This is a genomic window from Burkholderia sp. lig30 (assembly GCF_000687455.2).
Lineage (GTDB): Bacteria > Pseudomonadota > Gammaproteobacteria > Burkholderiales > Burkholderiaceae > Burkholderia.
Genome location: NZ_JGVW01000095.1, coordinates 55,430 through 108,485 on the forward strand (window position 1 = coordinate 55,430; position 53,056 = coordinate 108,485).

The window sequence follows — 53,056 nt, forward strand, 5'->3', positions numbered from 1 at the left end:
CACGTCCTCCAGCCGCCATGCGAGCACGAACGCGACGGCGATCACCGCCGCCGCGCACAGATAGACGACGTGCAGCGAGCCGGCGAACGCGTGCAGGTACGCGCTGCGGACCGCGCCCGGCAACTGGCGCACCGCAGCCGGTCCGAGCGCCGCCGGCAACTCGGTATCGGCGGGCAACGCGCCGGAGAGGCGCGATTGCAGCCCGTTCGAGAACAGCGCGCCGAACGCGGCGACGCCGAGCGAGCCGCCGATCGAGCGGAACAGCGTGGTGCCGGACGTCGCGACGCCCATGTGGCGGAATTCGACCGAGTTCTGCACCGCCAGCACGATCACCGGCATCACCATCCCGAGCCCGAAGCCGAGCAGCGCCATGTACACGTACATCGCGCGCAGCGGCGTGTCGAGCGACAACGTCGACAGCAGCGCCATCGCGATGCCGCCGAGTGCCGTGCCGACGATCGGGAACGCGCGGTATTTGCCGATGCGCGTGATGATCCGGCCGCTCGCGATCGACGTCGCGATCATCCCGGCCATCATCGGCAGCAGCTGCATGCCGGCCTGCGACGGTGTCGATCCCTTGACCACCTGCAGGTACAGCGGGATGAACGTCACGGAGCCGAACAGTGCGATGCCGACCACGAGGCCGATCAGGCTGCACAGCACGAAGGTGCGATGGCGAAACAGCGTCAGCGGCATGATCGGTTCGGCGGCGAGCCTTTCCTCGTAGACGAAGCCGCCGATCGCGACGAGGCCGAGCGCGAGCGTGAACCACAGCTGCGGCGACGACCACGGCAGCAGCGTGCCGCCCTGGCTCGTGAACAGGATGATGCAGGTGAGCGCGACCGCGAGGAACCCGGCGCCCATGTAGTCGATCCGGTGCGTGACGGGCGCGGCATGCGGCCTGAACGCGACACCGATCACGGCAAGCGCTGCGAAGCCGAGCGGCAGGTTGATGTAGAAGATCCAGTGCCACGACAGATGCTCGACCAGAAAGCCGCCGAGCAGCGGGCCGACGATCGTCGCGAGGCCGTAGACGCCGCCGAACATCCCCTGATAGCGGCCGCGCCGCTCGGGCGGGATCAGGTCGCCGATCGCGGCCATCGTCACGACCATCAGGCCGCCGCCACCGAGCCCCTGCACCGCGCGCAGCACGATCAGCTGCGTCATGTCCTGCGCGAGCCCGCACAGCGCCGAGCCGGCGAGAAACAGCGCGATCGCGCCCTGCAACACGATCTTGCGGCCGTAGAGATCGCCGAGCTTGCCGTACAGCGGCAGCACGACGGTGGACGACAGCAGGTAGGCGGTCACCACCCACGACAGCTTCTCCAGCCCGCCGAGGTCGCCGACGATGGTCGGCAGCGCAGTGGACACGATGGTCTGGTCGAGCGCGGACAGCAGCATCACCAGCAGCAGCGCGGCGACGATCAGGCCGACGGGGGCGTCCGGGCGGGCCGCATCGGCGGTCGCCGGGCGCGCGGCGGTTTCGGTTGGCATGGGGCGATGGACGAGTCGATGAACTGGCGAAAATGTATCGATTAATAGTTGACTGGTCAATCTCTGCCTGTCCACTGATTTGTAACAGGCGCGACACGAATTGACGTGGGTCATGAACCGTCCCGGCGCGCAGGGCGGCCGGACTCAAGTTTCCCGCAGGGAATCCGTAATTCCGGAAGCCGTGCGCCTATCGTTACGTCATTCACCGTTTACGCTCCAACATGAACCTGAACGCCCTGTTTTCCCGTTTCTCGATCCGCACACGAATCTTCTCCACGCTCGGCCTCGTCGCGGGCCTGCTCGTCGTCACCGGACTGATCGGCATCTTCGGCATGCAAAGCTCGAACCGCGCGCTCGAAGACGCCTATTCGCGACAGCTGGCGGCGACCACCGCGCTGGGCTCGTTCAACCTGAACCTGACCTTCGTGCGGACGGCGTTGAGCCGGGCGCTGATGCATCCGGATTCGCCGGAGGTGCCCGAGCTGGTCGGCAAGGCGGAGAAGTACATGGCGCAGGCGGACAGTGCGTGGCGGGACTACGATGCGCTGCCGCGCGACGACGACGAGAAGGCGCTCGCGGAGCAGACGGGCGCCGCGCGGCGCGCGTTGATCGACCAGGCGCTCAAGCCGATGCTCGAGCAGATGAAGGGCGGGCGGCGCGACGAGGCCGACCGGCTGATGATGGTGGTGGCGCCGCCGCTGTCGCTCGCGCTCGCGGATGCGACGGCCCGGCTCGATGCCAACCGTGCCGCGCGCGGCAAGGCGATCTTCGACGCCGAGCGCAGCAGCTTCAACTGGCTGCGGCTGGCCGCCGCTGTCGGCATCGCATTCGGCCTCGCCGCATGCCTCGGCTGCGCGATCGGCCTGCATTTCGCGATCACGCAGCCGGTCGTGCGTCTGCTCGCCCATTTCCGCCGCCTGTCGGACGGTGACCTGACGACCGAGCTGGAATGGACGTCGAAAGACGAAATGGCCGAGCTGGTGCGCGGCGTGACCGGCATGCAGCGCAACCTCTCGCAGACGGTGCGCCACGTGACGAAGGGCTCCGAGGCGATCGTTACCGCGACCCACCAGATCGCCGCCGGCAACTCCGACCTGTCGCAGCGCACCGAGGAGCAGGCGGCCGCGCTCGAGCAAACCGCCGCGAGCATGGAGGAGCTGACGTCGACGGTGAAGCAGAACGCCGACCACGCGCGCGAAGCGCAGGCCTGTGCGGACAGCGCGTCGGACATCGCGACGCGGGGCGCGACGGTGGTGGGCGAAGTGATCGGCACGATGAACGACATCGACCAAAGCTCGCAGAAGGTGGCCGACATCATCGGCACGATCGAGGGCATCGCGTTCCAGACCAACATCCTCGCGCTGAACGCGGCGGTCGAGGCCGCACGCGCGGGCGAGCAGGGCCGCGGCTTCGCGGTCGTCGCGGGCGAGGTGCGCACGCTCGCGCAGCGCAGCGCGTCGGCGGCCAAGGAAATCCGCACGCTGATCGGCGAATCGGTCGAGCGCGTGGCGACCGGCTCGCGGCTCGTCGGCGTCGCGGGCACGACGATGCAGGACATCCAGCAGGCGATCGGCCGCGTGACCGGCATCATGACCGAGATCTCGGCCGCGTCCAACGAGCAGCGCGACGGCATCGAGCAGGTGAACCTCGCGGTCGCGCAGATGGATCAGGTGTCGCAGCAGAACGCCGCGCTCGTCGAGCAGGCTGCTGCCGCCGCGGCGGCGCTCGAAGAGCAGGCCGACGGGCTGCTCACCGCGGTCGGCGCGTTCCGCGTCGCCTGAGCGTCACGCCCGGCGCCCGTTCCCGCCAGGGACGGGCTCGCGAACGCGCGATGCCCTGTCGCGCGCTCGCGCCAGTGACGGGCTTCAAGCGGCCGCGAGCTGCGCGGCCGCGCGTTGCGACGCGACGAGCATCAGCTTCATCGTCGCGCGCGTCGCGCCGACGAACAGCTTGCGCGCGGCGCGCGCATCCAGCGTGTCGAAGTCGATCTCCGTCAGGATCACGCACGGCGCGGACTGTCCCTTGAAGCGGTAGATCGAGTCGAGCAGCACGTCGCCCTCGCGATACTCCGGATTGCCGAACAGGTCGTACGTGCCCGTGAAGCTCTTGAGCCGATGCGGGCCGAGATGGTCGAGCGGCGCGAGGGCCGAGCCTTCGCGCCCGCGATACGACAGCACCGCGATGTCCTGCTTGCGAAAGCCGAGCGACAGCGCGTGCGTGATCGCGCGCTTGGTCGCATCGATGCAGGCGGCCCCGGCGTCGGCCGGCGCGTCGCCGCCGTATGCGGATACCACGATGTCCGAGCCATCGAACGGGCTGCCCGAACGCAGCTCGGCGGCGAGCGGCTCGACGCGGCCGACGACGTGGCGCACGTAATCGAGCAGGTCGCGCGGGCTGCGGTAGTTGGTGAGCGCCTTGAGCGTCACCCAGCCAGGCAGCGCGACCGGCTCGCGCATGTAGAGATTCTGCAGCGGATCTTCCAGCCACCACCACGCGCCGCCTGGCGCGAGCAGCCGTTCCAGCGCCGCCGCCCACGGCGCCTGGAAATCCTGCCCTTCGTCGACGATCAGCACGTCGAACCGCCAGCGCTCGGGCACGGGCGTGTCCGCAAAACGGGCCTCGAGCTGCGAGAACGCGCCCGGCGCGCGGAAGTCCGGCGTGTAGCCGCCGTCGCGCGCGACCCAGTCGCAGAGCTGGTGATAGTTGGCGACCTTCGCGCCGGGCGGCGCGATGGGCGCGATGTAATCGGCGAGCGGCCGGTTGAAGCAGACGTACAGCACGCGCCGGCCGGCGGCGATCGCATCGCGCATCACCTGCACCGCGAGCTGCGTCTTGCCCGAGCCGGCGGTGCCGATCACGCGCAGGCGGAACGGCGTGAAGTCGAGCTGGCGCGCCCATGCAGAGAGACCGCCGGACAACCGCGTGAAGAGCGTGTCGGCCTGGCCGACGAGCGCGCTCGTGTCCGGCGCCAGCGCGAGCTCGTCGGCGAGGAAATGGTGGATTCTCGGCGCATTCGGCAGGCGCGGCTCGTCGGCGGGCAGGATCTGCCGGATCACGTCGGCCAGCTGCGCCTTGCGCGTCGCATCGACGATGCGCTCGGGCTCGATGCCCGCGATCGCCGTCTGGCGGATCGTGTAGTCCGGGCAGTAGAGCAGTGCTTCGATGCTATAGGCGCCGGCGCCGAGCGTGGCCGTGAGGCGCCGATGCAGCGTTTCCTGCGTGCGCGCGAGCTGGATCGACACGTTTCGCTCGGTCTGCAGGTAGACCTTGACGAGCCCCCGCGGCGTTTCGCGCAGGAAGCCGGCCTTTAGCTGAATCAGCAGGATGCGGCCGGCCGGGCTCACGACGACGAAAGCGGCCTCGCCGAATACCGAGAACTCGTGCTCGGCGCGGGTCCAGTGCACGCCGTGATAGACCGTGTAGTCGTCCGGCAAGGTCTGCTCGAGGCGCGCGAGCGTTTCGCGCTCGCGTTCCGCCGCGCCGGTCGCGGCGAGACTTTTCCAGTCGTCGGGAATGATGCGGGCCATGTCGTCGATCGTGGCGGATGCCCGCCTTGGTGTGAACAGTGCCGGCTATTGTACGCAGGAAGCGGCAGGCGGCTGCGGGCGGCGCGTGCGCGGACGGTTCGGCCGACGACGGGGTGGTGCGGCGGGCGGGGCAGGGGCGCAGCGGGCGGCGCGGCTGGCAGGGCGCGCGCTAGTCGCGCGCGAGACGTTTCGCGAGTTCCGCGCTGAGGATCGCCAGGCGAGCCGGCTTTTCGTAGCAGACGACGTCGAACGCGCGGATCACTTCGCTGATGTCGGCCTCGCTCGCGCGGCCGGTCAGCAGGTCGCCCGTCAGCACGAAGACCGGCGCGCCGGGATTGTCCGACGTGCGGACCGCCTTGATCGCGGTGGCGGCCGTGCAGCCGTCGAACAGCCACTCGGTGACGACCGCGTCGAATGCCTGGCCCTGCAGCGCATCGACGAACGCGGCGATGCCGTCGAACGCGGCGGTCGCGAACCCCTGCTGTTCGAGATAGCGGCACAGCCCGGCCGCGCTCGCGCGGTCGGGATCGATCACGGCGACGAGCAGCGTGTCGCTTTCCGCGCGGCGCGGGTAGATCTCGATCTTGTGCACGTCGTATGCATTCTGATAGAGCACGCCCGAATGCCGCAGCACGCGCCAGCGGCCGTTTTGCTCGTAGGCGACGAATTCGGGCCGCGCGCCCGCTTCGAGCGGCGCGCCGATCCAGACGGTGCACGGGATTTCCGCGACGCCCGCGTAGAGCACGGCATCCTGCGCGTATGCGCCGACCATGCCCGGATCGAGCGTCTGCGCGCCGAACAGCTGCGCGGCGGGCTCGCCGAATGCTTCGGCTACCTTCTTGATCTGCGCGAGCGTCCACGGGCTGCTGCCGCGCAGCTTGCGGTGGCCCTGCGAGAAACTGAGATCGAGGATGCGGCAAAGCTCGGTGGTCTGCTGCCGCTTGCCGATGCCGTTGCGGGTCATCAGCTCGCGCACGCGCTCGGCCACCGCGAGGGAATCCGTGGTTATTGCTTCATTGGTCATGCTACGGGAACGGATCGGGTCGAATGACGTTCAGAGAATGACGCCTTGCGGCGAGACTCGGCGGATAGTCGCAATCGTATGACGTATCCTCGGGCGAGCCGACCGGCCACGCGCGGAAAAGATAACTTTACCGCAAAATGGCGTCGGTTCCTCGAAGTCTCGGCTGCGATTGTGTGAAAGATGTATTCAAACGTTACGCGTGCGGCCCACGCGGACGGCAAACGAGAAGAAACAAGCGATGACGACGACTTATCCACTTCACGACGCATTGACGCGCGCCGGCACCGAATTCCCGGCCGAAGCAGACATCGTGATCGCCGGGGCAGGCATCATGGGCTGCGCGGCCGCCTATTATCTCGCGTTGCGCGGCCTGAAGGCGGTCGTGCTCGACAAGTCCCGGATCGCCGGGCAGCAGTCCACGCGCGCGTGGGGCTTCGTGCGCCAGCAAGGGCGCGAGGCGGCCGAGGTGCCGCTGATGATGGCGGGCATGCGCATTTGGGAAGGGCTGGAAGCCGAGCTCGGCTTCGACCTCGAATGGCGGCAGGGCGGCTGTCTCTATGTTGCGGACAACGAAGCGGACTGGGCGTCGTTCCAGGCGTGGACGCGCGTCGCGCGCGACCACGGGCTCGACACCCGCACACTCACGCGCGCCGGGATCGACGCACGTGTGAGCGGCCTCGCCGCCCCCGCGCTCGGCGGCCTGTACACCGCGAGCGACGGACAGGCCGAGCCGCGCCGCGTGGCGGCCGCCTTCGCTGCCCGCGCGGCCGGGGCGGGCGCGCGCTTCTTCGAAGGATGCGGCGTCACGGCGATCGAGACGGCGGGCGGCGCGGTCGTCGGCGTCGTGACCGAGCGCGGCGCGATCCGCACGTCGCGCGTGATCTGCGCGGCCGGCGCGACGAGTTTCCGGCTGCTCGACGGAGTCGGCATCCGCTTGCCGCAGCAGGCGGTGCGCGGCACCTGCATGCGCACCAACGTGCTGCCGCCGGTTTCCGCCGCGACGATCTGGGGGCACGGGCTCGGAATTCGCCAGCGCAGCAGCGGCGCGATCAATCTTGCCGACGACATGCAGGTCGACGTCGACCTGACGCTCGGCCACCTGCGCGGCCTGAGCCAGTTCTTTCCCGGGTTCCTCGCGCAGCGCGAGAAGTTCCGGCTGCGGCTGAACGGCGCCGCCTGGCGCGACGCGGCAGCGCGGCTGTCCGGCCGCCTCGGGCCGATCGAGCCGCGCGATCCGCAGCCGCAGCCGAATCGCGCGCACCCGCCACGCGCGCTCGCGAAACTCAAGGCGATCTTCCCGGCGTTGAAGGACGCGCAGATCGTCGAGACCTGGGCCGGGCTGATCGACGTGCTGCCGGACGGCATCCCGGTGATCGACGCGCCGGGCACGCCGGGCGGGCTGCTGATCGCAACGGGGTTTTGCGGGCACGGCTTCGCAATGGGGCCGATCGTCGGGCGCCTGCTCGCCGAATGGGCCGATACCGGCGCGACGTCGCTGGACCTTCCCGCATTCCGCGCAGGGCGTTTCGCCGACGGGACGATGGTGCGGCCCAGAAGCATGCTGTGACGCCGCCGCACGCTGCGCTTGCCTGCCGTTGACGGGCGAGCCGGCGCCGCTTCGCGGCGTCTCGTCGTAAAATCGGGTCCATATCGTTCAGGAGACACCCCGTTGGCCTCGTCGCCCGCTCAACGCCGGTCGTTGCGCTTCCGCCTGCGCCGCGCCCGCAATCCGTGGCAGGCGCCGCGCACACGCACGCTGTTTACGCGCCCCGCGACGTCGCCGCGGCGCACGCTGCTGGTGCGGCTGTGCTTCGTCGTGTTTCTGTGCTCGCTCGCGTTCCTCGTTCTCTACCTGGACCGCGACGGCTTGCGCGACACGACCAAGAGCACGCCGATGACCGTCGCAGACCTGATCTATTTCACGATGGTCACGGTCGCGACGGTCGGCTACGGCGACATCGTGCCCGTCACCGCACGGGCGCGCCTGATCGACGCCTTCTTCATTGTGCCGATCCGCATCGGCATCTGGTTCGTTTTCCTGGGCACGGCCTATCAGTTCGTGATCCAGCGCGTGATCGAGGAATTCCGCATGAAGCGCCTGCAAAAGCAACTGACCGATCACATCGTCGTGTGCGGCTACGGCCTCTCCGGCTCGATCGCCGTGCGCGAGCTGCTCGAAAGCGGCGTCGATCCGGCGACCGTCATCGTGATCGACGCGCAGCAGCAGGCGATCGAGGCGGCGACGTCGCTCGGCGTGGCCGGCCTGCTCGGCGATCCCGCGCAGGAGGATCTGCTGCAGCAGGCGCAGGTGCGTGAGGCCAAGGCCGTGATCATTTCGGTGACCGACGATCCGACCGCAATCCTGCTGACGCTGTCAGTGCGCAGCATCGCACCCGACACGAAGATCGTCGTGCGGATTCAGGAGAATCTCTATCAGCGCCAGTTGCGCCAGGCGGGCGCGGACGTGATCGTGTCGTCGACGAAGATCGGCGCGCTGTTGCTCGCCGACGCGGTCAGCAGCCGCTATATCGTGCCGTTCGTCAACGACATGCTGTCGACGCGCGGCCGCGCGACGCTGCTGGAGCGGCTTGCCGCGCCGCACGAGATCGGCTGCATGTCGAACGCGGTGCCGGGCGCGCTGATCGTCCGGCTCGACCGTGGCGGCAAGGTCCATTCGTTCTACGAAGACCCGCCGTGCCGCATCGAGGCGGGCGACACGCTCGTCGTGATCCAGTCCGCGCGGATTCCCGATCCGGATGTGTGAGCGTCGCCAATGCGCGACACCCCGAAGCGACCTGCGACCCCGTCGAAGCGGCGTGAGATCCGGTTCGGGCTGAATGGCGCGACGGTGGCCGGTCGGCCATCAACCAAGCCGGAACACCGACACGGCGGACCTCAGACGTGCCGCCTGTTCGTCGAGCGATGACGCGGCCGCCGCGGCCTGTTCCACGAGCGCGGCGTTCTGCTGAGTGACTTCATCCATTTGCGTGACGGCCTTGCTGACCTGCTCGATGCCGGTACTTTGCTCGTCGGAGGCGGCCGAAATCTCGCCCATGATGTCGGCAACCCGGCCGATCGATCGGACGATTTCCGTCATGCGCTCACCTGCCACGTCGACGAGACGGCTGCCGCTGCCGACCTTGTCGACCGATACCTCGATCAGCGCCTTGATGTCTTTCGCGGCCGCCGCGCTGCGCTGGGCGAGCGAGCGGACCTCCGACGCGACGACGGCGAACCCCCGTCCTTCCTCGCCGGCTCGCGCCGCTTCGACCGCCGCGTTGAGCGCAAGGATGTTCGTCTGGAACGCAATGCTCTCGATCGTGGCGGTAATGTCGGCGATCCGCGCGGACTGATCCGAAATCTGCCGCATCGTCTCGACCACTTCCTGCACGGCCGTACTGCCGAGCTCGGTCGCGTTCTTTACGGTGTTCACGAGGCCATTGGCCTGGCGCGCGTTCTCGGCGTTCTGTTTCACCGTCGCGGTGATCTGCTCCATGCTCGCAGCCGTTTCCTGTAGCGAGGCGGCCTGTTCCTCCGTGCGTTGCGAGAGATCGAGGTTGCCTTGCGCGATCTTGCCGGCGCCGGCGGCGATCGAGTGGCTCGCCGACTGGATTTCGGCGATCGTCGCGGCGAGCCGCGCCTTCATGTCGCCGAGCGCCGCGAGCAGGCTGCCCTGGCCGGCTTTCGTCGCGTCGAACGCCACGTCCAGATTGCCCGCGGCGATTCGGCTCGCGACGTGCGTCGCATGCGCCGGCTCGCCGCCCAGCGTGCGCCTGACGCTGCGCAGGACGGTCCATGCGATGGTCGAAAGGGCCGCGGCGATGGCGAGCGCGATGGCGCCGAGCACAGTCGCGAGCCGGGCGAACGCTGCGTCGATGTCGTCGTAGAAGAAGCCGGTGCCGATCCACCAGTCCCAGTCCGGAATGGCGACCACGCCCTGGAGCTTCGGCTCCGCCTCTGCTCCGGGGCTGCGCTTGACCAGCACGTCGACGAGCGCGAAATGCGAGCGCGCCATCCCGGCGCGATAGGCGTCGCTGTCGGACAGGCCGTCGGTCGTGCGGTTGCCTTTGGCCCTGGTGCCGATGAACTTCGCGTTCGGGTGAACGAGATTGATGCCGTCGGCGGTCGTGGCCCAGTAGTAGCTTTTCGCATTCGCGTTGAGTTGCGACAGCGCTGCTTTCGCCTGCTGCCGGGCCTGATCGCGCGTAAGGGTTCCGCGGGCCTGCAGCTCCCTGTATGAGTTGACCAGATGTTCGGCCTTCGTCAGCAGGATGACGATCTCTTCACGACGGCTGTCGATCAAGGCGCCGCGCAGCGTCTGCAATGCCATGACAGCGAGTAGCGCGACGCCGAGCAGCGCGGCGACGACGAGCAGCAGCAATTTCGTGGACAATTTCATCGGGGTGCCTGTCAATGTTAACCATTTGGTACACATATCGGCCCTGGATGCGCAACCTTGAGCGGTATCGCTTCAGTAATAACCCGAGATTCGTGCGCTGATCGCACGCGGGCGATCCATTCAGGGAGGGCGATGCATGGCTTTTCCCCTCCGATGCCGTCCGCTGAAAAGTCAGCGGAGAGGTTTCGGGAGAAATCTTGTCAGGAAGAAATCGCGGTTCGCCGAGGAACCGATAATCGGGGGGCTTGGAGGAAGCCGGCGCGGGCATGACGGTCGGGGACGTATGCCGGAAGCACGGCATATCCGATGCGATGTCCTATATATATGGACTGCATCCGGGTTCGAGCCGGCGATCGGAGTGCCGCCGCGGCGCCGCAGCCCGGCGGCGCGGCCGCGTCACTTCACGCAGTCGAGCGTGTACTTGAGCGCCGGCCCGATGAGGCCGCGCCAGACGTCCCACGTGTGGCCGCCGTCGACGATGCGCAGTTCGGCCGGATTCTGCGCGCGCCGCAGCTGCGTATAGAGCACGCTCGATTCGGCCTGGATCGTCAGGTCGTCGTCGCCTGCGGCGATGAACATCGGCACGCGCCAGGTGCGCCCGAAGTAGCCGCGCCACAGCGCCGGATAGTTCAGCTCGTGCCAGACCCTCGCCTCGAACTGCTTGTCGCCGAACACGCCGACATAGCGGGCCGCCGAGTTCAGCGGCGGCTCGTTCGAGTAGATCGCGGGGCTCAGCAGCATCGCGCCGCAGAACAGGCCCGGCTCGAGCAGCGCGAAGCGCAGCGCGCCGAAGCCGCCCATCGACACGCCGCCGATCGCGCGCCCCGCGCGCTGGTTCGACACCGCGAAATGCCCTTCGACGTCTGGCAGCAGGTCGTTGAGGAACGCGCTTTGCATCCGCTCCTTGCGGTCGACGTACCAGTCGGTGCCGCCCTGCGGCATGACGATCACGACGGGGGGGATGTCGTGCCGCTCGATCAGCGCGTCGGCCGTCACCTGCAGCCGGCCCTGGGTGATCCAGTCGTTGGCATTGCCGGCATTGCCGTGCAGCAGGTACAGCACCGGGTAGCGCGCGCCCTCCGGGTTGTAGCCGGGCGGCAGGTAGACCGTATACGGCCATTCGCGCTGCAGCGACTCGGAGTGGAACGAGCGGGTGACGATGCTGCTGTCGGCGGTCGCCTGGGCGGATTCGACGAAGCCGGCGGTCAGGATGGCGGTGAGCAGAAGGATGAGTCGGCGCATGGCAAGCGTGATCGAAAGGGCGCCCATATCCTAGCAGCGCCGGGCGTCCGCCGCGAGCGTCATCGCCGTGCGCGAAACGGCAGCCGCTGCACGAGCGGCGCATAGAGCTTCGCGACCAGGTACAGAAGGCCCATCGCGACCACGTCCGCGGTCAGCCCGAGCGGCACGTCCAGGTAGCCGTCGGTGGCCGCGTACAGCAGCGAGTCGACCGCGAGCGAGATCGCCGTGCCGGCGACGAAGCACAGGAGGCCTTGGCGTCCGATCGTGCCGATCCACGGCATCGCATGCGCGACCTTCTTCATCCAGCCGAGGTGGACGAGCTTGGCCGCGAGCCACGCGATCCCGAGAAAGTTGACGAGCCGCAGCACGCCGAGGTTCTGCTTGATCGACGGATCGGCCGGGAACGGCTCGATGCGCAGCCGGTAATATGCGCCCGCGATGACGATCGCGACCGCGGCGGCGGTGACGAGCCAGCCTTGCGGCTTGCGGGCGAGCGTCTGGTAGACGGGCTGGCAGCGCGAGATCACGCCGAACACGAACAGGACCTGCCACGCGAACGGGTTGAAGTCCCATGTCGCGCCGTCGACGGTCGGCAGATAGTGCGCGGCATGGCGCGCGGTGAACCACAGCGACGTGCTGAACGCGAGCAGCAGCCACGGCTGGGTGCGCGCGAGCGGCAGCGCGAGCGGCACGAGCAACGCGAAGAACGCGTACATCGGCAGCACCGACGCCAGGTAGGGCTGGCGCCTGAACAGCAGGATGTCGCGCAGCGCGGCGAGCGGCTTTTCCATCAGCCCGTCGAGATCGTTGGTCGGCATGTTCGGGCCGTCGATCGAGAATGCGTTCAGCGCGGCCGTGATGAGCAGCATCAGGCCGGCCGTGACGAGAAAGGCCCGGTAGATTTCAAACGAGCGTTTGATGAAGCGCTGGCGCGCGGCCGCCGCGTCGTGCCGCTCGACGAGCGAGTTGTACGCGATCGCGGTCGCAAAGCCGCCGAGGAACACGAACACCTCGGCGGCGTCGCACAACGCGTACGCGTGCAGCGTGACGCGCGACAGGATGCTGCCGCCGATGTGGTCGACGACGATCACGAGCAGGACGAGTCCGCGAAAGAAGTCGAGTTCGGCGTAGCGGGCGGGCTTGGCCGGGGCGGTCATGGGCGCGCCTCCCGGCGCGCGGCGCGCGCGCGGCCGTGACGGGCCGCGCAGGAATCGCGGTGAAGCATAACTTCGTGAAGAAATGACGAATGAACCCGCATTGTGCCACTGATGTGGAAAAAGCCGGGTTTACGCCGATGGCATCGGGGCGTGCCGCGACCCGCAAGGCCGCCCGGAGAGTGGTGCCGCATGGGCAGTTGGCATTACACAACGCTGCCCGCGCGCGCCATGCACCACGATGGACGTCTGATCGGGGCCGTGACACTATTTTGACGGAATCGCGGCACGCGGCACCGCGCAGGCCGCGATTCGGGCACGGCACGATAACGCGACGACGCGCCTCGCCGAAGGCGCGCGATACCCGGTTCTGGAGATCGAACAATGAGAAAACACGTCATTCCGGCGGCAGCGCTCGCGCTCGCCGCGCCGGCGTTCGCGCAGAGCGGCGTGATGCTCTACGGCCTGATCGACGAGGGGATCAACTACACGAACAACGTCAGCGTGAATGGCGCGGGGCATGCGAACTACCAGCTCGCGAGCGGCTTCGTGCAAGGCAGCCGGTGGGGCCTGCGCGGCGCGGAGGACCTGGGCGGCGGCCTGAAGGCGATCTTCACGCTGGAAAACGGCTTCGACGTGAACACCGGCCATCTGGGCGAGGGCGGCCGCATGTTCGGCCGCCAGGCGTTCGTTGGCCTGACGCACGCGCAATACGGCGCATTGACCTTCGGCCGCCAGTACGATTCGCTCGTCGACTATCTCGCGCCGTTGACCGCGAACGGCAACTGGGGCGGCACGCTGTTCTCGCACCCGTTCGACAACGACAACACGGACAACTCGTTCCGGGTGAACAACACGGTCAAGTATGCGAGCCCCGACTGGAACGGCCTGTCGTTCGGCGGCACGTACAGCTTCAGCAACGGCACGAACTTCGCGAACAACCGCCAGTACAGCATCGGCGCGCAATATTCGCTGGCCGGCCTGCAGGTCGCGGCCGCGTACCTGCAGGCGAACAACGCGGGCAACGGCGCGGCAGGCGCGATTGCGGCCGACGACGCGAATTTCACGGCGGCCCGCCTGCGGATCTTCGGCGGCGGCGTCAATTACACGTTCGGCGCGGCGACGCTCGGCTTCGTCTATACGAAGATGGACGCGAAGAACCCCGTGTCGACCGTGTTTCTGCCGGTAGCGACGTTCTCGGGCCTGGGCCTGACGGCGACGAAGTTCGACAACTTCGAAGTCGACGGCAAATATCAGCTGACGCCGGATTTCTTCGTCGGCGCGCAGTACGTGTATACCGACGGCAAGTTCGACGCGGCGAACGGCTCGATCAAGCCGAAATACCACACCGTGGGCCTGATGGCCGACTACAACCTGTCGAAGCGCACCGACGTCTACCTGCAGGGCGCGTGGCAGCGCGTGACCGGCGACAAGACCGGCACGATCGCCGACGGCGGCTACGTGGTCGGCACCGACGGCCCGTCGTCGTCGCCGAATCAGTTCGCGGTGCGCGCGGCGATCCGCCACAAGTTCTGATGCGCGAGGCACGCGCGGCGGGCGCTGCCCCGCCTGCCGCGCGAGGTGGCGCCAGTCAGGCGGCCCGCCCGGGCCGGCCGAGCGTCTGCGCGAGCCAGTCGACGAAGATCCGCACGCGCGGCGCGAGATGCCGGCCGTGCGGCAATACCACCGACACCGGCAACGGCGCGGCATTCCATTCCGGCAGCACTTCCACCAGCGTTCCGTTCGCGAGCGGCGTGTCGAGGCCGTCGCGCGGCGCCTGGATCATCCCCAGCCCGGCCACGCAGCACGCGAGATAGGCCTGCGAGCTGTTGACCGATACGATGCTGCGCATCTTCACCGTGTGCATTGCGCCGGTATCCATGTCCGCATATTCCCAGTCCAGCTCGCGGCCGGTCCGGCTCGAGAAATAGCCGACCGCGACGTGTTCCGGCAGGTCGTCCGGCGAGCGCGGCGTACCGTAGCGCGCAAGATAGCCGCGCGACGCGCAGTTCATCTGCGCCATTTCGCCGATGCGCCGCGCGACGAGCGACGTGTCGCTGAGCGCGCCGACCCGCACCGCGCAGTCGATGCCGTCGGCGACCAGGTCGACGAAGCGGTCGGTTGTGCTCATCACGACGCGCAGGTCCGGAAAGTTCGCATGAAAACCCGGCAGCGCCGGAATGACCGCGTTCAGCGCAAAACGCTCCGGCAGATCGACACGGATCACGCCGCGCGGCGACGTGCCGGCTTCCTCGAACAGCGTTTCCGCGTCGTCGAGATCGGCCAGCAGGCGGACGCATCGTTCGTAGTACGCCGCACCCTCGGCGGTCAGCGCGACACGGCGCGTCGTGCGTTGCAGCAGCCGGATCTTCAGATGCCGTTCGAGGTACTGGACGGCGTTGCTGACGGTCGGGCGCGGCAGTTGCATCTGCTCGGCGGCCTTCGTGAAGCTGCCGAGATGCGCGACGCGCGCAAAGATGCGCATTGCGTGCAGATGGTCCATGCGGTCTGGAGTCCTGCGAATGTCGGCCAGACGCCATTGTCAACCCGCATCGAATCGTTTGGTGGATCTTTCGCGTTTATCGACCGCAGATGTGTGGCCAGGGTCGCATCCATCGGCCAGCGCTTCGCGGCAGCAATCGTGAAGCGGCGTGACCGCGGTTGGCGCGCGCAAGAGCACGCTGTTGCAGGATCCATCGACTGCGCCATGGATGCAACTAACGGTCTGATGCGCCACCCACATCTAAACGGCGGTTCCCGCCGGACGCGCGGCGCGCTCGCGTATCCGGAAATGCAGGTGGCGCACCTCGACAGCGGGCAGGGGGCAAGGGCCGTGCGTCACGTGTGTGCGCGCTTGGTGTGACCCCGTTAATGCTCGGTGAGCGGACCCGGTCTCGGTCGATTGCCGCCGGCTGCCTTGCGCGGGCGCATGCCGGCCGGCTTTTGCGGCACGGTGCCCGCGCCGCAACGCGCGCAGCGTGGCGTCCGGCGCCCCTGCCGGAAATTTTTATGCCGGACCGAGCGTCAGACGTTCAAGTTTTTCCCGATTTCGCCGTATTACTGAATTGAGCACGACGCAGACACGCGGATCGTTGATCGATTGTTATCAATGCTTGCATCCGGTTACATGTCGGTCGTTCTATTTTTGAGATGCTTGCAGGATTGTCAACCGGAGTCAGATCGAGCATGAAAAAGCGCGGGATCATTCGCCAGGCGGCCTGGTTGCCGGGTGTTGCGGCCGCCCTTCTGATCGCGGGCTGTGCGGGCACGTCGCCCGTCCCGTCGAGCGATACGCTCGCCAGCGCGCCGGCGAGCGCCGCCGAGGCGGTCGACGCGCCGGCCGCCCCCGTCATGGTCACGGTCACGCGACGCTACGTGGTCAAGCGGCACGACACGCTGAAGGGGATCGCGTCGGCGAACGGCTGCAGCGTCGCCGATCTGCGCGCGTGGAACCGGCTCGGTGCGCGTAGCAGGCTCAGGGTTGGCCAGCCGCTGAAAATCGTGACGAAGCAGGCCGCGCCGGCTGCGCCGCCGGTCGCCGCGAGCGGGGACGCACCGGCATCGGCCGTGCCTGCGGCGAGCGCCGCCGCGGCCGCGCCGAGCCAGCCCGTCGCACGCACGGCACGCGCGCGGCAGGTGGCCAAGGAAACCGCGCGGCATGCGAACGGCGTCACGCTCGCGTGGCCCGCGCATGGCGATGTGGTCGAGCCGTTCAAGCCCGGCCACAATCGGGGCATCGAGATCGCCGGCCGCGCCGGCGACCCGGTGCGCGCCGCCGCCGACGGCCGGGTGATGTACGCGGGCGTTGGCCTGAACGGCTACGGCAGCCTGATTCTCGTCCAGCACAACGCGGATTTCCTGACCGCCTACTCGCACAACCGCAAGGTGCTCGTGAAGACTGGCGACATCGTCCGGCAGGGCGACGAGATCGCCGAAATGGGCGATCTCGACAGTTCGCACGTCGCGCTGCTGTTCGAGGTGCGGCACGACGGCAAGCCAGTCAATCCGATGCCGTACCTGCCGGCGTCCCGGGGCTGACGGAGGACACGCGGCGGCTGGAACACGGCCGCCGTCGCTGCTACGCTTGTCTTTGGCAGCGGCGAGGGCGTTGGGCCGCGTGCCGTGCGCGTCCGTCCACGTTTCGTCTCCGTCCGCCACGTATGGAACATTCTCCGCTGCGCCGTTCGCTGGTGCTTGCCGCCGTTGCCGCGCCGTTCGTCGTCGCGTGCGCCCCCGCCCCCGTCGCCGACCACGGCCGCGCGCGTGCCGCCCAGACCGCGCTCGCAGCGCTCGAGCAAGCGTCGAACGGCCGTCTGGGCGTTGTCGCGCTCGACACCGCGACCGGGGCCCGGATCGCCCACCGTCCGCGCGAGCGTTTCCCGATGTGCGGCACCTTCGCGGTCGTCGTCGCGGCGGCGCTGCTCGCACGCGCCGCGCTCGACCCGTCGCTGATGTCGCGGCGGGTGTTGTACCGCCGCTACGACATGGTGCCGGAGTCGCCGGTCACGAAGAATCGCGTCGACGCCGGCATGACGACCGAGGAATTGTGCGCGGCCGCGTTGCAGTACGGCGACAGGAGCGCGGCGAATTTGCTGCTGGACCTGCTCGGCGGCCCGCGGAGCGCAACTGCGTTCGCGCATTCGATCGGCGACACTGCGTTCCGCCTCGACCGCTGGGAGCCCGAGCTGAACGCGGCAACGCCTGGAGACGAGCGCGACACGACGACGCCGCTCGCGATGGCCGGGACGCTGCGGCGGCTGCTCGTCGGCGACGCGCTGGGCGCCGCGCAACGCGCGCAACTCAAGACGTGGATGCTCGGCAACACGATGGGCGCGGCGGGCATCCGGGCAGGCGTGCCGCCCGACTGGCAGGTGGCCGACACGACGGGCGCGGGTGACTACGGCACGACGAACGGCGTTGCCGTCGCGTGGCCGCCGTCGCGTGCACCGCTGGCGCTGGCGATCTATTTCACGCAGCCGGGCGGCGATGCGCGCGCCCGCGACGACGTCGTCGCGGCGGCCGTGCGCATCGTCGCCGAGGTGTTCGCCGCCTGAGCGCGGCGGTCGCGCGTCTCGCGCGATCCCGGCGTTTCGCTTATCGTGACGGTCTGCGCGTGCCGGACGGCGGCGCGCGGCCCACTCACCGCCATCCCGCTTCGCCATGCGCCGACTTCCTCCGCTGCACGCGCTCCAGATCTTCGCCACGGTGGCGCGCCACCGCAGCTTCACGCGCGCGGCCGAGTATCTGTGCATCACGCAGGGCGCGGTGAGCCGCCAGATCCAGACGCTCGAAGCGCATTACGGCTTCCCGCTCTTCAAGCGGCACGCGAAGGGGCTGACGTTGACGGCCGAGGGCGAGCTGTTGCTGCCGGTCGTCAACGAGAGCTTTGCGCGGATCGAGGACATTTCGCTGAAACTCACGCGGCAGCGCACCGATCTCGCGCTGAAGGTGCCGACCTGCGTGATGCGATGGATGCTGCCGCGGATCATGCGTTTCCAGGGCGAGCATCCGGATCTGCACGTGCAGATCACGACCGCGTGGCAGCACGACATCGATTTCTCGACCGAGCCGTTCGACGCCGCGATCGTCTACGGGACGTCGCCCGGCGCGGGCGTCTGCGCGCTGCCGCTGTTCGGCGAGCGCCTGACGCCGGTCTGCGCGCCGGAGCTGCGGCAGGCCGAGCCGCTTGCCGCGCTCGACGACCTCGCGCGCCACACGCTGCTGCATCCGACCCGCGACCACCGCGACTGGCGCGCGTGGCTCGACCATGCGGGCGCGCGTGCGGTCGATCCCGAGCGCGGACCGAGCTTCGACACCCTCGATCTCGCGACGAACGCGGCGATGCAGGGGTTTGGCGTCGCGATCGGCGACGTCACGCTGGTCGAGGACGACGTGCGCGCGCGGCGGCTCGAGATGCCGTTCGACATCGTGCTCGAGACGGGCGCGCGCTACTTCTTCGTTTACCCCGAAAGCATGGGCGGGCAGCGCAAGATCCAGGCGTTCAGCGACTGGATCGCGCGGCACCGGGATTGAGCGGCGGCGTGCGGACTTCGCTCGTCTTTTTCCCGGCGCCGCATGCGCCGCGCGCGTTCGATTTGCGTTAATCGATTTGTAATTTTTATTCGTAGGTAATGACGGCAATTATCGGCATGGCGTTGTTGCGCGATTGCGCCGGTAATTCGATCGAGCGGGACAATTGCGTGAAGTGCACTGTTTTGATGGCCTGCCGGGTGTCGGCATTGACGAATTCGACACTGCCCGCGGCCGGACGCGGGCACGCCGGATGCAGACGGGCCGGCCCGTGATTGGCGGAGTCGAGTTCGAACGGGCACGGCGGCTCGACGATCGTACCGGAAAAGGAGATGGTGCCGGAGCTGCCGCCGGCGATGGACGGGGGCGACGCCAGAAGCGAGGCGGTCAACGCGAGCGATGCGGCAATCAGGCGGTGCTTCATGAGAGGCTCCAGTGGAAGCGCGTCGCAGCGAGGCCGCTCGAATGGCAGTCCGTTCGACGCTGCGAAGCTAAATGCGTAAACGGCAATTCATCGATGTTCTTGAATAAGAAAGGACTATATAAAAAACCGGTAAGCACTGCAGAAATCGGTTGCTTAAATATATGCGGAATTTGCGTTGCCGCAAGTCAGGGTAATACCGGGCATTATTCGGCCGCGCGCGACATGTCGCGTTTGACAGGAAGGGAAAGGGCCGTTCCGGCGACGTCGGTTCGATTGCTCGCCGGCAGCGTCGCGATATCGACCGGCGCATGCACGACGCGCGCCGCTGCCGGCGGAGCGATTCCCCGGGGCAGTCGACGCGCTCGGGCCGGCGCCGTGCGCCGGCGGTCAGGCCGCGGGGGCGTCCACGGCCGGGTTGATGCGGCGATAGCCCTCCGTCGCGCGCAGCAGCGTGCGGGTGTAGTCGGACGCCACGTGTCCGGCGCGCACGTCCTCGATGCCCAATTGCTCGACGATCTCGCCGTGCTGCATCACCGCGACGCGCTGGCACAGGAAGCCGACCACCGCGAGATTGTGGCTGACGAGCATCATCGTCAGGCGCCGCTCGCGGTGCAGGCGGCGCAGCAGGTTGAGGATCTCGGCCTGCACCGACACGTCGAGCGCCGACGTCGGTTCGTCGAGCAGCAGCACGCGCGGCTCGACGATCAGCGCGCGCGCGATCGCGACGCGCTGCCGCTGGCCGCCCGACAGCTGATGCGGGTAGCGGAAGCGGAACGACGGGCCGAGGCCGACTTCCGCGAGCGCGCGTGCGATGCGTGCGTCGGCGTCCGGAATGCGGTGGATCGCCAGCGGCTCGCGCAAGGTCTGGTCGATCGTGAAGCGGGGATGCAGCGACGCGTACGGATCCTGGAACACCATCTGCACGTTGCGGCGGAACGCGCGGTCGAGCTTGCCGCCGATCGGCCGTCCGGCGATCGACAGGCGGCCGGACGCGACCGGCACGAGTCCCGTCAGCGCGCGCAGCAGCGTCGACTTGCCGGAGCCGGATTCGCCGACGAGCCCGAACACCTCGCCGTCGTGCACCGCGAGGCTCGCGTCGCGCACCGCGTCGACGTGCCCGGTACGGGTCGGAAAGCGGATGGATACGCGGTCGATGTCGATCATCGGATGTCCTCGTGCCGATCGGCGCAGGCGCCCGGGCGCTGACTCCGATCCGGTGCGGCGTTCAGCCAGGCCGGATCGCGTTGCAGCACCGGCAGTTCGTCGGGCGGGTTCGCGAGCGGCGGATTGGCCGCCAGCAGCCCGCGCGTGTACGGATGCGTCGCGTGGCGCAGGTCGCGTGCGGCGCAGGTCTCGACGACGCGGCCCGCGTACATCACTGCGACGCGGTCGCAGAACGACATCACGAGCGGCAGGTCGTGGCTGATCAACATCAGCCCGGTGCCGTGCCGCGCGATCATCTCGTCGAGCACCGCGAGCACCTGCATCGACACGGCGACGTCGAGCGCGGAGGTCGGCTCGTCGGCGACCAGCAGGCGCGGGCCGGTCGAGACCATCATCGCGATCATCACGCGCTGCCCCATGCCGCCGGAAAGCTCATGCGGATACGCGTCGGCGACGCGCGCCGGATCGCGGATCTGGACCGCCGCGAGCGCGTCGACGATCCGCTCGCGCAGCGCGTTGCCGCGCAGGCCGGGCTCGCGCAGCCGGAACGCCTCGGCCATCTGCCGCGCGACCGTCATCACCGGGTTCAGCGAATATTTGGGGTCCTGCAGGATCATCCCCATCTGGCTGCCGCACAGCCGGCGTCGCTCGCGCGGCGGCAGCGCGAGCAGGTCGCGCCCCGCGAAGCGCATCGTGCGGGCCGACCAGCGTGCCGAGTCGGGCAACAGGCCGAGCAACGCGCGCCCGGTGAGCGACTTGCCGGAGCCTGATTCGCCGACGATGCCGAGCCGTTCGCCGGGCAAGAGCGTCAGCGACAGGTCGCGCACGGCGTCGGTGACGGTGCCGTCGTGGCCGCGAAAGCCGATCCGCAGCCCGTCGATCTCGCACAGTGGGGAAGTGCCGTTCGTCGCTTGCATGTCACGCTCCATGACGCGGATCGAAGACGTCGCGCAGGCCGTCGCCGAGCAGGTTGAACGCGAGGCTCACGAGCAGGATCGCGGTGCCGGGCAGCGTCGCGACCCACCACGCGTCGAGCAGCACGTTGCGTCCCGACGCGACCATGAAACCCCATTCCGGGCTCGGCGGCTGCGCGCCGAGGCCGAGGAAGCCGAGCCCCGCGACCGTCAGGATGATGCCGGCCATGTCGAGCGTCGCGCGCACGATCACCGACGACGTGCACAGCGGCACGATGTAGCGCAGCAGGATGCGCGGGCCGGATGCGCCCTGCAGCCGCGCCGCGTGGATGAAGTCGGCCTGGGCGATGCGGATCGTCTCGGCGCGCGCGAGCCGCGCATACGCGGGCCACGCGGTGATCGAGATCGCGACGACCGCATTGATCACGCCCGGCCCGAGCGCGGCGGCGAACGCGAGCGCGAGGACGATCTTGGGGAACGCGAGCGCGACGTCGGTGACGCGCATCAGCGCGCTGTCGACGAAGCCGCCGCAGTAGCCGGCCGTCGTGCCGATCATCAGGCCGATCGGCACGACGATCACGACGACCAGCAGCGCGATGCCGAGCGTGATGCGCGCGCCGGCGATCAACCGCGACAGGATGTCGCGGCCGAGCTGGTCGGTGCCGAGCCAGTGCGACGGCGAGCCGGGCGGCTGCAGCCGCTCGGCGAGCACCTGCTGCAGCGGGTCGTGCGGCATGATGAACGGGCTCGCGATCGCGACGGCGATCAGCGCGACGAGGATCGCGAGCCCGAACAGGTTGAGGGGATTCGCGGCGAAGCGGCGCCAGCGGCGGTACGCGAGGCCGAGCGCGGCCTGCCGGCGCGACGCGGGCGCGTCGCTGAGCAGCCACGCGCGCATCGAAAGGCGCTCGGGATTCATGATCGGGAAACCTTCGGCATGGACGGAAACGGAATCGGCGAAAAGGCGCGCATGACGGGCAGCCAGCGCTCAGCGCGCGCGCGGATCGAACACGCGGTACAGCGCGTCGGTCAGCAGGTTGACGGTGATGAACATCGCGCCGATCACGAGCGTCGCGCCGAGCACCGCATTCATGTCGGCGTTGAGCAGCGCGCCCGTCAGGTACGAGCCGAGGCCCGGCCACGCGAACACGATCTCGGTCAGCACGGAGCCTTCGAGCAGGTTGCTGTACGTGAGCGCGATCACGGTCAGGAGCGGCACCGCGATGTTGCCGAATGCGTGGCGCCAGATCACGCGGCGCTCGGGCAGCCCTTTCGCGCGCGCGGTGACGATGTATTCCTGGCTGAGCTGCTCGAGCATGAACGAGCGCGTCATCCGGCTCAGGTACGCGACCGAGTAATAGCCGAGGATGGCCGCCGGCAGCGCGATGTGCGCGACCGCGTTGCGGAACACGTCCCATTCGCCGGCGAGCGCGGCGTCGATCAGCAGGCTGCCGGTGCGCGTGTCGACCATCCCGTCGAAGGCCGGGTCGAGGCGGCCCGGCCCCGCGACCCAGTGCAGGCGCGCATAGAACAGCAACAGGCCCATCAGGCCGAGCCAGAACACCGGCACCGAGTTGCCGATCAGGCCGACGAAGCGCGCGACGTGATCGATCGGCCGGTTGTGCCGAACCGCCGCGGCGACGCCGAGCGGCACGCCGATCGCGATGCCGATCACCGTCGCGAGCGTGGCCAGCTCGAGCGTCGCGGGAAACACGCGCCGGATGTCGTCGAGCACCGGATTGGACGTCAGCAGCGACACGCCCAGGTTGCCGTGCAGCACGTCGCGCGCGTAGATCATGAACTGCGTCGCGAGCGGCTTGTCGAGCCCGAGCGCGATGCGCTCGGCCGCATACGCGTCGGCGGACGCGCGATCGCCGAGCACCGCGAGCACCGGATCGATCGGGACCTTGCGGCCGATCGCGAAGGTGAGCGCCAGCAGCCCGGCGAACGTGACGGCGAGCGTGAATGCCCAGCGCAGCGCACGCAGCGCCCAGCGCACGGCGGGGCGCCGCGCGGGGAGCGTGCGCAGCGCTTCGAGGGGGGAGGCGGGAGTCGACATGACGCGGTTCGGTGACGGCGGATCGCTTTTTCAGGTTTCGATACATCCATTTTATTCTGTCGCTCCGCGAAACGACCAGCACGGCCAGCCTGTCGCTGCGCCGCGCTCGGCCTGCCGGTGCTGGACGCGCGGCGCGCGACGCTCACTTCTGCAGCGTGCGGTACGACACCAGATCGTTGATCGGGCCGATTTCCGGGCCGGTGACGCCCGGCCGCGTCGCGACCTGCACGACCTTCTCGAACATGATGACGAACGGCGAGCGCGCGAGCACTTCCTTCTGCAGCGCTTCATAGCGCTGCGCGCGCTTCGCCGGCGACGGCTCGACGAGCGCGGCCTCGGTTTGCTTCGTCAGCTGCGGAATGTCCCAGCCGTTGCGCCACGCGAGCATCCGGTACTTCGATTGATCCGAGTTGTCCGGATTCCACGCGAAGCCGCGCGCGTTGCTGTTCGGGTCCATGTAGTCGGGCGACCATTCGCCGATGAAGATGTCGTGCTGGCGCGCGCGGTACTTGCCGATCGCCTGCTTCGCGTCGCCCGGCACCAGCTTCACCCGGATGCCGCCCTGCGCGAAGTTCGCCTGCAGCGCCTGGGCGATCTCGATGTACGGGTAATCGTTCGGCATGTCCATCGTTACGGCAAAGCCGTTCGGCACGCCGGCCTTTGCGAGCAGCGCCTTCGCCTTCGCGACGTTCTGGCTGTACGGGCGCGCGTTCAGCGTGCCGAGGAAGCCTTCCGGCAGGAAGGTCTGATGCACCTTGTAGGTCGTGCTGACGATGTTGCGCTGGATGCCGTCGTAATCGACGAGCCACTTCATCGCTTCCTGTACGTCGGGCTTCGCGAGCATCGGGTTCTTCGTGTTGAGGCCCAGGTACAGCAGCGCCGACACCGGCCACGCGGCGACCTTGACCTTGCCGGCCTTCGTCAGCGCGGCGAGGCTGTCGGGGCTCAGGTTGCGCGCGGCGTCCACGTCGCCGTTTTCGAGCAGCAGGCGCTGCGCGGAGGCTTCCGGCACGTGGCGCAACACGACACGCTTCATCGGATACGGCGTGCGGTAGCCGTCGAAGCGCTGCAGCACGACGCTCTCGTTTGGCGTCCACTTGACGAGCCGGTAGGGCCCGGAGCCCGCGTCGTGGGTCTTCAGCCACGCGCTGCCGAAGTCGTTGCCTTGCTGGTTCGACAGCAGGAGCTTCCGGTCCAGCACCGACGCCGGGCATGCGCTCAACACGTTGAGCACGAAGCTCGGCGCGTACTTGCGGTCGGTTTCGAGCACGATCGTCTGCGGATCGGGCGCGCGGACCTTCTGCATCACGTTCGCCCGGGTGAGGCCGAGATCGGCGAGCACGGCGGCCGGCCCCTTGTCGAGCAGCACCGTGCGCTGCAGCGACCACGCGACATCGTCGGCGGTCAGCGGGTTGCCGGAGTGGAAGGTGACGCCCGGACGCAGCTTGAACGTATACGTGGTGCCGTCCGCGCCGATGCTCCACGACTGCGCGATCTGGCCGTCGAAGCGGGTCGGGTCCTTCAGGTCGACGCGCACCAGCCGTTCGTAGGTGTTCGCGACGTATTCGGACGGCACGAGCTCGTAGATCTCGCTCGGATCGAGGGTCGTGAATTCGCCGAGCTGGGTGGCGACCACGAAGATGCCGGGCGGCGTCGCGGCGTGAGCCGGCAACGCGGGCGTGAGCGCGGCGAGCGCGGCAGTGACGAACAGCCTGGACAGCAGATGCTTCATGCGGGCTCCATCGGAAAGAGATCGTGGTGCGATTCTCTCATCGACGGCCGCCCGGTTGAAGCCCGTCGATTGCCCTGCGCGCCCGCCGCGCTCACCGCGCGAACGGCCCGCCGATGCCGGGCGCTTGCGCGGCGCCGCGTCGCGCGATGCGCGTTACGTCGCGCAGCGTGCGATCACGAAGCGCATTTCTTCCTCGGGCGGCTCGCTTGCCGTGCCGCGCACGACCTTGATGACCGAGCCGCCGTTGGACGGCGTCAACGTGACGAAGTACGAGCCGCTCGACGCCGATCCGACCGTGATGTCGGTCACGCCGTTGCTCCGCGACGCATGCACGCGCGACAGCCGACGGTCGAGGCAGCTCGCGATCGTGCCGGCCGCGTGTCGCGACGAAACATAGACCATCGGTTGTTCGGCCGATGCGGCGGCGGCGGCGGCGGTTTCGGGCTGGCGCGGCGAGCCGCAGGCGGCGAGCAGCGCGATCGGAGCGAGAAGAATGAGTCGTTTCATGATGATTCGTGTTTGCGTGTCTGTCGTGGCAAAGCGCGGCGCGCGGGCACTGGCGAAACGCGGCGTGTCGCGGCGAATCCGCCCGGCGCTGCTTTCGTTGGGCGGATGCGCGATCCGGTCGACGACGCAGTATACCTGCGCGGGTTCGCGCGAAGCATCGGCCGCGGAAAGCGTCGGCTGTCCGAACGGACGTGCGCGTCGCGGCCGGCGATTCATCGCGCGCGCGTCACGCAAAAAGCGCACGTCGCCGCATTCACGGCAACGTGCGCAGGGCCGACAGCCGCAGCGTCGCGTTTATTGCCCGATCTTGTTGCCGACTGCGTTTTCCTGCTGATTCAGTACACGCTGTTCGGGCTTCGTGATGTGGCCGCCGTTCTGGACCGCCATGTTGCGCTCTTCCTGGCGGATCTTGCGATCGTCGCGATGCAGGCGCTCGGCCCGTGCATGCGACATCTCGCCTTCCTTCACTTCATGGTGGATGCGGCGGTTCTGGTTGGCGAGGCGCTGGTTCACTTCTTCACGGCGCGGGTGCGCCTTTTGCCACGGCGTGTCGGCGAAAGCGGTGCCGGTCAGGACCGACATCAGGGTAGCGGCGATGGCGAGGTTGCGGGTGAGGGTGCGCATTACGATTCTCCTGTCGTTGCCGGGAGAAATTCCCGGTGCTTGCAGAGAAAAACGCGTCTTCCGCGCAATGTGTTGACGTGCCGAACTGTATCGTTTGTGAGCGTTTATTACGCAGCGCGGCGGCGGCTCACGCATCGTCCGGCACGTGATCCCGGCCGAAAGCGCGGGCCGGACGTGCCGCGGCGTCCGCGCCGGGCGGTGGGCGGATCGCTTGCCGTGGCATAATTGCGCCGTTTCCGACCCTGTTCACGCCGTTGCGGCCATGTCGAGTCGTCTCCATCAGAAGATCGCCAGCATGCTGGGATTGCTTGCCATCCTGATGGTCACGCTCGCCCCGACGGTATCGCAGGTGCTCGCGGCGACGCGCGCGTCGGCCGATCCGGAGGCGGCGCTGTGCAGCGTGCATGCCGCGCTCGCGGACGAAGCGCCGCCGTCGCCCGACGATTCCCGCTCGCTTGCCGCGCACTGGCATGCGTGCGGCTATTGCGGCCTGTTCGCCCATGCGCCCGCATTGCCGATTGCCCGGACCGCGCTCGCGGTCGCCGTCGCCGCGGCGGAAGAACGTGCGGCGGTGCGATTCGAAACGCATCGCCGGTCGTTCATCCTCGACGCCGCGCAGCCCCGCGCCCCACCTGTCCTTTCCTTGATTTGACGTCCGTCAGTCGCGACGCCCGCCACGGCGTCGCGCGGTTGCGCGTTCACGCGCGGCGTGGCCTCGCCACGCAACGATCGAGGATCGACCATGAAAAGCACTTCGATGCGCCACGCGATCGCGTGGCGCGCGGCGGCCTGCGCGTTCGCGCGGGTGCCTCATGTGAAGCGGCGCGCCGCTTCGCGTCATGTCGGCAGGGGGCACGCATGAACCGGCGAATCTCCCTGTCCGAATGGATCGTCCGCTACAAGACGCACCTGAACATTGCTGGCGTGATCGCGTGCGCGCTGTGGATCGGCTGGATTGCGTGGATGACATGGCCCGACGCAGCGGCCGTGCCGCCGGCCGGCGCGTCGGCGTGCGTGCGGCCGACCACCTAGCGTCGACGATCTCGCCGCTTTCCATCGCGGTTCAGGCGATCCCGGCCGCGCATGCGCGCCCGGGACGCATGCCGTTCGCCGGCTGTGCCGGCACCCCGACACCCTCTGCTTTTCCCTGCGTCGCGATTCGCGCGGCCCGGACGATACCCCGATGATGATTCGACAACACAAGGAAAAATGGCTGATTCCGGCTTGCGTCGCGTTCGCGCTGGCGGCACCGGTGGACCCTGTCTGCGCACAGGATGCCGACGCGGCGCCCGAGGATGCGTCCGCGCGCGGGTCCGGGGTCGCCATTGTGCCGATGCCCGCTTCGGCGTCGATTCCGGCTCCGGCGTCGCCATCGCCATCGCCATCGCCATCGGGCTCGGCTTCGGTTCCGACCGCGACTCTGGCCCCGGCCCCGGCCGCCTCCGGCGGCGACTCGACGTTCGTGCTCGGCACGGTCGAGATACGGGGCGCGCGCACCGGCCCCCTCGCCACCCGCAACGTGCTGACCTCGGTCGACCGTATCGATGCCGACCACATCGAGAACCAGAGCGTGCGCAGCCCGTGGGAGCTGTTCGCGCAGATGCCGGGGGCGCTGCTGACCGACTTCAACCAGGGCACCACGTCCGGCAAGCTGTCGTTCAGGGGCTCCAACGGCGAGGGCGAAATCAATGCGGTGAAATTGCTGATCGACGGCATTCCGTCGAACAGCAACGACGGGAACATGCCGTACATGGACGCCGTGTTCCCGCTTGAAATCGACTCGCTGGAGACCGTGCGCGGCACCAACGATCCCCGCTACGGGCTGCATAACATCGCGGGCAATGCGACGCTCGCGACACTGACGGGCGGCACCTACGCGCGCGGCCGCATCGGCTACGGCAGCGACAACACGTTCGACGCGGAAACGGTTGCCGGGCACGAAACGGACACGTTCTCGCAGAACTATGCGTTCGGCTATCGCCGCTCGGATGGCTATCGCGATCATTCCGGCATGGACAAGGCCGGCCTGGCCGGCAAGTGGTTCTACAGCCCGACGGCGGATGTGCGCGTCGGATTCTCCGCACGCTACGCGCGCGTCGCGGCCGACGAGCCCGGCTACCTGACCGATGCCGATGCGCGCGCGCATCCGACCGAGTCCTACGCGTTCAACGCGACCGACCAGGCCACGCGGGAGACCGGCCAGTACGCGCTGCATGCGGACATCGATCTCGGCGATCGCCTGTCGTGGTCGACGATCGCCTACTGGAACACGTTCCGCGAGCGGCGCTGGGTGACGTACTCGGCGTCGGCGAGCCAGCAGGAGCGCTTCTCCGACGAGCGCCAGCTGGGCTTTCTGAGCACGCTGACGTACCGGCCGCGCATCGGCTGGCTGCGCGACTTCGCGCTCGAAGGCGGCGTGAGCGGCGAGTGGCAGAACAACACGAGCCAGCGCTGGCTGACCGTGCAGCACGAGCGGACGTCGCACACCCGCGATCAGGCGTTTGCGTACGACACCTTGGGCGCATACGTGCAGGCGGTCGTGAAGCCGTTCGACGCGCTGAAGATCATTCCCGCATACCGGGTCGATCTGCTGGACGGGCAGTTGACCGATAACCTGACCGGCAAGCGCTACGACATGAACCGCTACGGCGCGATCCCGCAGCCCAAGATCAGCGCGGTCTATACGCTGCTGCCCGGATACAGCGTCTACGGCAACTATGGACGGACGTTCCAGGCGGGCGTGGGCGCCGGCGCGTACAAGATCCCCCCGCGCACCGCCGATCTCGCGCCGTCGATCAACGACGGCTGGGAGGCCGGCGTGAAGTTCCAGCCCGCGGACTGGATCGACGGGCGCATCGCGTACTGGGAGCAGGTCGCGTCGAACGAGGTGCGGCGCAAGCTCAACGATCCGGCCGGCGACTACGACAACCTGGGCAAGACGAAGCGCCACGGCTTCGACGTGCAGGCGAACCTGCGCGTCGCGCGCGACGTGTCGCTGTGGCTTGCCTATACGTACCAGATGGCGCGCATCGTCGATCCCGGGCCGGCGAATCCGGCGAGTGCCGGCAAGGAGGTCGACCACGTGCCGAACCATCTGTTCTCGGCGGGCCTCGACTATCAGGCGACGCCCGACCTGCGCGTGTCCGCTTGGGCCAATGCGCAGAGCGCGTATTACCTCGAGCAGACCAACACGACGGGCAAGTTCGGCGCGGCGGTCACGGTCAATGCGCGTGCCGCATATCGGCTGTCGAAGGCGATGACGGTCGATCTGCAGGTGACCAATCTGTTCAACCGCTACAACGAATACGTGTGGTACGACGGCACGCAGGCGCTGCATTCGCCCGGCCCGGGACGCGCGGCGTTCGCGTCGCTGACCGTGAGCTACTGACGTCGCGGCGCGCGATTCGCCATCCGTGCAGCCCGCATGGCGTCGTTGCCGGACGCGTCACCAGCGCGCGGTGATCCCCGCCATCACCGAATGATCGTAGGCCTGGTCATTCAGCCCGTGCCGATAGCCGACGTCGAGATCGAGCCAGCTTTTCGGCGAGTAGATCGCTCCCGCGATCAGGAACGCGGGATGCGCGCCTGCTCCGCGCTCGGGATTGCGCGACGCGCCGACGTCCGCCACGAGCTGCAGCTTGTCCGTCGCGCGATACAGCGCCGCGCCCGACAGCTGCCAGATCGATGTCAGGTCGTCCTGCCGGTTCGGCTGATACGCGATCCCCGCGTTGGCGAGGAACGTCAGCCGGGCGACCTCGTACTGCGCGACGAGCGTCGCGCCTGCGCCCATGCGTCCCGTCCCGAGCCCGCGCCGGTCGTTGCCCGTCGGCGCGGTCACGTGCGGCTTGATCGCGAGACTGAACGGCCCGCGTTCGGCAAAACGCCATTTCATGCCGATTTCGATGTCGCCGAAACCCGAGCCGTTCTCGTCGGAGCGGTTCTGCACATGCGTATAGGGCGCATCGACATAGACATCGGCGCGTTCGCCGACGCCGCGGGTCAGCGTCGTGCCCCACAGCTGCTGGCGTCCGGTGTCCGCCTGCTTCGACGTCTGCTCCATGTTCAGTTCGTATTGCCAGTTGGCGTTGCCTTGCGTGCCGGTGTCTTCGGAGGCGAGCGGGTGGGCCGCATAGGTGTCGAGCGGCGCGAAGATCGCGCCGGCGGCGGCGAGTGGAAGGAGTGTTTTCATGTCGTTCCTGCGAAAAGCGTTGGGGGAAGCCGGCCCGCGCATCAGGCGCGAGCCGGCTTCGCTTCATGTCGTGCGGGCCGGAATCAGAACCACTGCTTGTAGCGGCGCACGTAGACGGTCTTCACGGCCTGTGCGAGCAGGATGTAGCCGACCATCGTCGCGACGAGCCACATCCAGTAGCTGCCGGGCAGGTGCATGAAGCCGAGCGCGTCGGCGAACGGCGAGAACGGCAGCCAGCAGCCGATCGCGATCGCCGTCGCCGTCGACAGCAGCACCGGCAGTGCGGCCGTGCTCTGCAGGAACGGGATCTTCTGCGTGCGCAGTAGATGCACGACGAGCGTCTGCGACACGAGGCTTTCGATGAACCAGCCGGAGTTCATCACGACCTGGCCGGCGCCGCCGCCGTTCAGGTGATACATCGCGCCCGCGCCGAACACGGTCCACATCAGCACGTAGGTCGTGATGTCGAACACCGACGAGGTCGGCCCGACCCACAGCATGAAGCGGCTGATGTTCTTCGCTTCCCACTTGCGCGGCTTCTTCAGGAACTCCGGGTCCATCTTGTCCCACGGCAGCAGCATCTGCGACGTGTCGTAGATCAGGTTCAGCACCAGCAGCTGGGTCGCGAGCATCGGCTCCCAAGGCAGGAATGCGCTGGCGACGAGCACCGAGAACACGTTGCCGAAATTCGAGCTGGCGGTCATGTTCAGGTACTTGAGAATGTTGCCGAAGGTTTCGCGGCCCTTGATCACGCCTTCCTCGAGCACCATCAGGCTCTTTTCGAGCAGGATGATGTCGGCGGTTTCCTTCGCAATGTCCGCGCCGCTGTCGACCGAAATGCCGACGTCGGCGTCGCGCAGCGCGGGCGCGTCGTTGATGCCGTCGCCGAGGAAGCCGACCGTGTGCCCGTTCGCCTGCAGCGCGGTCACGATGCGCGCCTTCTGCAGCGGCGTGAGCTTTGCGAACACGGTCGAGCGTTCGACAACCTGAGCGAGCGTCGCGTCGTCGAACGCGTCGATCTCGGGGCCGAGGACCGGCTGGCCCGGCTCGAGTCCGACCTGCCGGCAGACCTTCATCGTGACGGTCGGGTTGTCGCCGGTCAGCACCTTGACTGCCACGCCGTTCTCGCGCAGCGCGGCGAGCGCCGGCGCCGCCGATTCCTTCGGCGGGTCCAGGAAGGTCAGGAAGCCGCGCACGGTCAATTCGCGCTCGTCCGCCGTGCGGTACTGGCTGCGTTCCTCGCCGCGCGCAATGGCGCGCGTCGCGACGACCAGCACGCGGAAGCCGTCCTCGTTATAGGCGTTCGCCTGTTCGAGCAGACGCTTGCGCGCGACGAAATCGATCGGCCGCACGCCGTCCTCGTCCTGCACGTGGGTCGACACCGACAGCATTTCCTCGACCGCGCCCTTGCAGATGAGCAGATGCTCGCCGCGCGTGTCCTCGACGACGACGGACAGCCGGCGGCGCACGAAGTCGAACGGCAGCTCGTCGATCTTCTTGTAGCCCTGCGGCTTGACGCGATCGCCCAGTTCGTCCGCGCACGCGACGATCGCGATGTCGATCAGGTTCTTCTGGCCGCTCTGATGGAAGCTGTTCAGCCAGCCGAGCCGCAGGATGTCTTCGCTCTTGTGGCCGGACAGGTCGAGATGGTGCTCGAGGATGATCTTGTCCTGCGTGAGCGTGCCGGTCTTGTCGGTGCAGAGCACGTCCATCGCGCCGAAGTTCTGCACGGAGTTCAGGCGCTTGACGACGACTTTGCGGCGCGCCATCGCGACGGCGCCGCGCGCGAGGTTCGCGCTGACGATCATCGGCAGCATTTCCGGCGTCAGGCCGACGGCGACCGCGAGCGCGAAGGTGAGGGCGCTCAGCCAGTCGCCCTTGGTCAGGCCGTTGATCAGGAAGACGATCGGCACCATCACGAACATGAAGCGGATCAGCAGCCAGCTGACGCTCGCGACACCGCGATCGAAGCTGGTCTCGATGCGCTTGTGGCTGACGACGTTGCGCGCGAGCGACCCGAAATAGGTTTCCTCGCCGGTCGCGACGACCACGGCGAGCGCCGTGCCGCTGACGACGTTGGTGCCCATGAAGCAGACGTTCCCGAGATCGAGCAGCGACTGCGACGCGTCGGTCTCGTCCGTCGCGGGGGCGTCGGCCGACTTGCCCGCGACCGCGCCGAGCGTGTCGTATTTCTCGACCGGCAGCGCTTCGCCCGTCAGCACCGCCTGGCTGATGAACAGGTCGCGCGACGTGATGAGGCGCACGTCGGCGGGGATCATGTCGCCGGCCGACAGGTGCACGATGTCGCCGGTCACGACCTCGCGCATCGGCACTTCGCGGCGGGCCGGCTCGCTGGTGTCGGTGACGGTGCGCTGCACGGTCGCGGTGGTTCGTACCATCGCCTTCAGTTTTTCGGCGGCGCGCAGCGAGCGGAATTCCTGCACGAAGCGGAGCAGCGCGCTGATCGTCACCATCGTCAGCAGGATCGTCATGCCGACGAAGTCCCGCTCGCCGGGTGCCGCAAACCAGACGTCGGTGGTGAAGCTGATCGCGGCGAGCACCAGCAGCACGTAGACGAACGGATTGTGGAACGCCATCAGCAGCTGGCGGGTCCAGTGCGGCGGCCTGTCGTGCGCGATCTCGTTCGGGCCGTAGTACTGCAGGCGCTCGCCGGCCTGCTCGTAGGTCAGGCCCCGTGTGCTGGTGCGCAGCGCCCTCAGGGTGTCTTCGAGGGGGCGCGCGGCTTCCTGCGCGGCGCGGATGACGTGCGGTTCGTTGCGCCGGCTGGTGCCGCCCGTCTTGATGAATCCGCGCTGTTTCTTTTGAAAAGTGTTGTCGTGTCGTGTCATGTGTCGCTCCTTGCGCATGAGGCGGCGCGCGGGGAGCACACGTTATTGACGCACGAGCGCTTCCCGCCGCGTCGCGTCCGGCGCGATCGGCTGCTGAATATCGGTATGGAACGGAACGCTCGCCGGCGCGGGGCGCGTGATGCGCGTGTGCGCTATCGCACCGGCGAGCGGTAATCGGCTACTGTCGTCTGAATCCATCAGCACTCCTGTTGTTTGATGGTGTGAGGTGCGGGCGATCGCAAGCGGCACGTGCGCGATGGCACGCGAGCCGGATGGCGCGCAAACGGAAAATGCGTGCGGCGTCGCCGCGCGCGGCGCGAATACGGGCCGGCGCATGCGTAACCGCATGGCATTCGAATCAATCGGCGGGAAATCTGGCCGGTCAGGCCGGAAGGGCGCCGCATCCTGCTTCCCGGGATGCGGCAGAAGACGAGGCTCTGCGCGTTTTCCTCAGGCAGCAGTCAAGTTGGTCAACGGCCAACTACAACTCGCATCGGTGTTCACAGAACACTCCATGTAACTAGACGGGGGCGATGGTAAAGGCTCGTTGTGCGAAGCGTCAACCCTTTTATCCGACAATTTGTCATTTTCGTGAACGGGCTTCGCGCGGCTCGCTACGATGTGTGTTGTTGCGGTGCGACAATATTTAGCTTAACTGGCTATCTTGAATTTGAGGGGCGGCCGCTGCATCGTCGGATGGCGAGCGGGTGTGTCTCCGTCATCGCTCCGCCGGCGGCTTGCCGGCCGGCTTCGCGAATGCGCCGCGCACCTCGAAACTGACTGCGTCGGCGACGTTGCCGCGCGTGTCGACGAGTTCGAGCCGATGCCGTCCGGGCCACGGCGCCCACGCGACGCGGTCGCCGTGGCCGATCGCCCGGCCGTCGAGCCGCCACGAGAACCGTGCCGCGCGCCCCGCGCTGCGCTCGAACCAGATGCGTTGATTGCGTGGCGGGATATCGGGATCGATCGCGAAGATCGTGCCGTCGGTCGGCGCGCCGATCGTCAGCGGCGCGCGCGGGGAGCCGGGGCCGGGCGTGACCGGCGCGGCGAGCCGGACGGTGTCGAGCGCGGTGCCGTCGAGGAACCACTCGGTGCGCGCCGGCTCGACGTCGCGCTCGAACGTGATGCGGCGGCTTGCGACACCCGCGGGCGGGCGCGGCGGGCGGCTCGCGAGATCGCGGTGCAGGTAGCCGACGATCGCGGCCCACACGGGCGCCGCGCCGGTCACGCCGGACACGTCCCACATCGACGAGCCGTCCGCGTTGCCGACCCATACCCCGACCGTGTAGCGCGACGTGTAGCCGACCGCCCAGTTGTCGCGCATGTCCTTGCTGGTGCCCGTCTTCACCGCCGAGAAGAAGCGCGTCGCGAGCGGGCTGTCGAAGCCGAACGTGCGCACCCGCGCATTGTTGTCGGCGAGGATGTCGGTGACGACGTAGCTGGCGGCCTCGCTGAATACGCGCGTGCCGGCGGGCCGCGGGGTCGAAGCGGGCAGGTCGGCCGTGGCGCGCGCGACGCCGCCGTCGGCGAGCGCGCGATACGCATTGGCGAGCGACAGCAGCGTCACGTCGGCGCTGCCGAGCGCGAGGCTGAATCCGTAGTAGTCGCCTTCTTCGGCGAGCGGCAGGCCGAGCGCCTTGAGCGTGCGCGCGAAACGGTGCGGCGTCACCAGCACGAGCGTGCGCACGGCGGGAACGTTGAGCGAGCCGCCGAGCGCGCTGCGCACGCTGACCCAACCCTTGAAGTGCTTGTCGTAATTCTGCGGGATGTACAGCCCGCCGCCGGCGGCCAGGTCGAGCGGTGCGTCGTCGAGCAGCGATGCTGCGGTCAGGCGTTTCTCGTCGATCGCCTGTGCGTACAGGAACGGCTTGAGCGTCGAGCCTGCCTGACGCGGCGCCAGCACCGCGTCGACGTCGCGCGCGCCCGACAGCGCGCCCGACGAGCCGACCCACGCGCGTATCTCGCCGCTCGCGTTGTCGAGCACGACGACGGCGCCGTCCTGTACGTTGCGGCGATGGGCGGGCGCATTGAGTTCGGTCAGCGCGCGGGTCAGCGTGTCGCGCGCGAAGCGCTGCAGCGGCGCGTCGAGCGTCGAACGGACGCGCGCGCCGGCGCCGGGGCGGACCTCGGCGGCGACCCGCCGCGCGAAATGCGGCGCGAGCGCGTCGTCGTCGCGCGTGGCCGCCGTCGTGCGCGCGGTGGCGAGCTGCACGAATCCGTCGAGCGACGCGCATGGCTGCGCCGCGCGCATGTCGCGCAGAATCCGGCACGCGCGCTCGGCCACCTTCGCGGCCGGCGCATTGGGCGCGCGCACGAGCGCCGCGGCGACGGCTGCTTCACGCGCGTCGAGCCCGGACGGCGCCTTGCCGAACAGCGTCTGCGACAGTGCGGCCAGGCCCACCGTCTCGCCGCGAAACGGCACGAGGTTCAGGTACGCCTCGAGAATCTGGTCCTTGCGCCATGTGCGCTCGAGCCGCAGCGCGTTCACGGCCTGGGTGGCTTTCTGCGGCAGCGAACGCTGGCCCGAGCGGTGCGGCGTGTCGCTCAACAGGCCGGCGAGCTGCATCGTCACCGTCGACGCGCCGCGCGTGCGCTCGTTCCACAGGTTGCCCCATGCGGCGCCCGCGATGCCGCGCCAGTCCACGCCGCTGTGCACATGGAAGCGTTTGTCCTCGGAGACGACGATCGCTTCGCGGAACGCGGGCGACACGTCCGCGAGCGCGACCCAGTCGCCGCGCCGCTCGGCGAGATCGACCCGGGTGCGCTGCAGCGGCGTGCCGTCGCGCGCGAGCAGCACCCAGTCGGAGCTGCGCCAGTCGCGCCGGACCTCGTCGTAGCCCGGCAGCGCATGCGCGACGATCGGCGCGGCGAGCGCCACGGCGAAGAGCGCGCGGCGCGCGATGCGCGCCCGGCGCGATGACACGGCATGCTTCATCGCGCGCTCACGGCTTGTCCGCCGGGACCGGCTTGACGGTCATCGGCGCATTCGGCCAGAGGCCGTATACCGACGGCGCGTACAACGCCTCGACGCGAGTCGGCGGCAACCCGAACGTGCCGACGTTGTTCAGCCGCACCGTGTATTCGACCGTGAGCTTGCCCTTCGGCAGGTAGTCGTAATACGCGCGATAGCCGTCGAAGTCGCGTTCGACGAACGCGGGCCATGCGCCGCCCGGCGCCGCTTCGCCATGCGTCGCGGCTTCGGAGTCGCGGCCGAGGCCGGAACCGAGGATCGTCGCGCCGGACGGGATCGGATCGTTGATGACCACCCACGTCATGTCGCTTTGCGCGTCGATCTCGACGCGCACGCGCAGCACGTCGCCGCGCGTCAGCGCGCCCTTGACGGCGGGCGACACGGGCGTGACCGTCTTCGCGATCCGGTAGCCGGCGGCGAACGGCGCGCGAAGCGGCACCGCGGCAAGGCTCTCGATCGTCGCCCACGGCCGGCCGCTGCCTTCCTGCGCGACGCTCAGCGCCGCCGGCGCGGCACCGTTGCGTGGCCACGGCAGCATCACGCTGCGCGCCGCGGCGGCGCGGGTCGCGGCGGTAGCCGATACGGCGCCGTCGGCGGCGGCCGGCTGGCTCCAGGCGATCGTGCGTGCGTTGTTGCCGAGCGCGATCCGGGTCGTGCCTGAGACCGGCGCGCTTTCGTACGTGCGCGAGAAGCGCTCGATCGCGAGCAGGCCGAGCGCGTTGGCGGTCGTCGTCTGCCACGCGCCGTTGCGCTGCAGCGCGAGGAGTCCGGCGGTCACGCGCGGCAGCTCGTCCTTCCAGCCGGCGTCGCCGGTGAATTCGAGCGCAAGCCGCGCGGCGTTGGTCTCGTTGCTCGTCATCAGCCACCACAGATCGTCGTTGCGCGCGGTCGAGAACACGAGCTGTGTGCCCTGGTAGGTCAGGCGCGCGCGCAGGATCTGCTCCGTCTGCGCGCGTTTTTCGTCGCGTTGCGGGATGTCCTTCACGCGCGTCAGGATCGCGTGATAGTCGAGCACCGCGGAGGTCGGCCACTGGTTCGGCGCGATTTCGATCGAGCCGAGCATCCGGCCTTGCGCCGCGCCGTAGCGCGACAGCGCTTCGATCGCCGCGAGCTTGCGCAGGTCGCGATCCTGGCGCGGCGCCCAGGTGTCGCGCTCGGCGCGTCCTTCGACGAAGCGCGTCAGGCCGGTCTCGAGCTGGCCGAGCACGCCGTCCGGCAGCGCGAAGCGGCGGTCGAGCCGGCTGGCCTCGTCGGCCAGCACGAGCAGGTACGCGCTCAGCGTCGGACTGCCGTAACGGTCGCTGTCGGACGGCGGCGGGAAATAGCTCGCCAGTCCGTCGCGGTCGAGGTAGACCGGCATGCGCGCAGCGAGCGCCTGCCATTGGGCCGCGTCGCGCAGGCCGATCGCGCGCGACGCCTGCTGCTCGAGGCAGCGGTACGGGTAGCGCTCGAACCAGCGCCGCACACCCGGCAGCCCGTCGGCGAGCTTCGGCTGCAGCGACACGGCGATGCCGCCGCGCGGCGCGCGTTGCGCGTTGGCCGCGGCGCCCGGCGGCGCGGCGACCGGCACGGTCAGCGTGCCGTCCACCTGGGCGAGCGTCGCCTGCTGGACGGTCACGGGCAGCGCGGGCACGACCTTCTGCGCGATCGCGAGTGCGTCGGCCGCGCGCTTGCCGCCTTGTTCGACCGCCTCGATGCGCCAGTTCAGCGTGCCTGCGGCGTCGATCGCCTGCTCCGGCACGGTCACGCTCCATGCCACCTCGCGCGCCGCGCCGGGCGCGAGCGCGACGGTTTGCGGCGCGACGTCGAGGCCCGGCGCCGCGGGCGTCACGACGACCTGCATCGCACGCTCCGTGGTGTTGCGCAGCGTGACCTGCGCGCGGAACGCGTCGCCCTCGCGCACGAGCGGCGGCAGGCCGGAGATCAATTGAAGGTCCTGCGTGCTGCGGATCGTCGTGCCGCCGGTGCCGAACCGGTCGGCGCCGACCGCCGCGACCGCGACGATGCGAAAGCGCGTCAGCGCGTCGTTGAGCGGCACGTCGACGGTCGCGGTGCCGTTCGCGTCGAGCGGCACCTGCGGATTCCACAGCAGCAGCGTGTCGAACAGCTCGCGGGTCGGCGCCATGCCGCCTCCGCCGCCGGCCGGCACCGCCTTGCGCCCGAAGTGGCGGCGGCCGACGATTTCCATCTGCGCGGTCGCCGTCTCGACGCCGTACGCGCGCCGCTGCAGCATCGCGTCGAGCAGATCCCAGCTGCGGTTCGGCATCAGTTCCAGCAGGGCCTCGTCCACCGCGGCAAGCGCGATCCGGGTGCCGGCCGGCGCGGGCCGGCCATCGGGCAACGCGACCTTCACGCGCACCTGCGCCTTGCCGCGCACCGCATAGCGGGCGGCGTCGGTCGTCACCGCGACCTCGAGCCGGTGCGCGCCCGTGCCGACCTTGATCTCGCTGACGCCGTAGCGGAATGCCGGCTTCGACAGGTCGACGAGCGCGGTCGGCGCCTCGTAATGGCGGCCTTCGCGCCAGAACGCGCGCGCCCACTCGACAGGCGCCTTCCAGCCCCACGTGAAGAACGAGTACCACGGCACGTCCCGCAGGCGTCCGCGCAGCGCGAGCACCGATACGTAGACGTTCGGCCCCCAGTCGTCGCCGACCTTCAGGTCGACCGCGGGATTCTTGCCGTTCAGCTCGACGACGTGCGTCTCCATGACGCCGCCGCGCTCGACCGCGACGAGGGCCGTCGCGTAGCGGAACGGCATCCGCACCTGGAAGCGCGCCGTCTCGCCGGGTTCGTACGAGGTTCGTTCCGGAATGACGTCGATCCGGTCGGTGTTGTCGCCGCCGAACCAGAGCTCGTCCGCGCGCGTGACCCACACCGACGTCGCCCCGTTCGACGTGCGGCCCGAGCCGTCCTTCGCGGTGGCGATCAACTGGACGTTGCCGGCCTGCGCGAGCGTCGCGTCGCAGGCGACGCGCCCCTTGTCATCGGTCTTGCCCGAGCACAGCACGCCGAGGTCGCGCGTGTCGCTGCGGTTGTCGTACGCATAGAAGCCGCCGACCATGCGCTTGCGCGACGACGTCGTGATGCGGGCGATGCCCCTGATTTCGACCGGCACCGATGCGCGCGGCTTGCCTTGCAGGTCGACGACGAGCGCCTGCACCGGCACTTTCTGGCCGACCGACACCCACCGTCCGGCCTTGATGCCCGCCACGACCGAGGCCGGCCAGAGCATCGCGTCGCCGCGAATGGTCTGGACCTCGCCGTTCGGATCGGCAAAGGTCGCTTCCAGCGCGACGCGCTTCGGCGTATCGACGGCGGGCAGGCCCTTGAGCGTCAGCGCGCCCGAGCCGGTGCGGTCGAGCGTCAGCGGCAGCTTGTCGGCGATCAGCTTCGTCGCGTCGGGATCGTTGCCGCGTGACGTGTCTTCGTCGTCCTGGGCTTCGTCGTCGGCGATGCCGCCGTCGGTCTCGGCGCGGTACGGCGCGAAGCTGAAATCCGGGAAGCGCTCGGCAAACGGCGCCGCCGCCGGCTTCAGCAGCGCGGACACCTGCACCGGCAGGCCCGATGCGCCGCCGCCGGACACATAGTCGATCTGCACCGCGAGCGGCGCTTCGGCCGCGCCGACGAGCGGGCTCGTCCGCGCATCGCGTGCGCCGATCGAGCCTTTGAAGACGGGCAGCCGGAACGCCTCGACGCGGAAACTGCCGCTGTCGTAGCTGACGCTCGGCGCATCTTCGTCGCCGTCTTCGAGCGAGACGCTGTACTCGCCGAGCTTCGCGGCGGGGGGCAGCGTGAAGCGCGTATCCGCGCTGTGGTCGGCCGCCCATGCGAGCGGCAGGCGGTAGGTCTGCCCGGTGCCCAGATGGCGGATCGCGACGCGCGACGGGTAATGCGGCGGGAACGCGAGGCTCCGCAGCGTTTCCTCGCGCACGAAGTGCTTCATCGAGATCGTGTCGCCGGCGCGCACCAGCGTCCGGTCGAACACCGTATGCGCGCGCACGGTCGGCGTGTCGCTCATGTCGGTCGGCACGTTGAAGCGCCACGATTCGATGCCGCGATTCCAGCTCGAACGCACGAAGGCCATGTCGGGGCCGGTCTTCGGATCGTCGATGCGGGCGGACACGAAAAAGTCGCCGAAGCCGTTCCTGTAGTCGCATTGCCGTTTCGACTCGAATGGCGTGTCGATCTTCAGCAGGCCGGCGGCATCGGTCCTGCCGGCGGCGATCTCGTCGCCGTTGCAGTCGGATACCCGCACCTGCGCGTTCGTCACCGGCTTGCCCTTGTCGAGCGTCGTCACCCACACGAGGCTGTTGTCGCGGCCGCGCTTCAAATGGACGCCGAGATTGGTGACGAGCACCGCCGTGCGGACATACATGCGGGCCGGCCTCGCGAGCAGCGAGCGGCCGAGCGCCGGCGACGCCAGTTCGAGCACGTGGAAGCCGGGCTTGTCGATCGGCACGCCGACGACCTCGAACGGACGCAACGCTTTCGGGTCGGCCTTCGGCAGCGTCAGCGTCTGCACGCCGGGCTCGCCGGCGAGCAGCGACAGCGAGCGGACGTCGATCAGGCGGCGGGGCGGGGCGGGTGGCTGTTCGCCTGCCCGCAACGGCACATAGACCGGGTCCTGCCCGTGATCCAGCAAGCCGGGGCGCATGCCGTCGATCGTCTCGCGGCTCATCGACCAGTCGTCGAAACGGTCGACGAGCTGCATCCACAGGCGGATCGCCGTGTCGTCCTCGACTGTCAGGTTCGAGAACTGCGCGCCGCCGCCATTCAGGCCCGCGATGTGCAGGTCGGCCTCGACGTTGCGCAGCGTCACCGGCACGAGCGCGGGCATCCCCGGCTCGGCGAAGCGCTCGACGATGCCGAACGTGCCGGACGGGAACTTCGCGAGCGGCGGCATCGGCGCGGTGCGGGTCGCGAGCGGGAACAGGTCGGCGTTGCCGAGCGCGCGCCCGGTGACGTCGCGCAGACCGGCCGGCAGCTCGATCGTCAGCGTGGCCTGCGGCGGCAACGGCGCGGCGAATTCGACGCGCGTCGTTTCCTCGTCGCGGTCGTCGGGGCTGAAGTACGGCTCGACCGCGCGTTGCGGGCCACGCAGCCGGATCTGCGCGGCGGCCTGGCGCGAGATCGGCGCGTTGAACGTCAGCCGCAGCGGACGCAGCGGCGTGCAGGGCGCCTTCGCGTTTTCCCGCTCGCACGAGAAGCTGGCGGCGAACGGTGCGCGCACCGTGTAGTCGAAGCGCCGCTCGGTGTCGTTCGCGATGCCGCCCGGGCTCGCGACGCCCGCGCCGTAGACGAGCTGCATCCTGGCGCTGGCGGGCAGCGCCTGCGCGCACGACAGCGTCAGCACGCGCGGGGCGTCCTGCTTCCAGCGGAAATGATCGAGCAGCGCGTCGCGCGTTGCCGTCTCGGCGGGCACGACGGGGATGCGGTTGCCGATGCCGGCCGCCTCGCACCAGATGTGCGCGAGCGCCGAACGCGCGTCGGCCGGCCCGTTGAGCTTGATGACGAAGACCTGGCGTTCCTCTATGTCGCGCGCGCCCGGCCGGACCGCAACCGGGAACGGCCCGCCCGTCTGGAACGTGAAGCGGCGCGGGCCGGCCGCCGCATTGCCGGCGACCGAGCGCAGCGCATCGTTGAGCGCGACCGTGCAGCGCACGCCGGGCGGCAGGTCGCGCGCGAAATCGTATACCCAGGTCTTGTCGTCGAGCCAATGCCCGGTGCCGCGCGCGGCGCCGGGATCGGTACAGTCGAGCCGGGCGGGATTCGGCGCGGCCGCCGTGCCGAGCGCGACCATCGGCTCGTCGAATTTCACGACGGCCTGCCGGACGTCGGCGACGGTGCCTTGCGGCGACACGCTCACGGTGCGCGCCGCATCGGCCTGCAGCGACAGCGCGGCGGAGGCCGCAAGCGCGGCGATTGTGCCGGCGCGCCAGAGCGGCAGGCGGGTCGGTCGGTTGTATTTATTGTTGTGCTTCATCGCTCGATGGCCCTCGGAGAGAAGCGTTCGTGATTGTCGGCGATTCTATCCGAGCGGCCGGCGAGTCTATTCCGATTTCGAGCGGCGGTGCGGGCGTGTCGATGGCCGCGCGTCGTGCAATGTGTCACGCCATCGACACAAAATTTCATCGAAATGTGGATTGTGTCGGAATGCGGAACATTTAATGGACTATAAAAGGAGTGTCCGACCGACAATGTGTGCGGACAGTTCGGTGAGCACGCAAGGATTCGCAAGATATCAAGCGTGGTTTTCCCGAGCCCGGCGTTTATCGGCGGGGGCCGATCGCAGGTTGTTGCAGAGCAGGAGGGGCGGCGCGCGGCGCAGCCCCTCCTGATTCATTGACCCGTCGATGCGCGCCCGCCGCGCATCGCTTTCGATCATTGACCGCCATGACACCGACACAACCGTTCCTGTCGTCCCAACGTGACGTGCTGCTGTTGCTCGCCCGGATTCTGCTCGTGATCCTGTTCGTGCTGTTCGGCTGGCAGAAGATCGCGCATTTTTCCGGGACGATCGCCTTCATGGGCACCGAAGGCGCGCCTGCGCCGATCGTATCGGCGGCGATCGCCGTCGTGATGGAGCTGCTCGTCGGCATCGCGCTGCTGGTCGGCTTCTACACGCGGCCGCTCGCGCTGCTGCTTGCGCTCTATACCGTCGGCACTGCGCTGATCGGCCATCACTTCTGGACGATGACGGGCGGCGAGCAGATGAACAACATGATTCACTTCTACAAGAACATCGCGATCGCGGGCGGCCTGCTGGCGCTTTGCGCTGCCGGCCCCGGGCGCTTCTCGATCGATCGCGGCTGACGCGGCACGCCCGCGCAGGGCGGGGTGACGCGTGCGGCCCGGGAGCCGGCTACGCTCGTGGTACGTCGGTTCGCCGGCGAACCGTCGATCGGTCAATCTAGCGACTTGCCCGCCCGCTCGTCCATGCAGCGCAGCGCGAGCAGCGTCAGCGTGCCGCAGCCGATCGCATACCAGGCGGGCGCGTTCGCGTTGCCCGTCGCCGCGATCAGCCAGGTCACGAAGAACTGCGCGAACCCGCCGAAGATCGCCACGCCGATGCTGTAGACAAGCGCGCCGCCCGTCGCGCGCACCGCGCGCGGGAACAGCTCGCCTAGCATTGCGCCCATCGCGCCGACGTTGATCGAGTGAACGAAGGACAGCGCCGCGACGATCGTCAGCAGCGACGCCGCGCCGGGCCAGCGGTTCAGCGCGACGAAGGCCGGATAGATCGCGAGCATCAGCACGATGCGCGTCCACCAGACAATCCGGTTGCGGCCGTACACGTCGGACAGCCAGCCGCCGATCGGCGTCACGACGGCCAGCATCGCCCCTGCGACGCAGCCGGCCGTCATCGACAGCCAGCTCGGCAGATGCAGGACCTGCACGCCGTAGATCGCCATGTAGAACACGATGATGTAATGAATCGACGTGCCGCCGATCGTGATGCCGAGACCCGCGAACACGGCTTTGCCGTGATGGCGGAGCACGTCGGCGAGCGGCAGCGACGCGACCTTCTCGCGCGTCGCGGGCGTCGCGGCCGGCACTTCCTCGACGGTGCTGCGCAGCCAGTAGCCGATCGGCACGAACAGCGTGCCGATGACGAACGGCACGCGCCATCCCCAGCTTTCGAGCTGCGCGGCGCTGAGCGTGGACGTCAGTGCGACGCCGGTAAGCGCACCCGCGAGCGCCGCGAGGCCCTGGCTCGAGAACTGGAACGACGCGTAGAACCCGCGGCGGTGCTGCGGCGCCTGTTCGAGCAGCAGCGTGGTCGACGCGCCGACTTCGCCGCCGGACGCGAAGCCCTGCAGCAGCCTCGCCAGCACCAGCAGGAGCGGGGCGGCGATGCCGATCTGCGCGTAGGTCGGCGCGACCGCGATCATCGCCGTGCCGAGCGCCATGATCAGCAGCGTCGCGATCATCGCGCGCTTGCGGCCGGCGCGATCCGCATACATGCCGATCACGAGGCCGCCGAGCGGGCGGGTGACGAAGCCGACGCCGAAGCTGGCCACGGCGAGCATCAACTGCCCGAATGCCGAATGCACCGGGAAGAACAGCTTGCCGATCAGGATCGCAAAGAAGCTGTAGACGGTGAAGTCGTAGAACTCGAGTGCGTTGCCGACTGCCGCGGCGGCGATGAGGCGGCGTTTCTGCGCGGCGTGGCGCGCGTCGGCCGGCGTGCCGGCGAATTTGAGGGCGGACGATTCCATGAGATTCCCGATGATCGCGAGACTGCGTGATGAAAGGCCGTCAAGCGGCCAGCCAGGCTTCGGTCAGACGCACCCAGTAGCTCGCGCCGATCGCGAGGATGTCGTCGTTGAAGTCGTAGCCGGGGTTGTGCACCATGCATCCCCCCTTGCTGCCGATGCCGTTTCCGATGAACGCGTAGCAGCCCGGGCGCGCGTCCAGCATGTACGCGAAATCCTCGCTGCCCATCAGCGGCGCGGCCTCGGCTTCGACGCGCGCCGCGCCGAGCATCTGGCGCGCGATCCCGAGCGCGAAGGCGGTCGGCTCCGGGTGATTGACGAGCACCGGATAGCCGTAGTCGTACTGGACCGCCGCCGTCACGCCGAAGCTCTCCGCCTGCGCTTTCGCGAGCGTCTCGATGCGGCGTGCGAGCAGTTGGCGCACGTCGGCATCCAGCGCGCGCACCGACAGCTTCATCACGACCGTCTCGGGGATGATGTTGAACGTTTCGCCCGCTTGCACGCTGCCGACCGTGATTACCGCGGCCTGCTGCGCGTCGACCTCGCGCGCGACGATCGTCTGCAGCGCAACCATGATGCTGCCCGCCGCCGACATCGGGTCGCGCGCGAAATGCGGCAATGCACCATGGCCGCCGACGCCGCGCAGCGTGATCGTCACGCGGTCGGCCGAGGCCATCGCCGCGCCGGTGCGGAACGCCATGTCGCCCGCCGGGCGGCCCGGCATGTTGTGGATCGCGAAGATCGCGTCGCACGGGAAGCGCTCGAACAGCCCGTCGGTCATCATCGCCTTCGCGCCGCCGAAATTCTCCTCGGCGGGCTGGAAGATCAGGTTCAGCGTGCCCGAGAAGCGGCGCGTCGCGGCGAGGTGGCGTGCCGCGCACAGCAGCATCGCGGTATGGCCGTCGTGCCCGCACGCATGCATCCTGTTCGCATGGCGGCTCGCGTAGGGCAGCCCGGTTGCTTCCTCGATCGGCAGCGCGTCCATGTCGGCCCGCAGCCCGAGCGTGCGCGTGCCTTGCCCTTCGCGCAGCACGCCGACCAAGCCCGTCTTGCCGAGGCCGCGATGCACGTCGTAGCCCCAGCCGGCGAGCAGTTCGGCGACGAGGTCGCTCGTCAGCGTTTCCTCGAAGGCCAGCTCCGGGTGGGCGTGGATGCGGCGGCGCACCTCGATCAGCTCGGGGGCGATTGCCGCGATGCCGGGAATGATGGGCTGTTCGGACTGCATGGTGTCTCCTTCCGGGGGTGTTTCGAGGATGTGCCGGCAAAGGATATAAATTTCTTTCGTGAACCAGAAGCTGCTAAATTGCTTTCGTGCTCACCGCAGGTTGCCGCTAGGGAACACCCTGAGTCGGGCCGCCCGAGTGGGCCACCGGTTTTTTCGAATTACGCGTCCCCATGAAATATCATCAGTTGAAAGCCTTCGTGACCGTCGCGGAGGAGGGCAGCATCCGCGCGGCCGCGCGCCGCCTGAGCGTGTCGCCGGCCGCCTTGACGAAGGCGGTCAAGGAGCTCGAGCTGGCGCTCGGCGTGTCGCTTGTCGTACGTACGGCCCGCGGCGTTCAGCTCACCGGTTTCGGCCAGCAATTGCAGGTGCGCGCGCGCCTGATCGTCGCCGAGATGCAGCGGGCGCGCGACGACATCGAGCAGGCGCAGGGCGCGGCGACGGGCGCCGTGGCGGCCGCCGTCACGCCCGCCGCCGCGGTGTCGATCCTGCCCGACGCGTTCTGCGCATTCCGGCGGCGCTTCCCGGTCGCGCGCGTGAGTTTCGTCGAGGGCTTTCCGGGCGTCGCGTTGCCGAGGCTGCACGACGGCTCGCTCGATTTCGCGGTGTCGGTGGTGGTGCCCGAGCTGCTCGCCGCGGAGTTCGATCATGCGGAGCTGTACGCGAGCCGGCTGCGGATCGTCGCCCGCAAAGGGCATCCGCTCGCGTCGGTGACGTCGCTCGCCGATCTCGTCGACGCCGACTGGCTGATGAACCCGTCGCCGGAAAGCTCGTCGCAAATGCTGTTCAACTGCTTCAGCGAGCATGGGCTGCCGATCCCGGCGCGCGTCGTCGAATGTCCGAGCTACGCGGTCGCGCACAGCTTGATGCAGGGCTCCGACCTGATTGCCGCGATGCCCGAGCAGCTGCTCGACGTCGAATGGGCGCGCGATCGCTTCGTGGTGGTGCCGATCCGCGAGGCGATCCCGCCGCTTTCTGTGCAGGTGGTGACGCGCCGCGACAGCCCGCTGACGCCGGCCGCGTCGATGCTGCTCGATTGCCTGCGCGATTCGGCGCGCCGGCACGGGCTGCGTTGAGCGTGCCGCGCCTGGCGCGAACAACCCGCCTTCGTTATGTCAGGATGCCTGACTATCAGGGTGCTTGCATCGCGCGGGTGCCGCGCGTGTCCGGGTTCGTGCCGGATCGCCGGGGCGGCCGGCCGCAGGCATTGCCACACGCGCTGCGCGTCTGTCGCTATCATAGCGGCCGGGCGACGGGCCACGCGGGCCGCCAGGCCGTATCGGAGGAGGATTCGGCCGGAGGGGCGCGCGCGTCGCGCAAGTTCATTTTTTCAATCGCATCGCGTCAATTCAGGGGTATGGCATGACCAACGCAACGCAATTCGACAACGTTTCCGTCGTCCGGCGCGCAAACGTGTATTTCGACGGCAAGTGCGTCTCGCACACTGTGCTGTTTTCGGACGGGACGCGCAAGACGCTCGGCGTGATCCTGCCGTGCGCGCTTACGTTCGGCACGGACGCGCCGGAACTGATGGAAGTGCAGGCCGGCAAGTGCCGCATCAAGCTCGACGGCAGCGACGCATGGCAGACGTATGGCGCGGGCGAATCGTTCTCCGTGCCGGGCAAGAGCCGCTTCGAGATCGAAGTGCTGGAAACGCTCGACTACCTGTGCAGCTACCTGTAAGCGGCAGCGGCTTCGCGTTCGTCGCGATGTGCGGACGGCGCCCGCGCGCCGGGCGCCGTCCGTGAGCCTCGCCCACGCTGCGCGGCGGGGGGCGAGCCATGGGGCGATCATCGCGAAGAGGCGCGATGCGCGCTGTCGGGCAGCGCCAAATTTGCCGCATCCTTGCGAATCGAGCGTCTATTACGAGTCGCTGCTGTCGCCCGGCGCGAGCGTATCGAAGCGTCACGACCGGCTTGCCGCGTGCGTCGGCGCCGTAAAGCGCCTGATCCGGCGAAAAGGTGACGGCCACCGGCCGTCGAGCGGCCGGCCGCAACGGTGACACGCCACGCTCGCCCGCCTCGCGCGCGGCGGCATGCCGTTTGCGCATACTGACCGGCACGATCGGGCGGAATCGTTCCCGCTTGTGTTCGTCGTCGAAATGCTGCAGCGCCGGCTTGACCAGATCGCTGCGCGACACGATGCCCGCGATGCGCAGCGACTGCGCGTCATGCACGACCGGCAGGCGTTCGAGGCCCGGCACCGCGAGGCGCGTGGCGACGAGCCGGCAGGTCGCGTGCACGAGCGCGACATCGGGCGTGCGGTCAGGCAGCACGTCCGCAATGGGCCGCTGAGCCGGTCGCGTCCCCTCCGGGTAGCGCGCATGCCGCGCATCGAGCATCGCCCGATCGACGATGCCGAGCCGAGCGCGGTGGGTGAGGGAGCGGCGGCCGTCAACGGGAACAGCGGCTCGACGCCGAACAGCAACGCGCGCGAAGCCGGCGACCGCACATGCGAGCGCGACGGGCAGGAAGCTGCGCGGGCGCCATTCGTTTGGGCCTGGTTCGTCGCGAGAGACGCATCGTAACCAACTATTGTTGATTCAGGCAGCGAATCAGCAGCCTGATTCCCAAGCTGCTCGCGCTAGTCAGTTCCCAGTTAGAGAGTGAACACGTCGACGCCCGCGTGTAGTTTCTTGGCCTGTTCGTCGAGCGATTGCGCGGCGGCAGCGCTCTGTTCCACCAGTGCCGCGTTTTGCTGGGTCATCTGGTCCATTTGCGTGACGGCTTGGCCTACCTGATCGATGCCGCGACTCTGTTCGTGCGATGCCGCGGCGATCTCACCCATGATTTCCGTCACGCGAGTGATGCTGCTCACCACGTCGTGCATCGTGTCCCCGGCCTGATCGACGAATTTCGTGCCGGAGTTGATCTTGCTTACGCAATCCTCGATCAATACCTTGATTTCCTTGGCTGAACCTGCCGAGCGCTGCGCCAAGTTGCGCACCTCGGTCGCCACGACTGCGAATCCGCGCCCCTGTTCGCCCGCACGTGCGGCTTCCACGGCGGCGTTCAGCGCAAGGATGTTGGTCTGAAAAGCGATGTCGTCGATTACGTTGATGATTTCCGCAATTTTTACAGAACTGGCGTTGATGTCGCTCATGATCGACACCGCTTGACCAACCGCGTCGCCACCCTTGATCGCAATTTCGGCGGATGATTGCGCCAGATTGTTGGCGATTTGCGCGTTTTCCGCGTTCTGCCGAACTGTGCTGGTCAGTTCTTCCATGCTTGCCGCCGTTTGCTCTAGCGAGGCGGCTTGTTCCTCGGTGCGGCTCGCCAGGTCAACGTTACCAGTGGCGATTTCCTTGGATGCCGTGCTCACGGAAATCACCGAGTCCCGCACAGTGACCATCACTTCTGCGATGCGTGACATTAGATGGTTGAACGCTTCCGCAGTTTGGCTGATCTCGTCATTGCCCTTGACTGGAGCCCGTCGCGTCAAATCGAGGGATTCGCTCGCGGTTTGCAGTGTGCCTTGAATGCCTGCGAGCGAATGCTGAATCGATCGGCCCAGTGTGATACCGCATCCGATCAGGATAACCAGGACTGTGAGCAGCACGCCGATTATCGTGCGTACGGCATTCGTGCTCGCCTTTCCGGCGTTCGCCGCCGCTGCGTCGCTACGCTTGATTGCTTCACCGATGATTGATTCAATCGAGGCATGGAGTGGCTCGAAATCGGAGTGATAGAGCGCGACCACCTGATCGTTGGCCGCCTTTGAATCACGGGACGCAAGGTCGATTATTTGCTGCGACTTCCGGTCGTATGCGTTCCACTGCGAGAGAACGAGCCGCATCCGATCCTGCTGATTCGTCGAGGCGAAAAGCGGTGAAATAATCTTCGACCACTTGTCGATGTCCTCTTCCGCATCCTTGAAGATTTTCTTCGTATCCTGCGAAGTCGGGTCCAGTTCAACCGTTGATAGCGCACTGGCCTTGATTTCCGTCAGGCCGCGCACCTGCATTTCCTGGCGATGGGAAGCCGTTTGAGCATCGTCGGCGGAGTGGAATCCGAGTACAGTGAAGATGATGCCAACGCCGATCGCCAGCAGCGTGATACCGATCAAGATTTGGAGTTTTTGCTTGATTGTCATGGAAACCGTCGCGGGACTTCAGGAATGGAATGCAGGATGGAGGTAACCCTGCTTGTCGCGCAGGTAACCTCTGACTTGGAGCTGGCTTGTAATAGCCTTGTCATTTGTGTGTCGGTTGAGGTGGCATGCGCGGGCCGTTCTCCTCTAGTCCGCTGTCATGCAGTACGTCGACGGTTTACGCGCATCCGGCCGGGCGTGCCACATCGCGGGCGATTTACTCAAGCGGCACCTGGTTCTCGACCATCCAGCACGCAACGGTTTAGCGGGTGCCAGCATCGTTCTCAAATAGATCGGACACGGCATGCATAACATCGGTAACGGCAGCTCATATTATTCGGTATACTAAATAGTAAAAAGCAAAGCGGCGGAAACTCGACGTCTCTTTATCCGCTCTCAGGAACAGATGCCGCCGTCGAAAGGCGCGAACTGTCCACCGCAGGGCGGGGAAATTTAGTGTCGGCGGAGCCGCAGCGCGCGCCATCGTCGTCGCAAACGGCGAACTCTAGCCACACGAAGGCTGGCTCGGTCTGACATGCCAGTTCTCGCTTGCGGCCGGAGGGGCACAACTTGCGGCCAATGTCATATTCATCATGCGATGAATAGTGATTCTTGCCGAGAAAGGGGGCGTATGTCAAGTCATGCAAGAAGTCTTGACCGACACCGGCTGCATTCACTGGCTCCGAATCAGGCCCGTATTTCCTGGTGCATGGATTGCTGCGGGTCGGGCACGGAAATTCGAGTCGTTCTCCGCCCCAAGTCTGCGCTTGTGGCCTGCAGGTAGGGCGGACTCATTGGTCAACCCCGGTGCGGGATTGTGGACAATAGCGGTGCTGTACGTATGGTCGCGTGGGTCAGGTTGTCGTTCTTTTTGCGCGTACTCAAGTTTGACTTTGCCGAACATGTGCCGGATGCGCTCGCGGTTCGGCGTACGGCTATCGACGAAAGAAATCTATGACTGTGACGATATCCGTCGCGGCATCGTCGGCTGAGCTGCCACGCTGTCTGCTCACATCAGGTGCTTACATCGGTCGGTTAGCCGCGGCGATTGACAGTGGCCGCGTTGTCCCGCTAACATTGCTGAAATTCAACGATCGTTGAATAATAAGTGGGTGACGCGTGTCGCCCCCGATTGTTGGGGGCACGGGCTGCTGCTGGCTGCGAACTTGTGGGATCCGTCGGCGTGACCTGAAAGGATGCCGATCATATTGGTTGTGGGGATTTATTACTCGTCCAGGATGTCGCGATGCTGCACATCGCTGCATGGGCGTTACAAATTTTTTTACCGGCGCTCTGCATGAGTCGACAAATAATTCAGTCTCAAACTTTTTGAGTTGACACTGAAGATGCCGTGATAACGCGGGAGGACGACCAATTGCGTGTGACCTGTGCGCCATTGAGCTGATAACGCTCATGGCAAGCGTTGGTGATGCGGAAGGGTATACTCAGGGCCTCTTGCGATCAGGTAGACGAATACGAGATATGTCGGTTTCTGGAACACGAACCAAACGTCCGGACGTGGTGAAGCGCTCCCGAGGACGCCCAGCGCGTAGCGCGCTCGTTGGCTTTGATGCGCTACTGCGCAGTGCGCGGAAAGTGTTTGCCAAACAGGGTTACGAAGCGACAAGCGTGCGAGAAATAGCGCGGCTTGCGGGTGTCGATCCAGCGCTGATGGCGCATCACTTCGGGTCGAAGGAGGGGCTCTGGATCGCAGTGGTGGACCAACTGGCTGAGCAAGCGGCTGCGGTGATCGAAGCCACTAAACAACTCCGCGTTGCCCGACTGACCGCACGGGCGCGTATCAAGCAGGCGCTGATTCTTCTCATCGATGCGTTGTTCGAGGATCAGGATATCGGTATGTTCTTGTCGACCGCAACGACGGAACAGGGCGATCGATTGAACATCTTGATTGAGCGGCTGTATCGTCCCTACCAGGAAGTTTTTGTTTCACTACTTGTCGACGCAATGGAAGCAGGCAAGCTGAAAGCGCGTGACCCGGCGTTGCTGTACGCCATGATGCTCAGCGCGATCAGCAATACGATATCGTACAGCCATGTCCTGGCGAAGTTCTCGCCGATAACCGGTCATGCAGAGGAATTCAAGCAGGCCGTGCTCGACGTCGCGCTCGACATGTTTCGATAGTCGCGAGGGAGCATGTACTTTACCGCATACGAACCGATGCCGATTAGCACCGGTCACTGAGGATCATTGATTTGTGTGTACGGCAGTAGGGAGGAATTTTTCTTACCGGACGACAACACGTCAGCTTTGGGCTGCGCAGATAGAGCAATGATGGACGACTTACTTGATGATCAGGCGCTGGACGCCCCACAGACTCATAGGGCAAGCTGCGATTTGTGTGAGGTTCATTTAGCGGTATGCGGGAACCTTGCTGCGAGTGTGCCAGTCGCCAGCCTCGATGCCACAATCACGCGTGCGACCGACGCGCTGCTGGCCGCGCAGAAACCCGACGGCCACTGGGTCTACGAACTCGAGGCGGATTCGACGATTCCCGCCGAATACATCCTGCTCGTCCACTATCTCGGCGAAACGCCGAATCTCGAGCTCGAACAGAAGATCGGCCGCTACCTGCGGCGCATCCAGCAGCAGGACGGCGGCTGGCCGCTGTTCACTGACGGTGCGCCGAACATCAGCGCGAGCGTGAAGGCGTATTTCGCGCTGAAGGTGATCGGCGACGACGTGAACGCCGAGCACATGCAGCGTGCGCGCCACGCGATCCACGCGATGGGCGGCGCGGAGATGTCGAACGTGTTCACGCGCATCCAGCTCGCGCTGTTCGGCGCGATGCCGTGGCGCGCGGTGCCGATGATGCCGGTCGAGATCATGCTGCTGCCGCAGTGGTTCCCGTTCCATCTGTCGAAGGTGTCGTACTGGGCGCGGACCGTGATCGTGCCGCTGCTCGTGCTGAACGCGAAGCGCCCGATCGCGAAGAACCCGCGCGGCGTGCGGATCGACGAGCTGTTCCTCAGCCCGCCCGTCAACACCGGCCTGCTGCCGAAGCAGCCGCACCAGCACGGCGGCTGGTTCGCGTTCTTCCGTGTGGTCGATCAGGCGCTGCGCGCGGTCGACGGCCTGTTCCCGGCGTATTCGCGCGAACGCGCGATCCGGCAGGCGGTCGCCTTCGTCGACGAGCGCCTGAACGGCGAGGACGGCCTCGGCGCGATTTATCCGGCGATGGCCAATTCGGTGATGATGTACGACG

At 67.8% G+C, this 53,056-nt stretch carries 36 protein-coding genes and 3 pseudogenes (1 of these 39 only partly in view); 16 read left to right on the top strand and 23 right to left on the bottom strand.

Annotation, left to right across the window (positions count from 1 at the left end; all coding sequences use genetic code 11):
* Positions 1–1,494, bottom strand: the 5' portion of a protein-coding gene (locus tag LIG30_RS19205; RefSeq protein ID WP_051995094.1) for an MDR family MFS transporter. The gene continues 45 nt to the left of window position 1, outside the view; 1,494 of the gene's 1,539 nt are visible here — the first part of the coding sequence; it begins with the start codon at positions 1,492–1,494; its stop codon lies off the left edge, out of view.
* A gap of 221 nt (positions 1,495–1,715) precedes the next feature.
* Here LIG30_RS19205 and LIG30_RS19210 point away from each other — a divergent pair, with 221 nt between their 5' ends.
* On the top strand, positions 1,716–3,275 hold the full coding sequence (locus LIG30_RS19210; protein WP_038714539.1) for a methyl-accepting chemotaxis protein: 1,560 nt from the start codon (positions 1,716–1,718) through the stop codon (positions 3,273–3,275).
* A gap of 84 nt (positions 3,276–3,359) precedes the next feature.
* Here LIG30_RS19210 and LIG30_RS19215 read toward each other — a convergent pair whose 3' ends face one another.
* Complete coding sequence (locus tag LIG30_RS19215) at positions 3,360–5,021, bottom strand: ATP-binding domain-containing protein (RefSeq protein ID WP_038714541.1); 1,662 nt, start codon at positions 5,019–5,021, stop codon at positions 3,360–3,362.
* A 169-nt stretch (positions 5,022–5,190) separates the two neighbouring features.
* Complete coding sequence (locus tag LIG30_RS19220) at positions 5,191–6,045, bottom strand: helix-turn-helix domain-containing protein (protein WP_038714543.1); 855 nt, start codon at positions 6,043–6,045, stop codon at positions 5,191–5,193.
* 238 nt (positions 6,046–6,283) lie between these two features.
* On the opposite strand from LIG30_RS19220, the gene LIG30_RS19225 reads away from it, so the two are divergent.
* Together LIG30_RS19225 and LIG30_RS19230 are read left to right on the top strand one after the other, a co-directional pair.
* Positions 6,284–7,612 carry an NAD(P)/FAD-dependent oxidoreductase gene (locus LIG30_RS19225; protein ID WP_038714544.1) on the top strand — a complete coding sequence of 443 codons (1,329 nt, stop codon included), beginning with the start codon at positions 6,284–6,286 and terminating at the stop codon, positions 7,610–7,612.
* 102 nt (positions 7,613–7,714) lie between these two features.
* Positions 7,715–8,809: a potassium channel family protein gene (locus LIG30_RS19230; RefSeq protein ID WP_038714546.1), complete on the top strand. Its 1,095-nt coding sequence runs from the start codon at positions 7,715–7,717 to the stop codon at positions 8,807–8,809.
* A gap of 99 nt (positions 8,810–8,908) precedes the next feature.
* Here the strand turns inward: LIG30_RS19230 and LIG30_RS19235 are convergent, their stop codons facing one another.
* The gene (locus LIG30_RS19235; RefSeq protein ID WP_038714549.1) at positions 8,909–10,444 is read right to left on the bottom strand and encodes a methyl-accepting chemotaxis protein; all 1,536 of its coding nucleotides are present in this window, start codon (positions 10,442–10,444) and stop codon (positions 8,909–8,911) included.
* A 163-nt stretch (positions 10,445–10,607) separates the two neighbouring features.
* On the opposite strand from LIG30_RS19235, the pseudogene LIG30_RS27320 reads away from it, so the two are divergent.
* Positions 10,608–10,750: pseudogene (locus tag LIG30_RS27320) on the top strand (transposase); the annotation flags it as partial.
* A gap of 90 nt (positions 10,751–10,840) precedes the next feature.
* On the opposite strand, the gene LIG30_RS19240 reads toward LIG30_RS27320, so the two are convergent.
* Both LIG30_RS19240 and LIG30_RS19245 read right to left on the bottom strand, forming a co-directional pair.
* Positions 10,841–11,686: an alpha/beta hydrolase gene (locus tag LIG30_RS19240; protein ID WP_038714550.1), complete on the bottom strand. Its 846-nt coding sequence runs from the start codon at positions 11,684–11,686 to the stop codon at positions 10,841–10,843.
* A 59-nt stretch (positions 11,687–11,745) separates the two neighbouring features.
* Positions 11,746–12,843: an OpgC domain-containing protein gene (locus tag LIG30_RS19245; protein WP_038714553.1), complete on the bottom strand. Its 1,098-nt coding sequence runs from the start codon at positions 12,841–12,843 to the stop codon at positions 11,746–11,748.
* A gap of 381 nt (positions 12,844–13,224) precedes the next feature.
* On the opposite strand from LIG30_RS19245, the gene LIG30_RS19250 reads away from it, so the two are divergent.
* Positions 13,225–14,376, top strand: coding sequence for a porin (locus LIG30_RS19250; RefSeq protein ID WP_038714555.1), 1,152 nt, complete (start codon positions 13,225–13,227; stop codon positions 14,374–14,376).
* A gap of 55 nt (positions 14,377–14,431) precedes the next feature.
* Here the strand turns inward: LIG30_RS19250 and LIG30_RS19255 are convergent, their stop codons facing one another.
* A complete protein-coding gene (locus tag LIG30_RS19255) occupies positions 14,432–15,343 on the bottom strand; it encodes a LysR family transcriptional regulator (protein WP_038714556.1) in 912 nt (303 codons plus the stop codon).
* Between the two features lie 683 nt (positions 15,344–16,026).
* Here LIG30_RS19255 and LIG30_RS19260 point away from each other — a divergent pair.
* From LIG30_RS19260 to LIG30_RS19270, 3 genes are all read left to right on the top strand, one after another.
* Entirely contained in the window at positions 16,027–16,878 is an 852-nt protein-coding gene (locus LIG30_RS19260) for a peptidoglycan DD-metalloendopeptidase family protein (RefSeq protein ID WP_038714557.1), read from the top strand.
* Positions 16,879–17,000: 122 nt separating this feature from the next.
* Positions 17,001–17,894 (top strand): class A beta-lactamase, encoded by an 894-nt coding sequence (gene bla, locus LIG30_RS19265; protein ID WP_038714558.1) that lies wholly within the window; start codon positions 17,001–17,003, stop codon positions 17,892–17,894.
* A gap of 106 nt (positions 17,895–18,000) precedes the next feature.
* Positions 18,001–18,873, top strand: a complete 873-nt coding sequence (locus LIG30_RS19270; RefSeq protein ID WP_038714560.1) for a LysR substrate-binding domain-containing protein — start codon at positions 18,001–18,003, stop codon at positions 18,871–18,873.
* Between the two features lie 85 nt (positions 18,874–18,958).
* Here LIG30_RS19270 and LIG30_RS19275 read toward each other — a convergent pair whose 3' ends face one another.
* The 8 genes from LIG30_RS19275 to LIG30_RS19310 all read right to left on the bottom strand — a co-directional run bounded on the left by LIG30_RS19275 (position 18,959) and on the right by LIG30_RS19310 (position 26,294).
* Complete coding sequence (locus LIG30_RS19275) at positions 18,959–19,294, bottom strand: type 1 fimbrial protein (RefSeq protein ID WP_038714562.1); 336 nt, start codon at positions 19,292–19,294, stop codon at positions 18,959–18,961.
* Positions 19,295–19,681: 387 nt separating this feature from the next.
* A complete protein-coding gene (locus LIG30_RS19280) occupies positions 19,682–20,458 on the bottom strand; it encodes an ABC transporter ATP-binding protein (protein WP_038714564.1) in 777 nt (258 codons plus the stop codon).
* Complete coding sequence (locus LIG30_RS19285) at positions 20,455–21,387, bottom strand: ABC transporter ATP-binding protein (RefSeq protein ID WP_200929706.1); 933 nt, start codon at positions 21,385–21,387, stop codon at positions 20,455–20,457. Before LIG30_RS19285 ends, LIG30_RS19280 begins: the two co-directional genes overlap by 4 nt.
* A complete protein-coding gene (gene nikC / locus LIG30_RS19290; protein WP_038714566.1) occupies positions 21,377–22,291 on the bottom strand; it encodes a nickel transporter permease in 915 nt (304 codons plus the stop codon). The genes LIG30_RS19285 and nikC overlap by 11 nt, the downstream gene beginning before the upstream one ends.
* 69 nt (positions 22,292–22,360) lie before the next feature.
* Positions 22,361–23,431, bottom strand: a complete 1,071-nt coding sequence (locus LIG30_RS19295) for an ABC transporter permease (protein ID WP_038714568.1) — start codon at positions 23,429–23,431, stop codon at positions 22,361–22,363.
* Positions 23,432–23,573: 142 nt separating this feature from the next.
* A complete protein-coding gene (locus tag LIG30_RS19300; RefSeq protein ID WP_038714569.1) occupies positions 23,574–25,163 on the bottom strand; it encodes an ABC transporter substrate-binding protein in 1,590 nt (529 codons plus the stop codon).
* A 153-nt stretch (positions 25,164–25,316) separates the two neighbouring features.
* Positions 25,317–25,670: a hypothetical protein gene (locus LIG30_RS19305; protein ID WP_038714600.1), complete on the bottom strand. Its 354-nt coding sequence runs from the start codon at positions 25,668–25,670 to the stop codon at positions 25,317–25,319.
* Between the two features lie 294 nt (positions 25,671–25,964).
* Positions 25,965–26,294 carry a hypothetical protein gene (locus LIG30_RS19310; protein ID WP_038714571.1) on the bottom strand — a complete coding sequence of 110 codons (330 nt, stop codon included), beginning with the start codon at positions 26,292–26,294 and terminating at the stop codon, positions 25,965–25,967.
* A gap of 145 nt (positions 26,295–26,439) precedes the next feature.
* Between LIG30_RS19310 and LIG30_RS19315 the strand changes: the two genes are divergently transcribed.
* The 3 genes from LIG30_RS19315 to LIG30_RS19320 all read left to right on the top strand — a co-directional run bounded on the left by LIG30_RS19315 (position 26,440) and on the right by LIG30_RS19320 (position 29,682).
* On the top strand, positions 26,440–26,946 hold the full coding sequence (locus LIG30_RS19315) for a DUF2946 domain-containing protein (RefSeq protein ID WP_235510338.1): 507 nt from the start codon (positions 26,440–26,442) through the stop codon (positions 26,944–26,946).
* A gap of 206 nt (positions 26,947–27,152) precedes the next feature.
* Positions 27,153–27,326 (top strand): hypothetical protein, encoded by a 174-nt coding sequence (locus tag LIG30_RS27040; RefSeq protein WP_200929708.1) that lies wholly within the window; start codon positions 27,153–27,155, stop codon positions 27,324–27,326.
* 151 nt (positions 27,327–27,477) lie between these two features.
* On the top strand, positions 27,478–29,682 hold the full coding sequence (locus LIG30_RS19320) for a TonB-dependent receptor (protein ID WP_083494094.1): 2,205 nt from the start codon (positions 27,478–27,480) through the stop codon (positions 29,680–29,682).
* 57 nt (positions 29,683–29,739) lie between these two features.
* On the opposite strand, the gene LIG30_RS19325 is transcribed toward LIG30_RS19320, so the two are convergent.
* The 4 genes from LIG30_RS19325 to LIG30_RS19340 form a co-directional block, all read right to left on the bottom strand.
* The gene (locus tag LIG30_RS19325; protein ID WP_038714573.1) at positions 29,740–30,483 is read right to left on the bottom strand and encodes a transporter; all 744 of its coding nucleotides are present in this window, start codon (positions 30,481–30,483) and stop codon (positions 29,740–29,742) included.
* An 83-nt stretch (positions 30,484–30,566) separates the two neighbouring features.
* A complete protein-coding gene (gene mgtA, locus LIG30_RS19330; protein ID WP_083494097.1) occupies positions 30,567–33,332 on the bottom strand; it encodes a magnesium-translocating P-type ATPase in 2,766 nt (921 codons plus the stop codon).
* Between the two features lie 718 nt (positions 33,333–34,050).
* The gene (gene pbpC, locus LIG30_RS19335; RefSeq protein ID WP_038714574.1) at positions 34,051–36,267 is read right to left on the bottom strand and encodes a penicillin-binding protein 1C; all 2,217 of its coding nucleotides are present in this window, start codon (positions 36,265–36,267) and stop codon (positions 34,051–34,053) included.
* 7 nt (positions 36,268–36,274) lie between these two features.
* Positions 36,275–42,286: an Ig-like domain-containing alpha-2-macroglobulin family protein gene (locus LIG30_RS19340; protein ID WP_038714576.1), complete on the bottom strand. Its 6,012-nt coding sequence runs from the start codon at positions 42,284–42,286 to the stop codon at positions 36,275–36,277.
* 410 nt (positions 42,287–42,696) lie between these two features.
* Here LIG30_RS19340 and LIG30_RS19345 point away from each other — a divergent pair, with 410 nt between their 5' ends.
* Complete coding sequence (locus LIG30_RS19345) at positions 42,697–43,116, top strand: DoxX family protein (RefSeq protein WP_038714578.1); 420 nt, start codon at positions 42,697–42,699, stop codon at positions 43,114–43,116.
* A 92-nt stretch (positions 43,117–43,208) separates the two neighbouring features.
* Here LIG30_RS19345 and LIG30_RS19350 read toward each other — a convergent pair whose 3' ends face one another.
* Positions 43,209–44,522, bottom strand: coding sequence for an MFS transporter (locus LIG30_RS19350; protein ID WP_038714579.1), 1,314 nt, complete (start codon positions 44,520–44,522; stop codon positions 43,209–43,211).
* Positions 44,523–44,562: 40 nt separating this feature from the next.
* Complete coding sequence (locus LIG30_RS19355; protein ID WP_038714581.1) at positions 44,563–45,744, bottom strand: M20 aminoacylase family protein; 1,182 nt, start codon at positions 45,742–45,744, stop codon at positions 44,563–44,565.
* A 170-nt stretch (positions 45,745–45,914) separates the two neighbouring features.
* Here LIG30_RS19355 and LIG30_RS19360 point away from each other — a divergent pair, with 170 nt between their 5' ends.
* Together LIG30_RS19360 and ppnP are read left to right on the top strand one after the other, a co-directional pair.
* The gene (locus tag LIG30_RS19360; RefSeq protein ID WP_038714582.1) at positions 45,915–46,817 is read left to right on the top strand and encodes a LysR substrate-binding domain-containing protein; all 903 of its coding nucleotides are present in this window, start codon (positions 45,915–45,917) and stop codon (positions 46,815–46,817) included.
* A 286-nt stretch (positions 46,818–47,103) separates the two neighbouring features.
* Positions 47,104–47,424, top strand: coding sequence for a pyrimidine/purine nucleoside phosphorylase (gene ppnP / locus LIG30_RS19365; RefSeq protein WP_038714584.1), 321 nt, complete (start codon positions 47,104–47,106; stop codon positions 47,422–47,424).
* A gap of 331 nt (positions 47,425–47,755) precedes the next feature.
* Here ppnP and LIG30_RS27325 read toward each other — a convergent pair.
* Together LIG30_RS27325 and LIG30_RS27330 are read right to left on the bottom strand one after the other, a co-directional pair.
* Positions 47,756–48,151: pseudogene (locus tag LIG30_RS27325) on the bottom strand (chloride channel protein); the annotation flags it as partial.
* Positions 48,152–48,339: 188 nt separating this feature from the next.
* Positions 48,340–49,836, bottom strand: a complete 1,497-nt coding sequence (locus LIG30_RS27330; protein ID WP_038714605.1) for a methyl-accepting chemotaxis protein — start codon at positions 49,834–49,836, stop codon at positions 48,340–48,342.
* A gap of 1,479 nt (positions 49,837–51,315) precedes the next feature.
* Here LIG30_RS27330 and LIG30_RS19380 point away from each other — a divergent pair.
* Positions 51,316–51,975: a TetR/AcrR family transcriptional regulator gene (locus tag LIG30_RS19380; protein ID WP_152986155.1), complete on the top strand. Its 660-nt coding sequence runs from the start codon at positions 51,316–51,318 to the stop codon at positions 51,973–51,975.
* A 150-nt stretch (positions 51,976–52,125) separates the two neighbouring features.
* Positions 52,126–53,056, top strand: a pseudogene (locus LIG30_RS19385) (prenyltransferase/squalene oxidase repeat-containing protein); the annotation flags it as partial.

Bases quoted from the DNA above. Each gene is read 5' to 3' on its own strand.
- LIG30_RS19210 (WP_038714539.1), top strand. From the start codon at position 1,716: ATGAACCTGAACGCCCTGTTTTCCCGTTTCTCGATCCGCACACGAATC.
- LIG30_RS19215 (WP_038714541.1), bottom strand. From the start codon at position 5,021: ATGGCCCGCATCATTCCCGACGACTGGAAAAGTCTCGCCGCGACCGGC.
- LIG30_RS19220 (WP_038714543.1), bottom strand. From the start codon at position 6,045: ATGACCAATGAAGCAATAACCACGGATTCCCTCGCGGTGGCCGAGCGC.
- LIG30_RS19225 (WP_038714544.1), top strand. From the start codon at position 6,284: ATGACGACGACTTATCCACTTCACGACGCATTGACGCGCGCCGGCACC.
- LIG30_RS19235 (WP_038714549.1), bottom strand. From the start codon at position 10,444: ATGAAATTGTCCACGAAATTGCTGCTGCTCGTCGTCGCCGCGCTGCTC.
- LIG30_RS19240 (WP_038714550.1), bottom strand. From the start codon at position 11,686: ATGCGCCGACTCATCCTTCTGCTCACCGCCATCCTGACCGCCGGCTTC.
- LIG30_RS19245 (WP_038714553.1), bottom strand. From the start codon at position 12,843: ATGACCGCCCCGGCCAAGCCCGCCCGCTACGCCGAACTCGACTTCTTT.
- LIG30_RS19250 (WP_038714555.1), top strand. From the start codon at position 13,225: ATGAGAAAACACGTCATTCCGGCGGCAGCGCTCGCGCTCGCCGCGCCG.
- LIG30_RS19255 (WP_038714556.1), bottom strand. From the start codon at position 15,343: ATGGACCATCTGCACGCAATGCGCATCTTTGCGCGCGTCGCGCATCTC.
- LIG30_RS19260 (WP_038714557.1), top strand. From the start codon at position 16,027: ATGAAAAAGCGCGGGATCATTCGCCAGGCGGCCTGGTTGCCGGGTGTT.
- bla (WP_038714558.1), top strand. From the start codon at position 17,001: ATGGAACATTCTCCGCTGCGCCGTTCGCTGGTGCTTGCCGCCGTTGCC.
- LIG30_RS19270 (WP_038714560.1), top strand. From the start codon at position 18,001: ATGCGCCGACTTCCTCCGCTGCACGCGCTCCAGATCTTCGCCACGGTG.
- LIG30_RS19275 (WP_038714562.1), bottom strand. From the start codon at position 19,294: ATGAAGCACCGCCTGATTGCCGCATCGCTCGCGTTGACCGCCTCGCTT.
- LIG30_RS19280 (WP_038714564.1), bottom strand. From the start codon at position 20,458: ATGATCGACATCGACCGCGTATCCATCCGCTTTCCGACCCGTACCGGG.
- LIG30_RS19285 (WP_200929706.1), bottom strand. From the start codon at position 21,387: ATGGAGCGTGACATGCAAGCGACGAACGGCACTTCCCCACTGTGCGAG.
- nikC (WP_038714566.1), bottom strand. From the start codon at position 22,291: ATGAATCCCGAGCGCCTTTCGATGCGCGCGTGGCTGCTCAGCGACGCG.
- LIG30_RS19295 (WP_038714568.1), bottom strand. From the start codon at position 23,431: ATGTCGACTCCCGCCTCCCCCCTCGAAGCGCTGCGCACGCTCCCCGCG.
- LIG30_RS19300 (WP_038714569.1), bottom strand. From the start codon at position 25,163: ATGAAGCATCTGCTGTCCAGGCTGTTCGTCACTGCCGCGCTCGCCGCG.
- LIG30_RS19305 (WP_038714600.1), bottom strand. From the start codon at position 25,670: ATGAAACGACTCATTCTTCTCGCTCCGATCGCGCTGCTCGCCGCCTGC.
- LIG30_RS19310 (WP_038714571.1), bottom strand. From the start codon at position 26,294: ATGCGCACCCTCACCCGCAACCTCGCCATCGCCGCTACCCTGATGTCG.
- LIG30_RS27040 (WP_200929708.1), top strand. From the start codon at position 27,153: ATGAACCGGCGAATCTCCCTGTCCGAATGGATCGTCCGCTACAAGACG.
- LIG30_RS19320 (WP_083494094.1), top strand. From the start codon at position 27,478: ATGATGATTCGACAACACAAGGAAAAATGGCTGATTCCGGCTTGCGTC.
- LIG30_RS19325 (WP_038714573.1), bottom strand. From the start codon at position 30,483: ATGAAAACACTCCTTCCACTCGCCGCCGCCGGCGCGATCTTCGCGCCG.
- mgtA (WP_083494097.1), bottom strand. From the start codon at position 33,332: ATGACACGACACGACAACACTTTTCAAAAGAAACAGCGCGGATTCATC.
- pbpC (WP_038714574.1), bottom strand. From the start codon at position 36,267: ATGAAGCATGCCGTGTCATCGCGCCGGGCGCGCATCGCGCGCCGCGCG.
- LIG30_RS19340 (WP_038714576.1), bottom strand. From the start codon at position 42,286: ATGAAGCACAACAATAAATACAACCGACCGACCCGCCTGCCGCTCTGG.
- LIG30_RS19345 (WP_038714578.1), top strand. From the start codon at position 42,697: ATGACACCGACACAACCGTTCCTGTCGTCCCAACGTGACGTGCTGCTG.
- LIG30_RS19350 (WP_038714579.1), bottom strand. From the start codon at position 44,522: ATGGAATCGTCCGCCCTCAAATTCGCCGGCACGCCGGCCGACGCGCGC.
- LIG30_RS19355 (WP_038714581.1), bottom strand. From the start codon at position 45,744: ATGCAGTCCGAACAGCCCATCATTCCCGGCATCGCGGCAATCGCCCCC.
- LIG30_RS19360 (WP_038714582.1), top strand. From the start codon at position 45,915: ATGAAATATCATCAGTTGAAAGCCTTCGTGACCGTCGCGGAGGAGGGC.
- ppnP (WP_038714584.1), top strand. From the start codon at position 47,104: ATGACCAACGCAACGCAATTCGACAACGTTTCCGTCGTCCGGCGCGCA.
- LIG30_RS27330 (WP_038714605.1), bottom strand. From the start codon at position 49,836: ATGACAATCAAGCAAAAACTCCAAATCTTGATCGGTATCACGCTGCTG.
- LIG30_RS19380 (WP_152986155.1), top strand. From the start codon at position 51,316: ATGTCGGTTTCTGGAACACGAACCAAACGTCCGGACGTGGTGAAGCGC.